Source organism: Bradyrhizobium monzae, from assembly GCF_021458635.1.
Taxonomy (GTDB): Bacteria; Pseudomonadota; Alphaproteobacteria; order Rhizobiales; family Xanthobacteraceae; genus Bradyrhizobium.
Genome location: NZ_JAIRDQ010000009.1, coordinates 55,022 through 110,654, shown reverse-complemented (window position 1 = coordinate 110,654; position 55,633 = coordinate 55,022). Strand labels below are relative to the sequence as shown.

56 protein-coding genes and 1 tRNA gene (2 of these 57 cut by a window edge) are annotated in these 55,633 nt (G+C 63.4%); 33 read left to right on the top strand and 24 right to left on the bottom strand.

The features are described from left to right. Nucleotides 1-301, top strand: the 3' end of a protein-coding gene (gene panE, locus K3F49_RS28400) for a 2-dehydropantoate 2-reductase (protein ID WP_234684201.1). 623 nt of this gene lie to the left of the window's left edge; 301 of the gene's 924 nt are visible here — the last part of the coding sequence; its start codon lies beyond the left edge, outside the window; it ends in the stop codon at nucleotides 299-301. A gap of 69 nt (nucleotides 302-370) precedes the next feature. On the opposite strand, the gene K3F49_RS28395 is transcribed toward panE, so the two are convergent. From K3F49_RS28395 to K3F49_RS28380, 4 genes are all read right to left on the bottom strand, one after another. Beyond that, nucleotides 371-964 (bottom strand): c-type cytochrome, encoded by a 594-nt coding sequence (locus tag K3F49_RS28395; protein WP_234684375.1) that lies wholly within the window; start codon nucleotides 962-964, stop codon nucleotides 371-373. 216 nt (nucleotides 965-1,180) lie between these two features. Beyond that, a complete protein-coding gene (locus K3F49_RS28390) occupies nucleotides 1,181-2,449 on the bottom strand; it encodes a PQQ-dependent sugar dehydrogenase (RefSeq protein WP_234684200.1) in 1,269 nt (422 codons plus the stop codon). A gap of 382 nt (nucleotides 2,450-2,831) precedes the next feature. After that, nucleotides 2,832-3,818 carry an NAD-dependent epimerase/dehydratase family protein gene (locus K3F49_RS28385; RefSeq protein WP_234684199.1) on the bottom strand — a complete coding sequence of 329 codons (987 nt, stop codon included), beginning with the start codon at nucleotides 3,816-3,818 and terminating at the stop codon, nucleotides 2,832-2,834. A 108-nt stretch (nucleotides 3,819-3,926) separates the two neighbouring features. Next, entirely contained in the window at nucleotides 3,927-4,613 is a 687-nt protein-coding gene (locus K3F49_RS28380) for a glutathione S-transferase family protein (protein WP_234684198.1), read from the bottom strand. A 110-nt stretch (nucleotides 4,614-4,723) separates the two neighbouring features. Here K3F49_RS28380 and K3F49_RS28375 point away from each other — a divergent pair, with 110 nt between their 5' ends. The 3 genes from K3F49_RS28375 (at nucleotide 4,724) to K3F49_RS28365 (ending at nucleotide 6,295) form a co-directional block, all read left to right on the top strand. After that, nucleotides 4,724-5,296 carry a TetR/AcrR family transcriptional regulator gene (locus K3F49_RS28375; RefSeq protein WP_234684197.1) on the top strand — a complete coding sequence of 191 codons (573 nt, stop codon included), beginning with the start codon at nucleotides 4,724-4,726 and terminating at the stop codon, nucleotides 5,294-5,296. A 72-nt stretch (nucleotides 5,297-5,368) separates the two neighbouring features. Next, on the top strand, nucleotides 5,369-5,641 hold the full coding sequence (locus tag K3F49_RS28370) for a hypothetical protein (protein ID WP_234684196.1): 273 nt from the start codon (nucleotides 5,369-5,371) through the stop codon (nucleotides 5,639-5,641). 3 nt (nucleotides 5,642-5,644) lie between these two features. Next, on the top strand, nucleotides 5,645-6,295 hold the full coding sequence (locus K3F49_RS28365; protein ID WP_234684195.1) for a nucleotidyl transferase AbiEii/AbiGii toxin family protein: 651 nt from the start codon (nucleotides 5,645-5,647) through the stop codon (nucleotides 6,293-6,295). 138 nt (nucleotides 6,296-6,433) lie between these two features. On the opposite strand, the gene K3F49_RS28360 is transcribed toward K3F49_RS28365, so the two are convergent. Then, a tRNA-Gly gene (locus tag K3F49_RS28360) sits at nucleotides 6,434-6,508 on the bottom strand. A gap of 274 nt (nucleotides 6,509-6,782) precedes the next feature. Here K3F49_RS28360 and trxA point away from each other — a divergent pair. Both trxA and K3F49_RS28350 read left to right on the top strand, forming a co-directional pair. Continuing rightward, nucleotides 6,783-7,703: a thioredoxin gene (trxA, locus tag K3F49_RS28355; protein ID WP_234684194.1), complete on the top strand. Its 921-nt coding sequence runs from the start codon at nucleotides 6,783-6,785 to the stop codon at nucleotides 7,701-7,703. A gap of 108 nt (nucleotides 7,704-7,811) precedes the next feature. Beyond that, nucleotides 7,812-8,489, top strand: a complete 678-nt coding sequence (locus tag K3F49_RS28350; protein WP_234684193.1) for an LON peptidase substrate-binding domain-containing protein — start codon at nucleotides 7,812-7,814, stop codon at nucleotides 8,487-8,489. Nucleotides 8,490-8,501: 12 nt separating this feature from the next. Here the strand turns inward: K3F49_RS28350 and K3F49_RS28345 are convergent, their stop codons facing one another. The 6 genes from K3F49_RS28345 to K3F49_RS28320 form a co-directional block, all read right to left on the bottom strand. Further along, nucleotides 8,502-11,003, bottom strand: a complete 2,502-nt coding sequence (locus K3F49_RS28345; protein WP_234684192.1) for an EAL domain-containing protein — start codon at nucleotides 11,001-11,003, stop codon at nucleotides 8,502-8,504. 216 nt (nucleotides 11,004-11,219) lie between these two features. Then, nucleotides 11,220-11,801: a cytochrome b/b6 domain-containing protein gene (locus tag K3F49_RS28340; RefSeq protein ID WP_234684191.1), complete on the bottom strand. Its 582-nt coding sequence runs from the start codon at nucleotides 11,799-11,801 to the stop codon at nucleotides 11,220-11,222. 33 nt (nucleotides 11,802-11,834) lie between these two features. Then, nucleotides 11,835-12,113 carry a PepSY domain-containing protein gene (locus K3F49_RS28335; RefSeq protein WP_234684190.1) on the bottom strand — a complete coding sequence of 93 codons (279 nt, stop codon included), beginning with the start codon at nucleotides 12,111-12,113 and terminating at the stop codon, nucleotides 11,835-11,837. A gap of 210 nt (nucleotides 12,114-12,323) precedes the next feature. Continuing rightward, the gene (locus K3F49_RS28330; RefSeq protein ID WP_234684189.1) at nucleotides 12,324-13,136 is read right to left on the bottom strand and encodes an SDR family oxidoreductase; all 813 of its coding nucleotides are present in this window, start codon (nucleotides 13,134-13,136) and stop codon (nucleotides 12,324-12,326) included. Between the two features lie 3 nt (nucleotides 13,137-13,139). Next, entirely contained in the window at nucleotides 13,140-13,937 is a 798-nt protein-coding gene (locus K3F49_RS28325; protein ID WP_234684188.1) for a crotonase/enoyl-CoA hydratase family protein, read from the bottom strand. Between the two features lie 41 nt (nucleotides 13,938-13,978). Beyond that, complete coding sequence (locus K3F49_RS28320) at nucleotides 13,979-14,329, bottom strand: hypothetical protein (protein ID WP_234684187.1); 351 nt, start codon at nucleotides 14,327-14,329, stop codon at nucleotides 13,979-13,981. An 89-nt stretch (nucleotides 14,330-14,418) separates the two neighbouring features. On the opposite strand from K3F49_RS28320, the gene K3F49_RS28315 reads away from it, so the two are divergent. Both K3F49_RS28315 and K3F49_RS28310 read left to right on the top strand, forming a co-directional pair. Beyond that, nucleotides 14,419-14,949: a TetR/AcrR family transcriptional regulator gene (locus K3F49_RS28315; RefSeq protein WP_234684186.1), complete on the top strand. Its 531-nt coding sequence runs from the start codon at nucleotides 14,419-14,421 to the stop codon at nucleotides 14,947-14,949. 58 nt (nucleotides 14,950-15,007) lie between these two features. Then, nucleotides 15,008-15,205: a Trm112 family protein gene (locus K3F49_RS28310; RefSeq protein ID WP_200297414.1), complete on the top strand. Its 198-nt coding sequence runs from the start codon at nucleotides 15,008-15,010 to the stop codon at nucleotides 15,203-15,205. A gap of 58 nt (nucleotides 15,206-15,263) precedes the next feature. On the opposite strand, the gene K3F49_RS28305 is transcribed toward K3F49_RS28310, so the two are convergent. Continuing rightward, nucleotides 15,264-16,481, bottom strand: a complete 1,218-nt coding sequence (locus K3F49_RS28305; protein ID WP_234684185.1) for a ubiquinone biosynthesis hydroxylase — start codon at nucleotides 16,479-16,481, stop codon at nucleotides 15,264-15,266. Between the two features lie 137 nt (nucleotides 16,482-16,618). Here K3F49_RS28305 and tesB point away from each other — a divergent pair, with 137 nt between their 5' ends. Further along, complete coding sequence (tesB, locus tag K3F49_RS28300) at nucleotides 16,619-17,482, top strand: acyl-CoA thioesterase II (protein WP_234684184.1); 864 nt, start codon at nucleotides 16,619-16,621, stop codon at nucleotides 17,480-17,482. 46 nt (nucleotides 17,483-17,528) lie between these two features. On the opposite strand, the gene K3F49_RS28295 is transcribed toward tesB, so the two are convergent. After that, nucleotides 17,529-18,419, bottom strand: a complete 891-nt coding sequence (locus tag K3F49_RS28295) for a DUF4339 domain-containing protein (RefSeq protein WP_234684183.1) — start codon at nucleotides 18,417-18,419, stop codon at nucleotides 17,529-17,531. A 245-nt stretch (nucleotides 18,420-18,664) separates the two neighbouring features. On the opposite strand from K3F49_RS28295, the gene K3F49_RS28290 reads away from it, so the two are divergent. From K3F49_RS28290 to K3F49_RS28230, 13 genes are all read left to right on the top strand, one after another. Beyond that, nucleotides 18,665-19,003, top strand: coding sequence for a P-II family nitrogen regulator (locus K3F49_RS28290; protein ID WP_008142802.1), 339 nt, complete (start codon nucleotides 18,665-18,667; stop codon nucleotides 19,001-19,003). Nucleotides 19,004-19,080: 77 nt separating this feature from the next. Next, on the top strand, nucleotides 19,081-20,382 hold the full coding sequence (locus K3F49_RS28285) for an ammonium transporter (protein WP_234684182.1): 1,302 nt from the start codon (nucleotides 19,081-19,083) through the stop codon (nucleotides 20,380-20,382). A gap of 42 nt (nucleotides 20,383-20,424) precedes the next feature. Further along, nucleotides 20,425-20,739 (top strand): ArsR/SmtB family transcription factor, encoded by a 315-nt coding sequence (locus K3F49_RS28280; protein ID WP_234684181.1) that lies wholly within the window; start codon nucleotides 20,425-20,427, stop codon nucleotides 20,737-20,739. After that, entirely contained in the window at nucleotides 20,736-21,104 is a 369-nt protein-coding gene (locus K3F49_RS28275; protein WP_234684180.1) for an SRPBCC family protein, read from the top strand. The genes K3F49_RS28280 and K3F49_RS28275 overlap by 4 nt, the downstream gene beginning before the upstream one ends. Nucleotides 21,105-21,145: 41 nt before the next feature. Further along, nucleotides 21,146-21,748 (top strand): ATP-dependent Clp protease proteolytic subunit, encoded by a 603-nt coding sequence (locus K3F49_RS28270; RefSeq protein ID WP_038932646.1) that lies wholly within the window; start codon nucleotides 21,146-21,148, stop codon nucleotides 21,746-21,748. A 392-nt stretch (nucleotides 21,749-22,140) separates the two neighbouring features. Then, nucleotides 22,141-22,479: a P-II family nitrogen regulator gene (locus K3F49_RS28265; protein ID WP_027535364.1), complete on the top strand. Its 339-nt coding sequence runs from the start codon at nucleotides 22,141-22,143 to the stop codon at nucleotides 22,477-22,479. Between the two features lie 38 nt (nucleotides 22,480-22,517). Then, on the top strand, nucleotides 22,518-23,966 hold the full coding sequence (locus tag K3F49_RS28260; protein ID WP_234684179.1) for an ammonium transporter: 1,449 nt from the start codon (nucleotides 22,518-22,520) through the stop codon (nucleotides 23,964-23,966). 206 nt (nucleotides 23,967-24,172) lie between these two features. Then, nucleotides 24,173-24,577, top strand: a complete 405-nt coding sequence (locus tag K3F49_RS28255; protein ID WP_234684178.1) for a GFA family protein — start codon at nucleotides 24,173-24,175, stop codon at nucleotides 24,575-24,577. Between the two features lie 316 nt (nucleotides 24,578-24,893). After that, nucleotides 24,894-26,108: an aminotransferase class I/II-fold pyridoxal phosphate-dependent enzyme gene (locus K3F49_RS28250; protein WP_234684177.1), complete on the top strand. Its 1,215-nt coding sequence runs from the start codon at nucleotides 24,894-24,896 to the stop codon at nucleotides 26,106-26,108. A 9-nt stretch (nucleotides 26,109-26,117) separates the two neighbouring features. After that, entirely contained in the window at nucleotides 26,118-28,601 is a 2,484-nt protein-coding gene (locus tag K3F49_RS28245) for a DNA translocase FtsK (RefSeq protein ID WP_234684176.1), read from the top strand. Nucleotides 28,602-28,754: 153 nt separating this feature from the next. After that, nucleotides 28,755-29,513, top strand: a complete 759-nt coding sequence (locus K3F49_RS28240) for an outer membrane lipoprotein carrier protein LolA (RefSeq protein ID WP_234684374.1) — start codon at nucleotides 28,755-28,757, stop codon at nucleotides 29,511-29,513. Between the two features lie 163 nt (nucleotides 29,514-29,676). Next, nucleotides 29,677-30,492 carry an exodeoxyribonuclease III gene (gene xth / locus K3F49_RS28235; RefSeq protein ID WP_234684175.1) on the top strand — a complete coding sequence of 272 codons (816 nt, stop codon included), beginning with the start codon at nucleotides 29,677-29,679 and terminating at the stop codon, nucleotides 30,490-30,492. A gap of 15 nt (nucleotides 30,493-30,507) precedes the next feature. Further along, on the top strand, nucleotides 30,508-32,070 hold the full coding sequence (locus K3F49_RS28230; protein WP_234684174.1) for a hypothetical protein: 1,563 nt from the start codon (nucleotides 30,508-30,510) through the stop codon (nucleotides 32,068-32,070). 36 nt (nucleotides 32,071-32,106) lie between these two features. On the opposite strand, the gene K3F49_RS28225 is transcribed toward K3F49_RS28230, so the two are convergent. Together K3F49_RS28225 and K3F49_RS28220 are read right to left on the bottom strand one after the other, a co-directional pair. After that, on the bottom strand, nucleotides 32,107-32,550 hold the full coding sequence (locus K3F49_RS28225) for a cyclic nucleotide-binding domain-containing protein (protein ID WP_200470994.1): 444 nt from the start codon (nucleotides 32,548-32,550) through the stop codon (nucleotides 32,107-32,109). 60 nt (nucleotides 32,551-32,610) lie between these two features. Further along, nucleotides 32,611-33,297: a response regulator transcription factor gene (locus K3F49_RS28220; protein WP_234684173.1), complete on the bottom strand. Its 687-nt coding sequence runs from the start codon at nucleotides 33,295-33,297 to the stop codon at nucleotides 32,611-32,613. A 203-nt stretch (nucleotides 33,298-33,500) separates the two neighbouring features. Here K3F49_RS28220 and K3F49_RS28215 point away from each other — a divergent pair, with 203 nt between their 5' ends. Further along, nucleotides 33,501-34,070, top strand: coding sequence for a L,D-transpeptidase family protein (locus K3F49_RS28215; RefSeq protein WP_234684172.1), 570 nt, complete (start codon nucleotides 33,501-33,503; stop codon nucleotides 34,068-34,070). A 6-nt stretch (nucleotides 34,071-34,076) separates the two neighbouring features. Further along, entirely contained in the window at nucleotides 34,077-34,850 is a 774-nt protein-coding gene (locus K3F49_RS28210; RefSeq protein WP_234684171.1) for a 2-keto-4-pentenoate hydratase, read from the top strand. Between the two features lie 16 nt (nucleotides 34,851-34,866). On the opposite strand, the gene K3F49_RS28205 is transcribed toward K3F49_RS28210, so the two are convergent. Beyond that, complete coding sequence (locus tag K3F49_RS28205; RefSeq protein ID WP_234684170.1) at nucleotides 34,867-35,556, bottom strand: YggS family pyridoxal phosphate-dependent enzyme; 690 nt, start codon at nucleotides 35,554-35,556, stop codon at nucleotides 34,867-34,869. A 108-nt stretch (nucleotides 35,557-35,664) separates the two neighbouring features. Here K3F49_RS28205 and K3F49_RS28200 point away from each other — a divergent pair, with 108 nt between their 5' ends. From K3F49_RS28200 to holA, 4 genes are all read left to right on the top strand, one after another. Next, nucleotides 35,665-37,362, top strand: a complete 1,698-nt coding sequence (locus K3F49_RS28200; protein WP_234684169.1) for a diguanylate cyclase domain-containing protein — start codon at nucleotides 35,665-35,667, stop codon at nucleotides 37,360-37,362. A gap of 481 nt (nucleotides 37,363-37,843) precedes the next feature. Then, nucleotides 37,844-40,483, top strand: coding sequence for a leucine--tRNA ligase (gene leuS / locus K3F49_RS28195; RefSeq protein ID WP_234684168.1), 2,640 nt, complete (start codon nucleotides 37,844-37,846; stop codon nucleotides 40,481-40,483). After that, a complete protein-coding gene (locus tag K3F49_RS28190) occupies nucleotides 40,470-41,021 on the top strand; it encodes an LPS assembly lipoprotein LptE (protein WP_234684167.1) in 552 nt (183 codons plus the stop codon). The genes leuS and K3F49_RS28190 overlap by 14 nt, the downstream gene beginning before the upstream one ends. 58 nt (nucleotides 41,022-41,079) lie before the next feature. Continuing rightward, complete coding sequence (gene holA, locus K3F49_RS28185) at nucleotides 41,080-42,108, top strand: DNA polymerase III subunit delta (protein WP_234684373.1); 1,029 nt, start codon at nucleotides 41,080-41,082, stop codon at nucleotides 42,106-42,108. 169 nt (nucleotides 42,109-42,277) lie between these two features. Here holA and K3F49_RS28180 read toward each other — a convergent pair whose 3' ends face one another. The 7 genes from K3F49_RS28180 to hemJ form a co-directional block, all read right to left on the bottom strand. Continuing rightward, nucleotides 42,278-43,165 carry a ParB/RepB/Spo0J family partition protein gene (locus K3F49_RS28180; RefSeq protein WP_234684166.1) on the bottom strand — a complete coding sequence of 296 codons (888 nt, stop codon included), beginning with the start codon at nucleotides 43,163-43,165 and terminating at the stop codon, nucleotides 42,278-42,280. 67 nt (nucleotides 43,166-43,232) lie between these two features. Then, nucleotides 43,233-44,087, bottom strand: coding sequence for a ParA family protein (locus tag K3F49_RS28175; RefSeq protein ID WP_234684165.1), 855 nt, complete (start codon nucleotides 44,085-44,087; stop codon nucleotides 43,233-43,235). A 30-nt stretch (nucleotides 44,088-44,117) separates the two neighbouring features. Next, entirely contained in the window at nucleotides 44,118-44,798 is a 681-nt protein-coding gene (rsmG, locus tag K3F49_RS28170) for a 16S rRNA (guanine(527)-N(7))-methyltransferase RsmG (protein WP_234684164.1), read from the bottom strand. Nucleotides 44,799-44,900: 102 nt separating this feature from the next. Continuing rightward, nucleotides 44,901-46,796, bottom strand: a complete 1,896-nt coding sequence (gene mnmG, locus K3F49_RS28165) for a tRNA uridine-5-carboxymethylaminomethyl(34) synthesis enzyme MnmG (RefSeq protein WP_234684163.1) — start codon at nucleotides 46,794-46,796, stop codon at nucleotides 44,901-44,903. Nucleotides 46,797-47,219: 423 nt separating this feature from the next. Further along, on the bottom strand, nucleotides 47,220-48,524 hold the full coding sequence (mnmE, locus tag K3F49_RS28160) for a tRNA uridine-5-carboxymethylaminomethyl(34) synthesis GTPase MnmE (RefSeq protein WP_234684162.1): 1,305 nt from the start codon (nucleotides 48,522-48,524) through the stop codon (nucleotides 47,220-47,222). 316 nt (nucleotides 48,525-48,840) lie between these two features. Beyond that, entirely contained in the window at nucleotides 48,841-50,106 is a 1,266-nt protein-coding gene (rho, locus tag K3F49_RS28155) for a transcription termination factor Rho (RefSeq protein WP_166811593.1), read from the bottom strand. Between the two features lie 245 nt (nucleotides 50,107-50,351). Beyond that, on the bottom strand, nucleotides 50,352-50,786 hold the full coding sequence (hemJ, locus tag K3F49_RS28150) for a protoporphyrinogen oxidase HemJ (RefSeq protein WP_234684161.1): 435 nt from the start codon (nucleotides 50,784-50,786) through the stop codon (nucleotides 50,352-50,354). 459 nt (nucleotides 50,787-51,245) lie between these two features. On the opposite strand from hemJ, the gene K3F49_RS28145 reads away from it, so the two are divergent. From K3F49_RS28145 to dnaQ, 4 genes are read left to right on the top strand one after another with little or no spacing between them, the layout of a single operon-like run. After that, a complete protein-coding gene (locus K3F49_RS28145) occupies nucleotides 51,246-52,085 on the top strand; it encodes a pyruvate, water dikinase regulatory protein (protein WP_234684160.1) in 840 nt (279 codons plus the stop codon). A 21-nt stretch (nucleotides 52,086-52,106) separates the two neighbouring features. Further along, nucleotides 52,107-52,715, top strand: coding sequence for a Maf family nucleotide pyrophosphatase (locus tag K3F49_RS28140; protein WP_234684159.1), 609 nt, complete (start codon nucleotides 52,107-52,109; stop codon nucleotides 52,713-52,715). A 14-nt stretch (nucleotides 52,716-52,729) separates the two neighbouring features. Continuing rightward, nucleotides 52,730-53,329, top strand: a complete 600-nt coding sequence (gene coaE / locus K3F49_RS28135; protein ID WP_234684158.1) for a dephospho-CoA kinase — start codon at nucleotides 52,730-52,732, stop codon at nucleotides 53,327-53,329. Nucleotides 53,330-53,370: 41 nt separating this feature from the next. Beyond that, a complete protein-coding gene (dnaQ, locus tag K3F49_RS28130; RefSeq protein ID WP_234684157.1) occupies nucleotides 53,371-54,087 on the top strand; it encodes a DNA polymerase III subunit epsilon in 717 nt (238 codons plus the stop codon). A gap of 22 nt (nucleotides 54,088-54,109) precedes the next feature. On the opposite strand, the gene secB is transcribed toward dnaQ, so the two are convergent. Next, a complete protein-coding gene (gene secB, locus K3F49_RS28125; RefSeq protein ID WP_234684156.1) occupies nucleotides 54,110-54,595 on the bottom strand; it encodes a protein-export chaperone SecB in 486 nt (161 codons plus the stop codon). Nucleotides 54,596-54,998: 403 nt separating this feature from the next. Here secB and K3F49_RS28120 point away from each other — a divergent pair, with 403 nt between their 5' ends. Next, nucleotides 54,999-55,633 carry the 5' portion of a Tim44/TimA family putative adaptor protein gene (locus K3F49_RS28120; protein ID WP_234684155.1) on the top strand. The gene runs 70 nt beyond the window's last position, so the window shows 635 of its 705 coding nt (coding positions 1-635); the start codon lies at nucleotides 54,999-55,001; its stop codon lies off the right edge, out of view.

The window sequence follows — 55,633 nt, the reverse complement described above, 5'->3', positions numbered from 1 at the left end:
CGCCGCGCCCGGCGGTCGCGACTTCTTGCTCGGCATGCTCGATGAAACCAGCTCGATCGCCACCGCGTCGGGCTATACGCCGGGCGGTCCGTTCTTCGAGCGCGTGAAGGGCAACCTCACGACCGAGGGCTCGCCGATGACGGCCTCGATGTTCCGCGACATCAAGGGAGGCTTTCCGGTCGAGGCCGATCACGTGATCGGCGACCTCATCGCGCGCGCCGATGCCGCCAAGGTCCCGGTGCCGAAGCTGCGCATCGCGTATACGCATCTCAAGGCCTATGAGAACCAGCGGGCAGGGTAACTGCTGTCGTCCCGGACAAGCGCAGCGCAGATCCGGGACGACAGACCGTGTTGGCGGCTACACCCAGCGCTATTTGAAATACGCGAGATAGTGCGAGACGGCGGCGATTTCCTCATCGCTCATGTGGTAGGCGACGTCGGCCATCGCGGCGCCGCCGCCGCCGACGCGCTGGCTGGCCTTGTAGTCGTGCAGCGCCTTGACCAGATACTCCTCGCGCTGACCCGCGAGCCGCGCGACGGCCTTGGTGCCGGCAAAGCTATCCGTGTGGCATGAGGCGCAGCGGCGGCCGACGGCGACTTGCGCGCCTTTTTTCGACAGGTCCGGATCCTTGTCTTCGGCTGCCGTCGGCGGCGTCATGGCCGCGAAATAGGCGCCGAGGCTGCGGACGTCCTCGTTGGTGATCTCCGCGGCAATCGGCTGCATCTGCTCGTTCTTGCGCGAGCCGGCGCGGAAGAACACGAGCTGCCATTGCAGGAATTGGTCGGGCTGACCGGCCAGCGAGGGAATGTTCTCGGTCTGCGAGATACCGTTCTCGCCGTGACAGCCGGAGCAAACGGCAGCCTTCTCCTGGACTGCAGTGTTATCTGCGGCGCTTGCGGAAAGGGCGCCAAGCGTGAGGAGCGCGGCCGCGCTGATTGCGTGCGAGATGAACTGCCGGCGCATGATGGAATTCCACTCTGACTGGTTCGTCATTCCGGGGCGCCTGAAGGGCGAGCTACGATGCGCAGTTGCGCATCTGAGAATCCATAACCATCATTCGTGGGTACGGGTTCCAGGCTTAGGCGCGAGCTGCGCACAGTCAGGAATGACAGCATGTGAATTTGAAATGAAAGAGGCTGCGGCCGCCTCATGGCCACCGCAGCCTCGTGTCGTCGTGCGCTACTTCTTGCTGTAGCTGATGCGATAGATCGCGCCGGCCCAGTCGTCGGCGACGAGGATCGAGCCGTCCTTGGCGAGAATGATGTCATCGGGGCGACCGAGATAGCCCTGATCACCCTCGATCCATCCGGAGGCGAACACCTCCTGCTTGGCATTCTTGCCGTCGGGCCCGACGATCACGCGCATGATGCGGCCGCCCTGGTACTTGTGACGATTCCAGGAGCCGTGCTCGGCGATCAGGATGTTGTTCTTGTACTCGGCGGGGAACTGGTCGCCGGTGTAAAACTTCATGCCGAGCGGAGCGACGTGGGCGCCGAGGTTGAGCACGGGCGGTGTGAACTCGGAGCATTTGTGGCCCATGGCGAACTTCGGATCGGGAAGGTCGCCCTGGTGACAGTAGGGATAGCCGAAATGCTCGCCCATCTTCGAGATCATGTTCAGCTTGTCGCTCGGCAGATCGTCGCTGACCCAGTCACGCGCGTTCTCGGTGAACCAGTACTTTCCGGTACGCGGATCGACGTCGCCGCCGACCGAGTTGCGGACGCCAAGCGCCACGGTTTCGGCATTGCCGGTCTTGGGATCGACGCGCCGGATCTGCGCGACGCTGGTCGGGGGGATGCCGATGTTGAAGGGCGGTCCGAACGGAATGTAGAACCAGCCGTCCTTGTCGACGGCGATGTACTTCCAGCCATGCGCCGCGTAGGACGGCATGTCGTCATAGACGACCTTGCCCTCGCCGGGATTGTCGAGCTTGTTTTCGATGTCGTCGTAGCGGATCAGCTTGTCGACCGCGATGACGTAGAGCGCACCGTCCTTGACGGCCAGACCCGTGGGCATGTTCAGGCCCTTGAGGATGGTCTTGACCTCTTTCTTTCCGTTGTTGTCCTTGATGGCATAGACGTTGCCGAGGCCGAACGAGCCGACGAACAGCGTGCCCTTGTCACCCCAGGCCATCTGCCGCGCAGCCAGCACGCCGGAGGCGTAGACCTCCATCTTGAAGCCCGCCGGCAGCTTCACCTTCTTGATGATGTTGGCGAGCTCGGCATCGGAGGCGCCGGTCGGCGGACCCGAGGGCGGCGCGAGGCCCTTCTGCGCCTCGGTCTCGTCGCCGAGGAACCAGTCATCCGGCGGATGGGTCCAGAATTCCTTGGTGCCGGATTCGTATTTCTTCAGCGGTTTGCTTTTGTCCTGGGCGCTGCCAACACTGGTCCCGGCAAGAAGGGCCACGGCTGCAAGCGCCAACACGGATCGATGGATCATCGATTTCATCGCGTCACTCCCCTAAGGCAGCCGTCAGGGCTGCACGTTATTTTATTTTGCTGTTCGAGCGGGTGAAGTTCGGAGTCTGTCGAGGTGGCAGACGCAAAAAGGTTAGCACATCTGCGAGCGGTGAGAAGCGCGTCGCGTGCGGTGCAGTTGCGCTCAAAAAAAATTGAGACGGATTTCTCGCGTCGCGCACGTGGCGACGACAACGATCTCGCTGCAACGCGGAATCGAGATGACGCGCGCCTCATTTGCGGACCGCGAAATGGGTGACCAATCCAAAAACCGCGAAAACAACCCCATGCACAGTAGAACGGTCGAGACCGGATGGTGCGCGGTGACGGCGACCACGCAGCTGAAACATCGTGCGAATTGACAAAAGCGGCGACTATTTGGCGACGGGGTACGGACCGTCGTCAAATTGCGTGTCGTGATAGCCTTTCGCTCCCACCTCACGCGCCAGGTGGCTGCGGAAATCGGAGCCATCGCGCAGGCTGCGCAGCAGATGGGCGAAATCGAATTCCGGGTGCCAACCCAGCTCGCGCCGCGCGCGCTCGTTGACATAGACGCGGTCGATCTCGGGGAAGAGCCGCCAGCCGCGCGCCGCGTAGAGCTTCGCGCAATCCGGGTAGAGCTCGCGCACGACACCGGCAGCATCCCGGGCCAGCGCCGCAAGATGGTGCCGCCCAAACGGGGTTGTAGCCGACACGATATAGCGGGCGAACCCGATCTCCGGCGCTCGCGCTACGGCAAGCAGATGGGCGCTCACCGCGTCCGCTATATCCAGCCGGCGATAGAGCAGTTCGTTGGCCTGTGCGTTCTCCGTCGTGTAAGCCGAACGCATTGCGGGATCGTCGTCGTCCTCCGGAAAGAACCGCGAGGTCCGCAACACGACGACCGGCAGTCCGCGTTCGCGAAAGAACAGCTCGCACAGATTTTCCGCCATCAGCTTTGTGGTGCCGTAGATGTTCTTCGGGCTCGCGGGCAACTCCTCGGTGACCCACACCGCGGCTTGCCCGGCCTCGGGCCGAAGCTGCGAGCCGAACGCGCTGGTGGTGCTGGTGAAAACAAAGCTCTTCACGCCCGCGGCGACCGCCGCCTCGAGCAGGTTGAGCGTGCCGGTGACGTTGGTGTCGACAAAGGCCTGCTTGCCGTGGGTCGCCACATGCGGCTTGTGCAGCGTCGCGGTGTGGATGACGGCGGTGACGCCGTCCATCTGCGCCCGGACGAAGCCGGGATCGACGATCGAGCCTACGGCATCGGTGAAGGGCGATGGCTTCAGGTCGATCCCACGCGCCGGCGACCCGCGATCGCACAACGTCCGCAGGATCGCTTCCCCGAGGTGGCCGGCGCTGCCGGTAACCAGGATTGTCATGACACCTCCGGGATCAAGTCTTCGCGTCGCGCAGACAGGACTGAACGGGTTCAGCCCGCCTGACGCATCGACCGCCAACCGTGTGTGCCCGGAAATGGCTGCCGTCAATCACAGGCCAAGGCGGCGGGCATCGTCGGCGAGAAATGCCTGGCCGCTGCGGTGCTTCACACTCGGCAGATCGGCGACGCGCGTGCGCCACGCAACAAGAGCGGCATAGTCGCCCGGGATCGTGATCCCGGCGGCGCCGGCGAACATCAAGCCGACAAAGACGGTGATATCAGCCATCGAGAACGCATCGCCGGCGACATAAGGCTGCCGTTCCAGCACGCCGTTGAAATAGGTCATCCCGGCGCGGGCACGCTCGCCTTGCCGCCGACCCCATTCGTCGCGGCCGCTCCAGTCGAGGCTCTTGAAGGCCTGGAGCTGCGGACCAAGGCCCGGGGTTGCGTAATGGAAATAGTCTCCGACCGGATCGAGCAGCTCGGCTTCCGCGCGCCGCTGCATCATATGGATCAGCGCCCTCTGCCTTGGAGTCGTGCCGGTCAGCGTCGGGTTGCCGTCGAGATGGTCGAGATATTCGGTGATGGCCGTGGATTCGGAGATGTGCGTGCCGTCGTCGAGCTCAAGCACAGGCAGGACGCCAGACGGGTTCTTTTGCAGGAACGCGGGGCTCTTGTGCTCGGCCCCGATCAGGTCGATCGGGACAAACTCGACCTTCGAATCGATCTGCTTTTCCGCGAGCACGATGCGGATGCGGGCCGGGTTGGGGAAGCCTGGGCGGTCAAAGATCTTCATGCGGCACCTTGTGTCTGTCTATCGATAGATAGGTTATGCGTGTCGCCCCGTTACCCCCTTCCCATAGTTCCGGTCAACAGCTATCTATCGATTGATAGGTAACGATTTCGATGGCGAAGACCAAACCCGACATGCGTGAGGCCGTTCTGGCCGCAGCGCGCGCCGCAGTGCAGGCGCGCGGATACACCGCGCTGAGCTTTCGCGAGCTGGCCAAGGAGGTCGGAATCAAGAGTGCCAGCGTGCACTATCACTTTCCAACCAAAGGCGATCTCGGCGTGGCCTTGGCGCGGCGCTATGCCGAGGAAGGCGCCGCCTATCTGGAGGACATCCTCGCGACAGTGCCCGATCCACATACGTGCTTCGACCGCTACGTCGAGATCTTTCGTGCCGCACTCGCCAACGGCAATCGCATGTGCCTGAGCGGCATCATGAGCGCCGAGCTCGACGACCTTCCCGAAGAGGTGAGACTCGAGATCGATCGCTTTCCCCGCATGAATATCGCCTGGATCGCGCGTGTGCTGGCGATAACGAAGCCCGCTGCCGGCGAAGAGGAAAGAGGCGAACGCGCGATGGCGATCTACGCCGCGATCGCGGGCGCACAACTCATTGCCCGCGGGCGCAATGACATCTCGGTCTACGACCGCGCCATCGAGGCCTATCGTGTCTCGGGATTGATTCCCTGAGCCGCTTGATTGCGAAGTTGGTTGGCCGGGTATAGATATTCTACGTCGATCCCGTATTGACGGGACACCTGGATGGCGACGCAGATGAATATCCCCGTCCTCGTACTTGCGACTGTAAATGCGCCGTATGGCAAAAAGCTAAGCGCGCAGGAGCTCGTCCATTGCCTGCTGGACCCCTCTGCGGCGAAGGCCGCCTGTGGCCCGATGTCGTCATTCTTTGGGGATGTTGAACCCAAGCTACAAATCGCGTTCGCTGAGATGTATGGCATCAGCCGCGATCAACTGGTTGCCGCGGCGAAGGCGTTTGCCGACTTTTCGGGACAATCCAATCCACTGGCGGCGTAACCGGTGAGCGCTCAATCCGATTGGGCGCAGCTGTTTCGCATTGCCTGTGCGATGATCCGGCAAGTGAACGCCGAACAGGAAATCATTGATCATTGGTCGTTCGGCGGCGGCACGGCGATGATGCTGCAAATCGATCATCGGATAAGCCACGATGTCGATATCTTTCTCGCGGACCCTCAAGTCCTTCCCTTTCTAGATCCACAGAAGCATGACTTCCACTTCGAGGTTGGGCCTGCTGATTACAAAGGAGATGGCGCACGTCTCCCGAAGCTCGGTTTTGAATTTGGAGAGATCGATTTCATCGTCGCGCAGTCGCTGACTTCCTCCCCGACCACGCAATCGACAGTTGAGGGCGAAATGGTCCTCCTGGAGACAATCCCGGAAATCATTGCGAAGAAAATCTATCATCGGGGCGATAGCATCGTGCCGCGCGATATATTTGACATCGCGGCGGCCGGCGAAAAGCACGCCGAAGCCATCATCAGGGAGCTGGCCAGCTATCGCAACAGCGTCACAAGCACGCTGGCCGCAATCGACAGACTGAAGCCTGACTTTGTGAGCGCAGTAATCAACCAGCTCTCGATCAAAGACCCATATTTGCCGATCGCGAACATCGCGCTGGAAAGGACCCAAGAGCTTCTTCGCGCTGTATGATCAGGGAAGTGGCCCTGAATAGCGGGTTGGCACCCATTTCGGCGCAGCCCGGGACTTGGAGCAACGACCTACACCAAGATCGGTGCAGCAACTCGCTCTGGGCGGAATAGCTAGCTCATTTGGATGCTGGAAAAAAATTGGAGCGGGCGAAGGGGCTCGAACCCTCGACCCCGACCTTGGCAAGGTCGTGCTCTACCACTGAGCTACACCCGCATCCTGTGTCGGTCGCGTGACGCGCCGGCAACGGCTGTCGTATGCCAAAAGCGGGCGGCGAATGCAACAGCTACCGGCGGCATCAATTCGCTTTCGGAGCCCCCATATGAGCCCGAACCCGGCCGAATCACCCCAAAACGCCCTGGAACTGCCGAATCGGCGCCGGTGGATTGAAATTCGGCCGGCCCGGCCCAATTTTAGGGCCTGAAACGAAGCATATGCGATGGCGACGTGCTAAAGACCCGCCATTCCAGACATCAGACGAGGGGATCCCGTGACGATCATCGACCAGGGTAACGGAGCGAGCCCGGCTGCAGCCGATCTGATCAAGGACACCACCACCCAGACCTTCGTGAAGGACGTCATCGAGGAATCAAAGCGCCAGCCGGTGCTGATCGACTTCTGGGCGGAGTGGTGCGGCCCCTGCAAGCAGCTCACCCCCGTGCTGGAGAAGGCGGTCAAGGCGGCCAAGGGCAAGGTCAAGCTGGTCAAGATGAACATCGACCAGCATCCGGCGATCCCGGGCCAGATGGGCATCCAGTCGATCCCGGCGGTGATCGCCTTCGTCAACGGCCAACCCGCCGACGGCTTCATGGGCGCGGTGCCGGAGAGCCAGATCAATGCCTTCATCGAAAAGGTGACCAAGGGCGTGACCGCGCCCGGCGAGCCCAACATCGCCGAGATTCTGCAGGAGGCCGAGGCCGTTCTCGCCGAGGGCGACGCCGCTGCGGCAGCCCAGATCTACGCCGAAGTGCTACAGTACGATTCGACCAACATCGCGGCACTTGCCGGCCTCGCCAAATGCTACGTCACCTCCGGCGCGATGGAGCAGGCCAAGCAGACACTGGCCATAGTGCCGGAATCCAAGCGCAACGATCCCGCCGTGAAGGCCGTGCAGACCGCGATCGACCTCGCCGAACAGGCTGAAGCGCTCGGCCCCGTCGCTGAACTGGAACAGAAAGTCGCCGCAAACCCGCTCGATCATCAGGCACGCTTCGACCTCGCCACCGCGCTCAACGCGCAAGGCAACCGGGCCGCCGCCACCGAGCAGCTGCTCGCGATCGTCAAGCGCGACCGCAAATGGAACGACGACGGTGCCCGCAAGCAGCTGGTGCAGTTCTTCGAGGCCTGGGGCGGCGCGGACGAAGCGACCGTCGAGGGGCGCAAGCGCTTGTCGACGATCCTGTTTTCGTAGGGAAAACGATGAGTTGGAGCATGACCTTGTCGGAAAGCCGCTTCACACTTTGCGCTGACGCGGTCCTCCGGATCCGGATCATGCTCTAGCGACGTCAGCGGGGACCAGATGCCGATCAACATCGAATATCGCGGCCCCGCCGACCTTCCGGAAATCATCCCGGTGTTTCCGCTGCCGGGCGCGCTGCTATTGCCGCGCGGCCAGATGCCGCTCAACATCTTCGAGCCGCGCTATCTCGCAATGGTCGACGACAGTTTTCGCGACGGCCATCGCCTGATCGGCATGATCCAGCCGGACGCGGCGCATTCGCCCAAAAATTCCGACAAGCCGGCGCTGTTCCGCGTCGGCTGCGTCGGCCGCATCACTCAGCTCGCCGAATCCGGCGACGGCCGCTACATCCTCGAGCTCACCGGCGTCGCGCGCTTCAAGGTGATCGAGGAGCTCGAAGTGCTGACCGCCTACCGGCAGTGCAAGGTGGACTTCTTCACCTTCATCGACGACTTCACCGCGCGCAAGGGCGAGGACGAGGTCGATCGCGAGGCGCTGTTGACGGTGCTGGCGGATTTCCTGAAGGCCAACAATCTCAAGGTCGACTGGGAAGGCGTCGAGAGCGCACCCAACGAGGCGCTGGTCAATGCACTGGCGATGATGTCGCCCTATGGCCCCGCCGAGAAGCAGGCGATGCTGGAAGCGCTGGATTTGAAGACCCGCGCCGAGATCCTGATCGCGGTCACCGAGATGGACCTCGCCAAGAAGCGCACCAGCGGCGATCCGCCGTTGCAGTGAGTGCGCGAGGGTTCACGCCGCGCGAACGGCCGCCCGGGCACCTCGCCTCAGGATTTTCACGACGCCGGATTGAGGCATCGGCCGGCCGAAATAGTAGCCTTGCGTTTCGGCACAGCCCTCTTCACGGAGAAGATCGAGCTGCTCCTTCGTTTCGACGCCTTCGGCGGTCGTCGTCTTGCCGAGGCTGACCGCGAAGCGAACGACCGCTCGCGCGAGATCATGCGCGTCTGCGCTTGCGCTGGACAGTTCGTTGACGAAGCTGCGGTCGACCTTGATCTTGTCGAACGGGAATCTCTGCAGAAAGCTCAGCGATGAATAGCCGGTGCCGAAGTCGTCCAGGGCGATTCGCACGCCGAGCTCGCGCAATTGACCAAGTGCTGCGAAGACGACTTCGCTGTCATGCATGATGACGGTCTCGGTCACCTCGAGCTCGAGCCGGTGTGGCGCAACTCCCGAATTCGCCAGTGCACCGACGATGACCGGGACAAGGTCCTTGCTCCTGAATTGGGCCGGGGACAGGTTGATCGCGATCCTGAGATGGGCGGGCCATTTGGCCGCTTCCGCACAGGCAGTCCTGAGGATCCATTCTCCCAGCGGCACGATCAAGCCGGCCTCCTCCGCGAGCGGAATGAATTCGCCGGGCATGACCAGGCCTCGCCGCGGGTGATGCCAGCGCAGCAGGGCTTCGAAGCCGCGGATCTCGCCGGTCGCAGTATTGACGAACGGCTGGTAGTGCAGCTCGAATTCGTGGCCGGCAAGCGCATCCCGCATGTCGCGCTCCAGGTTGCGCCGCGCATGCATGAGCTCGTCGAGTTCCGGCTCGAAGAAACGGAATGCACCGCGTCCACCGCTCTTGGCAGAGTAGAGTGCCAGATCCGCGCTCTTCATGAGCACGTCGGAATCGTTGCCATCGCGCGGCGCGATCGCAATGCCGATGCTGGTGCCCACCGTGACGCGGTGATCGTCGAGATCGAAGGGTTCGCAAAGCGCCTTTTTGATCCTCTCGGCGAGGGCGGCGGCCTCAACGGCCGGGTTGGTGACGTAGTCGATCACCGCGAACTCGTCGCCGCCCAGCCGGGCGATCAACGCTGTTTCCGTGGTGCAATCGCGCAAACGCGCGGCGACGGCGCGCAACAGGGAATCGCCCGTCGGGTGTCCGAGCGTGTCGTTGACCTCCTTGAAGCGGTCGAGGTCGAGCATGAGCACGGCCAGATCGAGGCCGCCATTGCGGGTCACGGCAAGTGCATGCTCCATCCGCTCTCTGAGCAGCACGCGGTTCGGCAGATCGGTCAGCGCATCGTGTTGTGCCATATGAGCAATCTTGGCCTCCGACCTGCGTTGCTCGGTGACGTCAAGATGCGTGGCCACCCAGCCGCCGCCGGCCATCGGTTGTCGCGTCACGCAGATCAACCGGCCGTCCGCGAACTCGTCGATTCTGCTCGAGACGGCATCGAACGGCAACGCGGCCAATTTCGACAGGAATTGCGCGGCGGCGCCCTCGCTGGTGTCGCTCTTGAGGATGCCGGTCACGACGCGATGCCTGATGATGTCGACGTGCGGGGTCCCCGTTCTCAGCAGCTCCGGCGGCAATTGATAGAGCCGGGCATAACGGTCGTTGCAGACGACAAGTCGCTTCTCCGCATCGAACATGCACAAGGCCTCGACCATGTTGTTGATGGCCGTATCCAGCCTGAGTTTCTGGTCCTGGATTTCCTGCTGCGAATCTTCCACCTGTTGCCTGGCGCGCGAAAGTTCGCTGATGATTTCCTCGAATCTGCTGGTTCGGGTCGCAAGGCGACGATCGGCCAGGACGCCGACGAAGCTCATCCCGAGCACCGACAGGGCCACACCGGCAATTGCAACGGCGAGGAAGGCCGGCGAAAGCGACCATGTATCGTTTTCCAGCGTCGGATCGGGAACGATCTGCACGGCTCCCATGGCCGTGAAATGATGCGACACGATGGCGAGCGTCAGCAGCAAAGCCGAGGCGAAGGTTCCCCGCTTGCCCTTGCTGCCCATGGCCACCGCGAGGGCGGCATAGCCCAGGACCATGCCGAGGCCGATCGAGGCGAGCACCAGCCCCGGCGACCAGGTCACATGACCCGGCACTTCGAGGGCCCACATGCCGATATAGTGCATGCTTGCGATGCCGGCGCCGATGATGCCGCCACCGGCAGCTGCGCGCCAGCGGCCCGAATTGTAGACGGCAACTCCGAATCCGCCCGACGTCAGGATCATCGCCGCGGCGAGTGACAGCGCTGTCAGAACGAGGCCGTAACCGGTCGGGACGCCGGGCTCGTAGGCGAGCATTGCGACAAAATGCGTCGCCCAGATTCCGTAGCCGATGGCGGCACCGGCGATCGCGATCCAGATCAGCCGCGTCCAGGCGCGCGACGCGATCGCGCGATGAAAGATGCTGACGGCGACGATGCTTGCGGCGAAGCAAACCAGGCCAGCGAGCACAACGAGCCGCCAATCGTGCTCGGCCGCCAGGCAGGAAAAAACGCGGAACATGCAATAGCGCTCCCTCGTCAATACTACCGAGAATTGATCCGGTCGGACTTGCTCCGCGTTAATTTTCCGCAATGCCCAGTTGCATACCTATCACGAGGTAAACGTCGCTCGGAAAATGACGCCAATTGGCAGTATTTGTGCGGGGAAGCGACTGCCCTGAAACTACCTGGGTAAGCGGACCCGCGGCTGCATCCGTTCGAACTCTGCCGGTTCCGCCTAGGAACGGTTCCGAATGCGCTTGCGCCCTGTGATCATCGCGCGGATCAGGTTCTCGCGCTGAAGCATGCCCATCAGCACCACGCCGACCACATGCAGCACGACCAGGACGATGACCGCGTCCGACGCGTAAGCGTGGGTGTCCTCGATCCACCAGACGCCGAAGAAGGTGACGGTCACCGACAGTGCGCCCGTGATCGCCGAGACGCTGAGTGACAATAGCAGCGCCACCAGCATCAGGGTGCCGGCCGGGTTGAGCCCGATGTAGCGGCCAGTGATGCCGCGGCGCAGATTCCAGAGATAGTTGGGCACGGCACGAAGTCTGACGCCGACCATGCGAAAGCGCGAATAGCGGCTGCCGCAAAATCCCCAGACCAGGCGGAAGGCCAAGAGCCCGATAATGCTATAGCCGACGATGCGGTGAAGACTGTCGTAGACGGTGGGCGTGAACCACGCGGCCAGGACGCTGGCCGCAAGGGCCCAGTGCCAGAGACGCAGCGGAAGGTCCCAGACCGCGACCGTTCCATCCGCGGGAGTCCGGTCGAACGCCCCGCGCGCTTCTGGCACCGATTTGTCGTTCAAGCCGGGACCACTCTCAAACCTTGGCTGAAGACATTACTTGGCTATCGTGTGCTTCAGGCTGAGATCTTCCGGGCTGTAGAACAGCTCGTAGAGCTTGCCTTCCTTGACGCCGTAGACCTCATAGCACGAGCCTTCGATCTTCGAGCGCCGCACTTCATAGCCCGCCGCCTTGGCCTTGGCTTCGGCATCACCAGCCGGTTTCCACGACGCCTTGTCGAGCGTGGTGCAGTTCTTGAAACCGTCGGCCATCGCCGTCGACCCCATGCCGATCCCGACCGTCAGTGCAATGGCAAGAACACGAATGACTCTCACGAATGTCTCCTCCTCTGTCGTGTGCGCGAAGCGCGCCCGAAGGAAGCAAAGGAGAGGGTGAAGTCAACTCGCTACGGGGATCGAATGGCCTTAGAGATATTCTAACGGGAGCCAAAAGATCAGTGCCCTCCGTGCACCGCGCATATTTGGCAGCTCGCTGCGGCCTTAAGCCTCACGGCTTGGATTCGGCCGAAAACCTCGCGAACCACGTCAGGCCGCGCGGCGTGGGCTGGAATACTGGCGTTGCAGCCAGTCCGCCCAGGCGAGACGCCCGCGCACGCCCTGACTGACGACAAAACCCATGCCGCGGGCTCTTGTCTCGGACATGGATACCGGCAGGATTTTTCGATGCAGCCCTCGCGCATCCCGATACAGGCCGGCCAACGCGGCAACGCTGAGGTCGTCGGGACCGCCAATCTCCGCGCGCTCGCCGCATGTCCCGTCGAAAGCGCAGGCCACGACGTGATCGGCAACATCCGTCGTGTCGACAGGATTGAACACCGTCGTCGGCATCGGCCACACCGGAAGCCAGGCGAGGCCCGCAAGCATCTTGTCGAGCAGATAATAGAATGGCATCGCGCGAACGACGGACCACGACAGCGCGGAGGCGCGAACCAGCCGCTCGCCGGCGAGCTTGACCTGTGCATAGGGCAGCGTGGCCTCGTCGAGCCCGACGATCGACACATGCAGGAAGTGCCGCACGGACTGCCGCTGGCAGAGCGACAGCAATCGCTCCGTTCCCTCGACATCGACGGCGGAAGGCGACGTGAAGAAATCGACGGGCCGAACACCGCCTCGCCGCGCGATCGGCGAATACGTCGCCGCATTGATGACGGTGTCGACGCCCTGCAAGGCCTCTGGCAGGCCAATGCCCGTCGCGAGATCGCCCATGGCCCATTCGACGTCCGATCGGGCGCCTCTCGCGCGCGCAAGCAACCGAACGCTGTGGCCGTCGCGAACCAAGCGATCGACGATATCCCGACCGAGATGACCTGTGCCTCCGGTGACGAGTGTCAGTGCCATGCTTCAGCTCCATCGCGGTGTGCGGTTCTCGATATTGCTCCTGACCGCTTCGATGTGATTGGGGGTGCCGAGCAACGCGGCCTGCTCGGCGGTCTCGGCGGCAAGACCCGTGGCTTCGTCCGAGCGCGCGGCGAGATTGAGGAGCCGCTTGGCGGCACGGACCGCGTCCGGGCTACGGCTTGCGATCTCGTCCGCAACCTTCAATGCGGTAGCCAGCGGATCGTCGGCAAGTCCGGTCGCGAAACCATAGGCCAGCGCTTCGTGGGCCGAAAACACGCGACCGGTATAGGTCAGCTCGCGCACGACATCCTCACGTGCGAGGCGACGCATCAATTGCGTGCCGGCCATGTCGGGTACCAGGCCCCATTTGGCTTCGATGACGCCGAGCTTTGTTTCCGGCGCAAGATAGCGAAGGTCCGCGCCGAGCGCGAGCTGGAAGCCGCCACCGAAGGCGACGCCATGGACCGCGGCAATCACGGGCACGGGCAACTCGCGCCAGAGCCACACCAGGTGCTGTGCGTAGTTCGCCATGCCGTGGCTTCGCTGCGTCAGGTCGATCGACGGGAGCAGCGGATCGCCTCGCGTTGTGGCCAGAATCCGATCCAGGTCGACGCCCGCGCAGAACGCACGGCCTTCGCCGCAGAGAACGACGACACGGACATCATCGCGAGCACCAAGCTGGGTTCCGGCTGCGATGAGCGCCTCGAACATCGCGGGGTCGAGTGCATTCATCTTGTCCGGCCGATTGAGCCGGACATGGCCCACGCCGTTCGCGATAGCAAGACGAACACGATCTTCCATGACACCACTCCGCTTGAATGTGCGGCCTGTCGTTGCGACGGTCAGTAGCCGGCCACCGCCATCGCCACGACCACGCTCAGCGCCATCCAGCCGAAATGCCGGCCACGCGTCGCCCATGCGTTGGCGCAGGCGGAGAAGCCAAAGACGCCGATCATGGTGAGAACGATCCAGCGGCGCGCCAAGCCGGAGTCCATCCAGGGCGTCGCGATCAGGAGCACGCCGCAGCCGATCCAGGCCACGGTCGAGGCCTGCCAGACCAGGCGGATCAGGGTGCGGAGCCGCGGTGGCTCGATCGTAGCGCGGGGAAAGACCTTGGTCTCGCCGAGGATGCCATGGATGAGCGCCACCACGATGGCGAGGATTCCGGCACACTGGAGCATGAGATCACGCATCGAGGTCTCCATACATCTGTGTATGGTGAGATAGACGCTGGCCTGCCGCCTGTCAATACACTAGTGTATGGTCGATTTCGGAACCCGACATGACCGAACAGCTCTCCGCCGACGACTGGATCAGCCAAGGCCTCAAGGCGCTCACCAGGAGCGGCTTCACCGCACTGAAGGCCGATCCATTGGCAAAGGCCATGGGCGTCTCCCGCGGCAGTTTTTACTGGCATTTTGCCGATCTCGGCGCGTTCCACACGGCCGTGCTGAAACGCTGGCGCGAGATCGCAGCCGAGGAGATCATCGCTGGTGTCGAGGCCGACAGCGACGAGCCGCTGACGGCGCTGCTGCGCAGGACCTTCGGCGCCCGGCTCGATCTGGAGCGCGCGGTGCGCAACTGGGCGGCGTTCGATCCGGCGGCGCAAGCGGCTGTCCGCGCCATCGACCGCCGCCGGCTCGACTATATCGAGGCCCTGCTGGCGAAGCGGGGGCTCGCCGCGGCAATGGCGCAGGCGCGCGCGCAGATCCTGTACTGGACTTTTCTGGGCTATGCGCTCTCAAGCCCGCAGCTGCCGGCTGCGCGGCTCCACGGCCTGCTCGACGAGATCCAGCGCATGGTATCAGCGTAACCCGCGATGGGCGGCCGCAATTTTCTATGCTACAGGCAGCCGATCGCCGGAGACCACGATGAACGCGCCCACCGAACGCCCCGAAAACAGCGTCGATCCCAAATTGCTGGAGATCCTGGTCTGCCCACTGACCAAGGGTCCGCTGGAATTCGACGCGGCCAAGCAGGAGCTGATCTCGCGATCCGCAAAACTCGCCTATCCGATCCGCGACGGCATCCCGATCATGCTGCCGGAAGAGGCGCGCAAGATCGATTGAAGAGGGGCGAATAGGAAGTAACGAATAGCGAATGGATCTCTATTCGCCATTCGCGCCCTCACAGCGCCTCGCCCTTCAGCAATTTCGGTATCTCACCCGTCAAACCCGCCGCCTGGCGAATGAAGAGATTCTTCAGCGGCGGGGTGCGGTCGACGATACCGAGGCCGATGTCGCGAAACGTGCGCAGCAAGGTCGACTGGTTCGAGAACAGGAAGTTCAGCGAGTTGGTGGCGACGCCCATCGCCATGGTGTCGAAGCGGCGCCAGCGCTGGTAACGCTCGAGCACGTCGGCGCCGCCGAGATCCATGCCGAGCCGCGCGGCGTCGACCACGACCTCGGCCAATGCAGCAACATCCTTCAGCCCCATGTTGAGGCCCTGTCCGGCGATGGGGTGAATGACGTGGGCGGAATCGCCGACCAGCGCGAGGCGCTCGGCGACGAAGGAGCGGGCCACGAAATAAGACAGCGGGAACGCGCGCGGCTTGTCGAGCGCCTTGACCTCGCCGAGATGCAGGCCGAAGCGCTGCTCGAGCTCGCCGTGAAACTCTTCGTCGCTCAAGCCGACGATGCGCGCGGCCTCGGCGCGGCGCTCGGTCCACACCAGCGAAGAACGTTTTCCGGTCAGCGGCAGGATCGCGAAGGGGCCTGCCGGCAAGAAGTGCTCTTCGGCGCGGCCTTCATGATCGCGCTCGTGACCGACGGTGACGACGATGCCGGATTGATCGTATTCCCAGCCATGGGTGGCGATGCCGGCACGCTCGCGCAGCTTCGACTTCGCACCATCGGCCGCGACCAACAGGCTCGCGGCGATCCTGCTGCCGTCGCCGAGCGTCACATCCACGCCATCGGCACTCGCGTCGTAAGACGCAACGATGGTGGCGCGGAGATCGATGCCAGCGGCTTCGGCGCGGACAACCAGCGCATCGATCAGGCGGCGGTTCTCCACCATATGCGCGAAAGGCTCGCCGGGCGCGACATCGCCGGCGAAATTCAGGAACGCCGGACGCGTCGCGTCCTCCAGCTTGGAATCGGTGACGACCATGTCGAGGATCGGCTGGGCTTCGGCCTTGACATCGTCCCAGGCGCCGAGCGCCTCGAACAGACGGCGGCAGGCCGCGACGATGGCCGTCGCGCGCGGATCGCGGCTCGGCCGAGTGGCGAGCGCAGGATCGGCGACGATGACGGGAATCTCGGGTCCGAGCCCCTGGCGCAGCGCCAGCGCGAGCGCGAGGCCCGCGAACGCGCCACCGCCAATGACTATGCTATTCTGTGACATACCAAATTCCCGGCCAACTCTTGGTCTTGCTAGCAGACTTGAGGTGGGCGAAACAGTGCGGTGAAACAAGGGCGGAACGCCCCATTGTGTCATTCCGGAGCAGCGCCCCCCGAATGACGATGCGAAAGCTGAATTCCATGTCCAAGAGCCTGATCGACCTGATCTCGATCCTCGACCTCGAGCAGCTCGAGGTGAATTTGTTCCGCGGCAACAGCCCGAAGACGAGCTGGCAGCGGGTGTTCGGCGGGCAGGTGATCGGACAGGCGATGGTCGCGGCCTGCCGCACCGTCGAGGGCCGGCTGCCGCATTCGCTGCATTGCTATTTCATCCTGCCGGGCGATCCGCAGATCCCGATCATCTACCAGGTCGAGCGGCTGCGCGACGGCAAGAGCTATTCGACCCGCCGCGTCACCGCGATCCAGCACGGCAATGCGATCTTCTCGATCATGGTGTCGTTCCATGCCGGGGAGGAGAGCGCGTTCGATCACCAGGAGAAAATGCCCGACGTGCCGCCGCCGGAAAAGCTCACGGCCGAGGAGGTGGCGAAGCAGCCGATGTTCCGCGAGATGCCGGACTTCATCCGCCGCTATTACGAGTCCGATCGTCCGATCGAGCTGCGCCCGGTCGAGCTCGGCCGTTACTTCGGCCAGAAGATCGAGGATGGCCGCATCCATGTCTGGATCAAGACGGCGGCTACGCTGCCGGACGATCCGGCGCTGCATATGTGCGCGCTCGCCTATGCCTCGGACTTCTCGCTGCTCGACGCGATCATGGCGCGCTATGGCCGCACGCTGTTCGACAAGCGCATGATGCCGGCGAGCCTCGACCACGCAATGTGGTTTCATCGCCCGTTTCGCGCCGACGAATGGCTGCTCTACGCGCAGGATTCACCGAGCGCGCAAGGCGGCCGCGGCCTGACCCGCGGCTCGATCTTCAAGCCCGACGGCACGCTGGTCGCCTCCGTCGCGCAGGAAGGCTCCGTGCGCGAGCGGAGGAGCTGATCGCCCCAAGCGCGCTAAGCCGCGCTCAGGGCTGTTCGGGTCGTGCTTACATTGCGCCCCGCGGCGCGAGCTCGGTCTGCGATGCGAACCAGTTCATGATCCAGCGATAGACCCACGGGATCGGGATGATGAAGCCGCACAGGATCGCGGCCACGATCCCGCGCCAGAGAATTCCAAGTCCGCTGCCCCTGAAGATGATCTCCCGACGCGTGCCCTGGATATTGCGATACATCCAGCGCAGCTGGGCCGCGGCGACCCAGGCCCATCCGATGATCGTGATGATGGAGATCGCGAACAGCAGGTTCCAGCCGATATAGCCGAGCACCGAGCCGGTGAAGCTGAGGCCGACCGGCTGGCCGTTGGAGGCGATGTTTGCAACCATCCATTTCAGCAGCATCCAGTAGAGAACGATCTGGACGATGTAGAAGGCGGCGCTCAGAATCTGGCTGCCGATGTAGCCGATGACAATCGCCACAACGATGAAGCCGAAGAACCAGGGCACGATCGCCATCGCAGAGCCGGTGAAGGAGAGGTTCGGCCGGCCCGGGACCCTCACGCAGGACACGATCCATTGCGTGTACCAGACGAACAGCCACGGAATCGGGATGATGAAGCACGAGCCGATCAGCATCACCAGCGTGCGCCACGTGAAGTCGAGGATGCCGAAATCGACCGACAGCGATCCGCCGGCAGCGCTGCCGGCGCCGGCATAGCTTCCGCCGCCCATCATCGGCGGGCCTCCAGCCGGCATCATCGGCGGCGCGCCGCCGCCCGACATCAGACCGGGAATTTCGGCGGCCTTCTGCCAGCCGGCCATGCCCTCGGACCACACCAGCGTATCGCCGCGCACGACGCCCTCGCCGATCAGGTCGCGGAATTGCCCCTCCGGGTAGGGCCCTTGCTGCTTGCCCTCGGATGCGTAGAACCAACTCGCCATGAAGCGCCCCCCAAAATACTTATGTCCCGCCCGGCAGGTGCGGGTTCACCGGATCCATGCCAAAAATGCATTGTGACGGATGAACCGTTGCCCTGTACAGAGGCGGCCGTTCACATGGCCTCCCTTGGCCAAACGTTTTTCCGCTTCAATCTGCAAGTTTTTTGTGCCATTTGCCCGGAAAGATGCCAGATTGACGCAGCGCCGGGGACATACGGCGCGGCGCTCCCCGGGAAATAGGCCTGACCATGAAACTCGTCGTCGCGATCATCAAACCTTTCAAGCTCGATGAGGTCCGTCAGGCCCTGACGGCGATCGGCGTCCACGGCATGACCGTGACCGAGGTCAAGGGCTACGGCCGCCAGAAGGGTCACACCGAGATCTATCGCGGTGCAGAATATGTCGTGAACTTCCTGCCGAAGCTGCGGATCGAGATCGCGGTCGCCTCCGACGTCGCCGACAAGGCGGTCGCCGTGATCACCGCGACCGCCCGCACCGGGCAGATCGGTGACGGCAAGATCTTCGTCACGCCGATCGACCATGCGCTGCGCATCCGCACCGGCGAAACCGACAGCGACGCGCTTTAAAGCTCAAACACGTCTTCGATCGCACCGGGCAACGACGCCATGGCGTGCGACGCCAATTGATGCCGGGGGGAAATGACATGGCGGGATTGTTGCGCCGCGTAGCCGCTATGGCTGCGCCGATCGGATTTACTTGGGTCATGGCTTCGCCGGCGCGCGCCGCGACGGGCGAGATCAACACCGCCGACACTGCCTGGATGATCGTGGCCACCGCGCTGGTGCTGATGATGACGATCCCGGGACTTGCGCTGTTCTATTCCGGCATGGTGCGCAAGAAGAACGTGCTCGCGACCATGGCACAGAGCCTTGCCGCGGTGACGATCATCTCCATTCTCTGGGTCGCGTTCGGCTATTCGCTGTGCTTCGTCGGCGACGGCCCCTGGATCGGCTCGCTCGACCGCTGGTTCCTCGCCGGCATGACCATGGACAGCGTGAACCCGGCGGCGAAGACGATCCCCGAAGCGCTGTTCATGCTGTACCAGATGACGTTTGCGATCATCACGGTGGCGCTGGTCGCGGGCTCCGTCGCCGACCGCATGCGGTTCTCCGCCTATCTGCTGTTCTCCGTCGCCTGGTTCATCTTCGTCTACATTCCGCTGGCACATTGGGTGTGGGGCGGCGGCTTCCTCAACAGCATGGGTGTGCTGGATTTCGCCGGCGGCCTCGTCGTGCATCTGTCGGCCGGCACTGGCGGTCTCGTCGCCGCGAAGGTGATGGGACGCCGTCACGGCTACGGCACTGAAAACCTGTCGCCGTTCGATCTGTCGCTCGCGGTGATGGGCACCGGCCTGTTGTGGGTCGGCTGGTTCGGCTTCAACGGCGGCTCGGCCGGTGCTGCCAATTCGCGCGCAGTGATGGCGATCATCGCGACGCATCTGGCGGCCTGCTCCGGCGCGCTGACCTGGGGCGCGATAGAATGGTCGACGCGGCGCAAGCCGTCGGTGCTCGGCATGATTTCGGGCGCAGTGGCCGGCCTCGGCACCATCACGCCGGCTTCCGGCTTCGTCGCGCCGTGGCATGCCATCATCATCGGCATCGCCGCAGGCGGGATTTGCTACTGGGCCTGCACCTGGCTGAAGCACCGCTTCAATTACGACGACTCGCTCGACGTGTTCGGCGTCCACGGCATCGGCGGACTGACCGGTACGCTGCTCGCGGGCGTGTTCGCAACCAGCGCGATCGGCGGCACGGCCGGCCTGCTCGAGGGCCATCCGCAGCAATTGCTGATCCAGCTCTACGGCGTCGCCGTCACCTTCGTCTGGTCGGCGGGCGTGAGCTTTGTCCTGCTCAAGCTGGTCGGCCTGTTCGTGCCCTTGCGGGTTTCGCGCGAGCACGAGCTCGAGGGGCTCGATATCTCGCAGCACGGCGAAGCGCTTCAGTAATCCGGGCTTGCGCAATACATAAGTACGTGCTTATGTGTTGCCATGATCGAAGCCGACATCTTCAAGGCGCTGGCCGACCCGACGCGCCGAAAAGTCTTTGAGAAGCTCGCCGGCGGAAGCCTGAATGCCAGCACCTTGCGCGACGGTCTGGAGATCAGCCAGCCGGCGATGTCGCAGCACCTTTCGGTGCTGCGCGCGGCGGGCCTCGTCCGCGAGCAGCGACAGGGCCGCTTTGTGAATTACGAAATCGACCCGGACGGAATCGTGGCCATCGGCACATGGCTTGCGCGCTATCGCGCCTACTGGCCGAAGCGCATGGACGCACTCGCCGATCTCTTGAAGGAAATGGATCAATGAGCGACGCAGCGAAGCCCGATCCGTCCGACGAAGCCCTGGTGCACGAAGAAGCCTTGGTGCTCGAATATGAATTCGATGCGCCGCCGGCAAAGGTCTGGCGCGCCGTGACCATCCCGGCTTTGCGCGAGCGCTGGCTGCCGGATTGCGATCTTGCGGGCGCCGAGCCGGAATCAACGATCGCAGGCGAAGAGGTGCGCTACCGGCTTCGTGATTCGGAGCCACCGTTTCGCGAGAGCCACGTCATCTTCCGGATCGAGCCGAACGAGGACGGCGGCACGCGTTTTCGCATCATCCAGCAAGTCTGCGACATCACACTTCCGCAGCCGGCTAACAGCAATTGCTGCCTGATGCGCGCGGCCGCCTAACAGCAACAAGATTTCATCACCTGCAGACATGGAGGTCGCCGATGCGCGACATGCTTCAGCTCGTCCCTATGGTCGTCGAACAATCCGCCCGCGGCGAACGATCCTTCGACATCTACTCGCGGCTCCTGCGCGAGCGCATCATCTTCCTCAACGGCGAGGTCAATGATGCGATGTCGGGACTGGTCTGCGCCCAGCTGCTGTTCCTGGAGGCGGAGAATCCGAACAGGCCGATCAATCTCTACATCAATTCCTATGGCGGCGTGGTCACCTCTGGGCTCGCCATGTACGACACCATGCAATTCATCAAGGCGCCGGTTCATACGCTGTGCATGGGCACCGCACGCTCGATGGGCTCGTTCCTGCTGATGGCCGGCGAGCCCGGTCACCGCGCCGCGCTGCCCAATGCCAGCCTTCACGTGCATCAGCCGCTCGGCGGCTTCCAGGGCCAGGCGTCCGACATCCTGATCCATGCCAATGAAATGCAGGAGACCAAGCGGCGTATCACGCGGCTCTATGCCCAGCATTGCGGGCGCACCGAGGCGGAGGTGGAACGGACCCTGGACCGTGACCACTTCATGACGGCGCAGCAAGGGGTCGAATGGGGGTTGATCGACCGGGTCTTTGCGGAGCGCGAGGCCGCCTGAGCGACGGGTCGGTTGCGCGTATCCCGTGGGCACGTCGCGACCCGCCGCGATCTTTCGCGGCACGGGGACGCCCTTGAGGAGCTCCCCCTGTAATTGAATACCTCTTCACTGCTCGACACGTGAGCAACGATTGTGTCGGCAGCCTGTCATGCCTGCTTTTTGATCAAGCCTGACCATGGATTGAGCGCGACGTAATAGCGCACTGCACCGCGATACCCGTCAAACGCGAAAACCCCCGCTTTCATAGTCCGTTAGGCAAGCGGCCCGATCTGGCACGGCATTTGATTCTAAGGGTCCCGGCTGTGCCCGCGTAGTGAACTTTCTCCCTCGTGGCGAACCAGTCGAGAAACGCCCGGCCGCGTCCGGACCGGGCCCAAGCGGGGATAGGACCCATGAAAATTGTTATGGCGATTATCAAGCCATTCAAGCTGGAAGAAGTCCGTGACGCCCTGACCGCCATTGGCGTTCACGGTCTCACGGTGACGGAAGTCAAGGGATATGGCCGTCAGAAAGGCCATACGGAAATCTACCGCGGCGCCGAATATGCCGTGAGCTTCCTGCCCAAGATCAAGATCGAAGTCGCCGTCGCCTCCGAGCAGGTCGACAAGACCATCGACGCCATCACGTCCGCCGCCAAAACCGGACAGATCGGCGACGGCAAGATCTTCGTCATCAACCTCGACCATGCGGTTCGCATCCGCACCGGCGAAGCCGACGCCGCGGCCCTTTGATTTCGCGCTCAACCAGAATCCAATCAGGAGTAAATGAAATGACGTTTAAGCGTCCCTATGGCGCGGGATTGGCGGCTCTCGCAGTCGGCCTGTTCGCTGCGACCGCAGCCTATGCCGAGCCAACGGTCAACAAGGGGGATAACGCCTGGATGCTGACATCGACAGTGCTCGTGCTGTTGATGACGATCCCGGGTCTCGCGCTGTTCTACGGCGGCCTCGTTCGTTCCAAGAACATGCTCTCGGTCCTGATGCAGGTGTTCTACACCGTCTGCGTCGTCACCGTGATCTGGGCCGTGTACGGCTACAGCCTCGCCTTCACCGGCGGCTCCGACTTCATCGGCGGCTTCTCCAAGGCCTTCATGATGGGCGTCACCACCGACTCGAAGGCCGCGACTTTCTCGGTCGACGCCAACATCTCGGAGCTCGTCTATGTCTGCTTCCAGATGACCTTCGCGGCGATCACGCCCGCCCTCATCGTCGGTGCCTTCGCCGAGCGCATGAAGTTCTCGGCGGTCGCCCTGTTCATCCCGCTCTGGGTCACGCTGATCTACTTCCCGATCGCGCACATGGTCTGGTATTGGCCCGGCCCGGACGCGATCCAGGATGCGGCCAAGGCTCTGGCTGCTGCGGCTGATGGTGCAGCGAAGACTGCGGCTCAGGCCAAGCTCGACGAGATCAACGCCGACGCCGGCTGGATCTTCAAGAAGGGCGCGATCGACTTCGCTGGCGGCACCGTGGTGCACATCAACGCCGGCATCGCAGGTCTCGTCGGCGCTCTCCTGATCGGCAAGCGCACCGGCTACGGCAAGGAGCTGATGGCTCCGCACTCGCTGACCATGTCGATGATCGGCGCCTCGCTGCTCTGGGTCGGCTGGTTCGGCTTCAACGCCGGCTCCAACCTCGAAGCCAACGGCGGCGCAGCCCTCGCCATGACCAACTCCTTCGTCGCCACCGCAGCCGCCGCGCTGTCGTGGATGTTCGCGGAGTGGATCGTGAAGGGTCATCCGTCGGTGCTCGGCGTCATCTCCGGCGCCGTCGCGGGCCTCGTGGCCGTCACGCCTGCCGCCGGCTTCTCCGGCGTGATGGGTGCGATCGTCCTCGGCCTCGTGGTCGGCGTGGTCTGCCTGTTCTTCTGCACCGTGGTGAAGAACGCGCTCGGCTACGATGACTCGCTCGACGTGTTCGGCGTGCACTGCATCGGCGGCATCGTCGGCGCCCTCGGCACCGGCATCCTGGTCAATCCGGCTCTCGGTGGTGCGGGCATCATCGACTACACCGCGATCCCGCCCAAGGTTGCCGATTACGACTTCGCGGCGCAGATGCTCTCCCAGATCGAAGCCGTCTGCACCACGCTGGTGTGGTCGGGCGTCGGTTCGGCGATCCTCTACAAGGTCGTCGATGTGATCGTTGGCCTCCGTGCCAATGTCGAGAGCGAGCGTGAAGGTCTCGACATCACCGAGCACACCGAGCGCGCCTACAACATGTAACCACTCCTCCCGGGCGCGATCTCTTCGGGGATCGCGTCCACAACTACGGTTTGGGCACATACCCGGCAATGCCCCGACCGTTGAGGGGCTCCAGCGCAAGTTGGAGCCCCTTTCTTTTTGCTCCACGCCTGGAAGAAAAAGATTGCCATTCCAGATGGCCGGGGCAGAAATAACGACCACAACGAACAACAAAACGGGAGGTCGTCATGCGTTTGGAAGGCGGATGCTATTGCGGCGAAGTGCGCTATGTGGCCGAGGGCGATCCGATGATGCAGGCCCAATGTCACTGCCGCGAGTGCCAGTACATCTCGGGCGGCGCGCCCAACACCTTCATCGCGATGCCGGCGACGGGCTTCAGCTACATCACCGGGCAACCCAAACAGTTCACCCGCAAGGATCTCGAGCGCGCCGTCACCCGTGAATTCTGCGCCGAATGCGGCACCCATCTGGTGACCAAGGTTCCGGGACTGCCGGCGGCAATCCTCAAGGTCGGCACGCTGGACGAACCGAAACAGTTCCATCCGCAGATGGCGATCTACACCTGCGACAAGCAGGAGTTCCACGCAATCCCCGCGGGCATGGCGACGTTCGAGAAACTGCCGGGGCACTGAGGATCGAGCCGAGCCAGGAAATCGGTGCGCTCCCTCTCCCGCTTGCGGGGGAGGGTTGGGGTGGGGGTATCTCCACAGAGGGATCCCCCAAGAGGAGACAGCCCTCACCCGCCACGCTCTTCGAGCGCGTCGACCAGCGGGAGAGGCGAAAACCAACCCTCATCCCGTTGTTATCCGGCCTCATTATTCCCGCTCTGGACGGGTCGGCCGACCGATGGTTAATCGCGTCTTAACCTCGCCCTATCTATGGTGAACTGAACCGCTTTCCCGCTGGCGTATCCATGCGCCGGCCGTTCCAAGAGTGCTGGCGCCCAGAATGGTCATGACCGCTTCATCCCGTGCGCCGCTAGCCGGTGGAAGCTCCGACAACGAACGCTCGCCCTTTGTCCGGCTGAACGAGCTGTTGGCGCCGCATCAGCCCGGCAAGCCCTTGATTTCGCTCGCGGTCGGCGAACCGCAGCATCCGGTGCCCGATTTCGTCGGCCCGGTGCTGGCCAAGCACATCGCCGATTTCGGCCGTTACCCGATGAACCAGGGCACCGAACCGTTCCGTCATGCGGCGAGCACGTGGTTGTCGTCGCGCTTCAGGCTGCCGCGACCGCTCGACCCCAAGAGCGAGATTCTCGTCCTCAATGGCAGCCGCGAGGGGCTGTTCCTCGCCGCGATCGCGGCGACGCGCTATGTCGGCCCGCGTCCCGGCAAGCCCGCCATCCTGATGCCGAACCCGTTCTATCCGGTCTATGGCGCCGGCGCCGGCGCCGCAGCCTGCGAACAGGTCTATCTGCCGACCACCGTCAAAAACGGCTTCCTACCCGATCTCGACGCCATCGATGAAACGACGCTCGCACGCACGGTCGCGTTCTATCTGGCGTCACCCGCCAATCCCCAGGGCTCGGTCGCGTCGCGCGATTATTTCACGCGCCTGAAGAGCCTTGCCGATCGCTACGGCTTCATGATCCTCAGCGACGAGTGCTATTCGGAGATCTACACCCGCGAAGCACCGGGCAGCGCGCTCGAATGCGCCGGCCCCGATTTCACCCGCGTGGCTGCGTTCCAGTCGCTGTCGAAGCGCTCGAACCTGCCGGGCCTGCGGGTCGGCTTCGCCGCCGGCGACAAGAAGTTCATCGGCATGTTCCTGGAGCTGCGCAACATCGCGGCGCCGCAGGTGCCGGTGCCGCTGCAGCATGTCGCGACCGTTGCCTATGGCGACGAGGCGCATGTCGAGGAGAACCGCAGGCTCTACCGGATCAAGTTCGATCTCGCCGACCAGATCATCGGCAATCGTTACGGCTATCGCCGACCGGATGCCGGTTTCTGCGTCTGGCTCAATACGTCGGAGATCGGCGACGACGTCTCCGTGACTCTCAAGCTCTTCAAGGAAGCCGGCGTGCGCGTGGTGCCCGGTTCCTATCTGGCGCGGCGTCAGCCCGACGGCTTCAATCCCGGTGCCGGCTACATTCGCCTGGCGCTGGTGCAGGATAGTGAGACCACGGCGCAGGCGCTGCACCGGCTGGTCGAAACTCTGGGTTAGGCGAGGCCCATGAGCATGTCGGCAATCGAACGTGTGATTCCCCTGGTCGGCCATCTGCCGCCCTCGATCCGCGAGGCGCTGAGCCGGCGCGTGCGCGAGCTCACTGGTCTCGGCCTGATCACGCTCTCAGGCGTCGCGTCCGCCGCGCTGATGACCTGGTCGGTGCAGGACCCGAGCCTCAGCCACGCGACCTCGCGGCCGATCCGCAACATTCTCGGTTATGCCGGCGCCATCGGCGCCGACCTCGCGATGCAGATCCTCGGCCTCGGCGCGATCATGCTGATCCTGACGGTCGCGGTGTGGGGCTGGCGCATGATGACCCATCGCCCGTTCGACCGCGAGGCGCTGCGGCTCGGCTCCTGGATTCTCTGCACCGTGATCGCGGCGGGCTTTGTCAGCTGCTGGCCGCATGGTGGCGCCTGGCCGCTGCCGACCGGGCTTGGCGGCGTCGTCGGCGATGCGCTGGTGCGCGCGCCCGCGGTGATCTTCGGGCCGCCCGGCGCGATCTATCGCATGGTGCTCGGCATCATCCTGTTCGTCGCGCTGGCCGCGACCTTCCTGATCGCCTGCGGGCTCGGCGCACGCGAGCATGACGAAGAGCTCGCGGAGATCGAGGACGACGACAAGCCGCTCGACGAGGACGAGGAGAGCGATCGTGGCTCGGTGTCGCTGGGCTGGCTGTTCCACGCGCTGATGAGCACCAAGGCGAGATTGATCTGGCTGTTTGGAGCTGCCTACCGCTCGCTGGTTTCGAGCGGATCCAAGACCAAGGCAGTTTCGTTCAGCCGGCAGGAGCCCAATCTCGGCGGCCGCGCCGCGCCCTCGATCTCACCGCAGTCCGAGGACGAGGATTCCGAGGACCAACACGACGAAGAAGAGGAAGACGAGGAGGAGGAAGAGGAAGAGGAGGCGCCCGTGCGCGCGTCGCGCAAGAAGGCAGCACCGAAAGCCGCTTCCAAGAAATCCTCCGACAAGTTCGAGCTTCCGTCCGTGTCCGTGCTGGCTGCGCCCAAGGCCGGCGACCGCCAGCCGCTCAGCAAGGCCGAGCTGGAAGCCAATTCGCGCGCGCTCGAAGGCGTGCTGCAGGATTTCGGCGTGCGCGGCGAGATCGTGAAAGCCAATCCGGGTCCGGTCGTCACGCTGTACGAACTCGAACCGGCACCCGGCATCAAGTCGTCGCGCGTGATTGGGCTTGCCGACGACATCGCGCGCTCGATGAGCGCACTCTCGGCGCGCGTCGCCGTGGTTCCCGGCCGTAACGCCATCGGCATCGAGCTGCCGAACGCGCATCGCGAAAAGGTCTATCTGCGCGAGCTGCTGGTCGCGAAGGAGACCATCGACACGGTGGCAAAACTGCCGCTCTGCCTCGGCAAGACCATCGGCGGCGATCCTGTCATCATCGACCTCGCGCGCACGCCGCACATGCTGATCGCCGGTACCACCGGGTCCGGCAAGTCGGTCGCCATCAACACCATGATCCTCAGCCTGGTCTACCGGCTGCGCCCGGACCAGTGCCGGCTGATCATGGTCGATCCGAAGATGCTCGAACTCTCCGTCTACGACGGCATTCCCCATCTGCTCACCCCCGTCGTGACCGATCCGAAGAAGGCGGTGGTCGCGTTGAAATGGGCCGTGCGCGAGATGGAAGAGCGCTACAAGAACATGGCCAAGCTGGGTGTGCGCAACATCGACGGCTACAACACGCGCCTGGGCGAATTGAAAGCCAAGGGCGAAGAGCCGACGCGCACCGTGCATACCGGCTTCGACAAGGAAACCGGCAAGGCGATCTACGAGGAAGAGAAGCTCTCGCTCGACCCGCTGCCCTACATCGTCATCATCGTCGACGAAATGGCCGACCTGATGATGGTCGCCGGCAAGGACATCGAAGGCGCCGTTCAGCGTCTCGCGCAGATGGCGCGCGCCGCCGGCCTGCATGTGATCCTCGCGACGCAGCGCCCGTCGGTCGACGTCATCACCGGCACCATCAAGGCGAACTTCCCGACCCGCATCGCCTTTCAGGTCACCTCGAAGATCGACAGCCGCACGATTCTCGGCGAGATGGGCGCCGAGCAGCTGCTCGGCCAGGGCGACATGCTCTACATGGCCGGCGGCGGTCGCATCAGCCGCGTGCACGGCCCCTTCGCCTCGGACGATGAAGTCGAGAAGGTGGTGCGCCACCTCAAGACCCAGGGCCAGCCCGAATATCTCGAGGCGGTTACGGCCGAGGAGCCGACCGAGGACGAGGACGGCGGCGCCGTGTTCGACGCCAGCGGCATGGGCGCGGATGGCGGCGGCGACCTGTTCCAGCAGGCCGTTGCCATCGTCAAACGTGACCGCAAGGCCTCGACCAGCTACATCCAGCGCCGTCTGCAGATCGGCTATAACCGCGCCGCATCGCTGATGGAGCGCATGGAACTGGAAGGCATCGTCGGGCCCGCCAATCACGCCGGCAAGCGCGAGATTCTGGTCGAAGAAGAAGACAGCCATATGTGAGGCAAGCCGCCTCAAAGTCCCATTTTCACGCAAAAACGTTATCTGCTTTTGCCCGAAATCACGCTAAAACGACGCCCAGCCACACAGGACGACGCGTTGACCCAACATCCGGACATTCGATTCGCGGCCTCTTTCGTGGCGCGTAGCGCGCGCGTGGCGGGCGTGCTGCTCGTCACCGCCGCGATGGTGACCGCGGCGTCGATGGCGCAGACCGTGCCCGTGCCGAAACCTGCGCCGAAGGCCCGCGACGCTGCCCCGCCCTCGGGTGGGCCGTCGATTACCGGCGCAACGCAGGCGCCGCCGAATCCGATTATTCCCGATCCACGCCGCAACGTGCCGAGCAGCATCTTCCAGACTTTCGATGCGAACCAGAAGGCGCAGGCGGCCAAGGTCAGCGCGTATCTGTCCTCGTTGTCGACGCTGGTCGGAAACTTCGTCCAGGTCGGCCCCGACGGCAGCAAGACGCAGGGCGATTTTTACATCCAGAAGCCGGGCAAGCTGCGTTTCGAATATGATCCGCCGAGCCCGATCGACATCGTCGCCGACGGATCGTCGGTGGTGGTGCGCGACCGCAAGCTCGCGACGCAGGACGTCTATCCGCTGTCGCAGACGCCGCTGCGCTTCCTGCTGTCGGATCGCATCGACCTGATGAAGGACACCAACGTCGTCAACGTGACCGCCGACGATCTCTTCATCAGCGTCACTATCGAGGAAAAGCAGGCGCTGGTTGGCACCAGCCGGCTGCTTCTGATGATCGGCGCCAAGGACGGCCAGCTGAAGCAATGGACCGTCACCGATCCGCAGGGCTACGACACCACGGTTGCGGTCTACAATCTCGATGCGAGCAAGAAGCTCGATCCCAACATGTTCAAGATCGACTTCACCAATTACAGCGTGCCGTCACCGGGATAACGGCCCCACTGCCGTAGGGTGGGCAAAGGCGCAACGCGCCGTGCCCACCATCTCGTCTCATTGCAGTCGGCATGGTGGGCACGCTTCGCTTTGCCCACCCTACGAAACCTCACCTGTGGACAAGCATTCCCGCGCGTTCAATCCATGCTAAGACGCAATTCCCATGCGTCTTTCCCTGACAACCTGGAACATCAATTCGGTGCGGCTTCGCATCGATCTGGTCGCGAAGTTTCTCAAGAACGCGCGGCCAGACGTGCTGTGTCTCCAGGAGACCAAGTGCATCGACGACGCCTTTCCGCTGAAGCGCTTCAAGCGGCTCGGCTACGAGCACGTCGCGCTGAACGGGCAGAAGGGCTATCACGGCGTCGCCATCGTCTCGAAGATTCCATTCGAGTCCAGGGACATCCGGACGTTTTGCGACAAGGTGGATTCGCGTCATATCTCGGTGTCGTTCGGCGAGAAGGCCAACATCGCGAAGCCGCTGGTGCTGCATAATTTCTACGTGCCCGCCGGCGGCGATATTCCCGACCCGGCACTGAACGAGAAATTCGACCACAAGCTCCGCTTTCTCGACGAGATGAAGGCGTGCGAGCCGCTGCATCCGCGCGGAGAGGATCGCCACATCCTGGTCGGCGATCTCAACGTGGCGCCGCACGAGAACGACGTGTGGTCGCACAAGCAGCTGCTGAAAGTCGTTTCGCACACGCCGATCGAAACGGAAAAATTGCAGGCCGCACTCAGCGCCGGCGAGTGGGTCGACGTCGCGCGCGACCGCATTCCGATGTCGGAGAAGGTCTATACGTGGTGGAGCTACCGCTCCGCCGACTGGACCGTCGGCGACCGCGGCCGCAGGCTCGACCACATCTGGGTCTCCCGCGCGCTGAAAGATGCGGTCAGCGATTTCAAAATCTTGCGCGATGCGCGAAGCTGGGAACGGCCGTCGGACCACGTGCCGGTGACGGTGACGCTGGACGTTTAGGCTTCGGAGACGACGATGGGCACGCCCGCACCGTCAGAGCACACAGAACCACCGGTTCGTGCGTGGTGGAATTCCCGTTTCGTCGTGCCGGGATTGATGTTGCTGAGCACGATACCGTTCTGGTTCGTGCATACGCCGCCGCTGATCGATTTCCTCGCCCATATCGGCCGCTACCATGTGCAGCTACATCTGGCAGATTCGCCGGCGCTCCGGCAGAACTGGGATTTTCACTGGCAGCTGGTCGGCAATCTCGGCGTTGAATTGCTGATCGCACCGCTGGCAGCGATGCTCGGTCTCGAGCGCGCCGCCTGGCTGATTGCGGTGGCGCTTCCGCTCCTCCTGATCTCGGCGATCGGGCGCATCAGCAGAGCGTTGCATGGGGAGCTCACGCCGTTCGCCATCGCGGCCGCATGGTTCGCGATGGCCTATCCGTTCCAGCTTGGCTTCGTGAATTATTGGCTTGGCTGTGCGCTCGCGCTTCATGTTTTCGCATCCTGGGTCGGGACGACGGGGACGAACGGCTCGGTCATGCGGGCGGCACTGTTCGCGGCGGCCGCCTGCCTGGTCTGGCTCGCTCACGCCTACGGCTGGGTCGTTCTGGTCGTCCTCGTCGGCGCCTTTGAGCTCTGCCGCAGCTGGAATCGTGCACCGGCCGCGTGGCCCTCCATGGTGATCGTCATTCTGCGACGCGCCTGGCCGGTCATGATTCCCGCTTTGCTCATGATTGTCTGGCGGCAAGGCAATGGCGCTGCCGCCACAGGTCATTTCTTCGACATCGGTACAAAGGTTCTTGGACTGGTATGGACGCTGCGCGACCAGAATATCTGGCTGGACACGCTGAGCCTGCTGCTGGCGATTGGCCTGCTGTACTTCGGGATCCGCAGCCGCGACGTCAGGCGCAATCCAGCACTTCTGATCGGAGCAGCAAGCATCCTCTTCCTGATCCTGCTGATGCCAGGAGAGATGTTTGGCGCGGTCTATGCCGATGTCCGGCTATGGCCGGTCTTCTTCATCGTCGGCCTCACCGCCATCGCGCCCACCGACCGCATGCAGCGCGGCGCCGCATTCATTGCCGGCCTGGCGCTGGCTGTTTTTGTGATTCGGATCGGCGCCACGGCGGTCGGGTTTGCGGCCTATGATTCCGCTTACGCGCGACATTTGCAGGCCCTGAAGGACGTCCCGCCTGGCGCAAGCATCGCGGTCCTGACACGGCCGCCAACCTGCGAGCAATGGCGTGCGCCGCGTGTCGCGCATCTGGGGTCGCTCGCCATCGTCCGGCGGGACGCCTTCGTCAATTCGCAATGGGATGCATCGGGCGGTCAACAGCTGCTGACACCACTCCGTGCGCGTGGCACCGCGTTCAACGCAGATCCGTCTCAGTACATCGAGGTCGCCCTGGGCGACTGCGACGGCGATCTGAGCGCGACGCTCGCGCAAAGGATCGCGCAAATTCCGCGCGATCGCTTCGACTATGTCTGGTTGCTCGACGTCGATGCGTCGCACCTGGCGGCCATGCCGGGACTGCGGCGGCTTTACCAGGACGACCGCAGCGTGCTGTATGAATTCAACAAGGAATGAATTCTGCGGGGCAGGGCCCGGCTCGATCCGCCGCGCTCAGGTGCTCAGCTTCGCACCGGCCATCAGGATGTCGCTCGCGATCTGGCTGGAGCGAACCGCGAATTCGTCGCGGAGGCGGACAGCGGCGGCAGGGTCGCTTTCGAGCACGCGCTGAAACAGGCTGCGCGCAACGCGGATGACGGAGGAATGCTCCAGCGCAACGGCGCCCGAGGGACGCTTCATCGGCACGACCAGCGCGAGCTCGCCGATCAGCGTGCCGGGGCCTGCAATCATCTCGGCGCCGGCGCCGTCATCGACGCGAAAGGCACCGCGCTGGACCACGAAGCCGGCGTCGGCATCGTCGCCGAGATTGAACAGGATGTCGCCGCGGACGAAGTCACGCTGCTCGGAGCCGATCGCCAGCATGCGCAACGAGGCGTCTCCCAACAAGCGCAGTGTCGGGACACGCTCGAGCAGCGCTACGTCGTCGTCGATTGACATTCCGGTCCGGGGCTCGTGAAACGCGCTAATTTACGACGAATCGCGCGCTTCTGGAACGTATCACGGCACCAGCTTGTAGCCACCGGCTTCCGTTACCAGGATTTCCGGGTTGGCGGCGTCCTTCTCGATCTTCTGGCGAAGACGGTAGATGTGGGTTTCCAGCGTGTGGGTGGTGACGCCGGAATTGTAGCCCCAGACCTCCTGGAGCAGGGTCTCGCGCGACACCGGCATCTGGCCGGCCCGGTAGAGGAAGCGCAGGATCGCCGTTTCCTTCTCAGTGAGGCGGACCTTGCGCGCATTGGCGGCGGTCAGCATCTTCGAGCCCGGGCGGAAGGAGTAGGGGCCGACCGAGAACACCGCGTCCTCGCTGGCCTCGTGCTGGCGCAGTTGGGCGCGGATGCGGGCCAGCAACACGGCGAAACGGAAGGGCTTTGCCACATAATCGTTGGCGCCGGATTCCAGGCCCAAAATCGTGTCGGAATCGGTGTCATGTCCCGTCAGCATGATGATCGGCGCCTTGAAGCCGCCCTTGCGCAAGGAGCGAACCACTTCGCGACCATCGGTGTCGGGAAGGCCGACATCCATCAGCACGAGATCGGGGGCGTTGGCCTTTGCGGCGCTGGCGCCTTTGGCGCCAGTATCGACGGCGGAGGCCTCAAATTCTTCGTGTAGCGATAATTGCTCCACCAACGTGTCGCGCAGATCGGTATCGTCATCCACGATCAGGATCTTGCGGGCATTGGGCATAGTGGATCATCCTTTTGGGGTCGACGGGGCGCGCATGCATGCCGCACCCAGCCGTGATGGGAAGTTTAAAGGGTCGCTGTTCTTATTGTTGTTCGTGTTGAAGTAGTGGGCTGTTACCGATTCACAAGCCGGAATTACTCTAACCCAGAATAGCAGGGCGGTTTGATGAATGTCCTGTAATGAATTCGACACCACGCGCTCACATGAAAAATAGCACAGATTCAACTGCTTATACCAGAAATCGAGGCTCGGGTCAGCTCTCGATGATCCGCGTAAGGCCTGCCGCCGGCAATCCGCGCCGGGGCTGGCTGACGGCCGGACAGCTGACGATTCCGGTGGCGCTGGGGCGCGGCGGTATTCTGGCCAACAAGCGCGAGGGCGACGGCGGCACCCCCAGGGGCCATTTTCGGCCCCGGCGATTGTGGTGGCGGGGCGACCGGCACAGCCGCCCCCAGACGTTTCTGCCGGCCCGGATCATCACCGGCGCTGACGCCTGGTGCGAGGATCCCGGCGATCGCCACTACAACCAGTGGATCCGGCGCGCGGAGGGCGAGGGCGGCGACCGGCTCAAGCGCACCGATCAGCTCTATGACTTCATCATCGAAATCGACCACAACACCAGGCCGCGCATCGCCGGCCGGGGCAGCGCGGTGTTTTTGCATCTGGCGCGCGACAATTTCGGCCCGACCGCGGGCTGCGTCTCCATGACCAAGGCGGCGATGCTACGATTGCTGCGGCGGCTGGGACCAAGAACAAAAATCATCATCGGGTGAGGATACATGCTCGACAAGGATCAGATCGCCGCAGCCTCGCAGGTCCTCGTTCAACATTGGCGTGACGGCAGCAAGCTTGACGCGCTCGAGACGCGGCTTCGGCCACAGAGCCGCGACGAGGGTTATGCGGTGCAGGCCGCACTTGGCGGTCGGCTGTTCGGCTGGAAGATCGCCGCGACGAGCGAGGCCGGACAGAAGCATATCAATGTCGCAGGCCCGCTGGCTGGTCGCATCATGCGCGACATGGTGATCGCCGACGGCGGCACCGCATCGATGAACGGCAACGCGATGCGCGTCGGCGAGCCGGAATTCTGCTTCCGCATGGGACGCGATCTCGCGCCGCGGTCCTCGCCGTACAGTGTCGACGAGGTGCTTGCCGCCGTCGAAACCCTGCATCCCGCGATCGAAATTCCGGATTCACGTTTCACCGATTTTGCAAGCGCCGGCGAGGCGCAGCTCATCGTCGACAATGCCTGCGCACATTTGTTCGTGCTGGGTGCCGCGACATCGGCCAATTGGCGCGCGATGGATCTCGTCGAGGAGCGGCCGCAGATCACGCTGCGCGGCGAGCGCTATGTCGGTCACGGCAAGAACGTGCTCGGCGATCCCCGCGTAGCGCTGGCCTGGCTCGCCAACGAACTGCGCGGACTCGGCATCACCTTGCGGGCAGGGGAAGTGGTGACGACAGGCACCTGCCATCCGCCACTGCCGATCCAGGCCGGCGATCAGTTTGCGATGGATTTTGGCGTGTTGGGGAAGGTGTCGGTGAGGTTTGAATAGGCCTCGCTAACGACGCCTACCGATGCCCGAAGATCGCGCTTCCCACGCGCACGTGGGTGGCGCCGAGCATGATGGCGGTCGCATAATCCGCGCTCATGCCCATCGACAGATTCTGCAATCCGTTGCGCGCGGCGATCTTGGCGGTCAGCGCGAAATGCGCCGCCGGCGGCTCGTCCACCGGCGGAATGCACATCAGGCCGGAGATGGTCAGCCCGTAGGTGTCGCGGCAGCTCGCGAGAAAGGCGTCGGCCTCGCCGGGCGCGACGCCGGCCTTCTGCGGCTCCTCGCCGATGTTAATCTGGACGAAGAGTTGCGGGTGCTTGTTCTGGGATTCGATTTCTTTGGCTAACGCCTGGCAAATGCTCGGACGGTCGACCGAATGGATGGCATCGAACAGCGCCACCGCCTCCTTCGCCTTGTTGGATTGCAGCGGCCCGATCAGATGCAGCGCGATGTCCGAGTAAACAGACGTTAACGCTGGCCACTTGCCTTTGGCCTCCTGCACGCGATTCTCGCCGAACACGCGCTGTCCGGCGCCGATAACCGGGATAATTGCATCCGCCGCAAAAGTCTTCGACACCGCAATCAGCGTCACGGAGGCGCGCTCGCGCCGCGCATCCTTGCAGGCGCGTGCAATCTCCGCTTCGACCGCGGCGAGCGCGTTTGGTGAATGGCCGGTTACCGGCGCGTCGTTGGCTTCTGTCATGACGTCGATCGATTTGCAGGAGTAACGGAGGTAGTTCCAATTTTACCCAGTTCAAGAAAGAGTTTTTGAACCCTTCGCTTTACCTTGCCCGCGGGGTGGGTAGCGAAGATGGCAAACGTTAGTTTCAACCGCAAACGAGCAAAACTCAAGCAGGTCCTCGGCATCAGGGCCCGGCTTGCGTTGCTTGCGGTGATTCTGGTCGCGCCCTTGATGCTCGATCGCATTCGCTCGCTCGAGGACACCCGCACCAAGCAGATCGCGCAGGCCACGGCCGAATTCACCACGGTGGCAAGGCACAGCGCCGACGCGCAGCGCGAAGTGATCTCGTCAGTCGAGACCATCCTGAAATCGGAAGCCTTCATCCGCGCCTCCGCTGGTGGCGTCAGCAAGAGCTGCGACGTGCTGCGCGCGAGCCTGCCGACGAGCCTTCCCTGGATCCGTACGCTTCTGATCGCCGGCCAGGACGGCCGCATTCAGTGCGCGACCAACAACATGTATGTCGGCCTCGATCTTTCCGACCGACCCTATTTTCAGCAGGCGCAGGAGACCGGCCGCTTCGTGCTGTCCGACTTCATCCTGTCGCGGCCGGTGCAGTCGCCGACCGTCATGGCGGTCTACCCGGTCTCCGCGTTCAGCGGCGTCGCCGACGCCGTCGTGCTCGCAACCGTCAACCTCGACTGGATGTCGAAGGTCATGAACAATCTGGGCGGCCGCGCCGGCATCACCGCGGTGCTGGTCGACAGCGCCGGCACCGTGCTGGCTGCGCCCGCCGACCAGCACAGCGCGGTCGGTCGTCCGCTCGACAACATGCCGCTGATGTCCGCAATCGCCGACAAGGCGTTGCGCTCCGACCAGGACGAGGGCTCGCTGTCGTTTCTCGCCGCCGACGGATCGCGACGCGCGGTCAGCTTCAGCCGCATCGCCGGCACCAATTCCCGCCTGATCGCCAGCATCGACGAGGACAAGGTGTCCGCCGCGGTGAGCCGCGACATCCGCACCGCCTATCTCCAGCTGGCCTTCGTCGTCGTGTTCGTGCTGCTCGGCGCGCTGATCGCCGCCGAGAAGCTCGTGATCAAGCCGATCGAAATGCTCGCGGACATGGCCAAGCGTCTCGGCGAGGGCGACCTGTCGGCCCGCGCGGCGCGCAACCGGCTTCCGTCCGAATTCGTGCCGCTGGCGCGCGCCTTCAACGCCATGGCGGCGCAGCTCAGCCAGCGCGAGCGCGAGCTGATCGCGTCCAATGACCGGCTGACGGTGATGGCATCGATCGACATGCTGTCGGGACTTGCCAACCGCCGCGGCTTCCAGAGCCGTCTCGACTTCGAATGGATGCGCGCGCAGCAATACGGCAGCGAGCTCGCGCTTCTGATGATCGACGTCGACCACTTTAAGCTGTTCAACGACACCTACGGCCATCTCGAAGGCGATTCCTGTCTGACCCGGCTCGGCGAGTCGCTGTCCGGCATCGCCGCCGACACGATGGGCTTTGCCGCCCGCTACGGCGGCGAAGAATTCTGCCTGCTGCTACCGAACACCGACGTACATCGCGCCGTCGAGATCGGCGAGTTGGTCCGCGCCGCGGTGCTGAAGCTTTGCCTGCCGCACATCACCTCCGCCCACATGGTGGTCACGGTGTCGATCGGCGTTGCAGCGACACGGCCGAACGAGGCCTTGCGTCCGGGCGATCTGATCGAAGCCGCTGACGCTGCGCTCTATGCCGCCAAACATCGCGGCCGCAACAAAGTCGTCGAGCACGGCATTTTGCGCATCGAGGGCACCACGGCCGAGATCGCAATGGCGGGCTAAAGCGCGCCGGTTTGTGCTGAACTCGTCATGCCCTGGGACCACGACCCTGTGGCGCGATATAGGTCTCGAACAGATCCTGATTGGTCCGGCTGTCGAACGGACGGTTGTGGTCGATCAGGAGGTCGATGGCGTTGCGCAGATCGTCATGACTGCCAGGCTTAGTACTGGAACCAGATGGCAAAATTGGTCGGCGTCGGCGGAATCCGCTATTCGGCCATGCTCCGCACCGCCCGTCCGGCGATGGAGGCGGCATAGTCGTAGTCGGGATCGTCGAAATCTGAGGCCATTGCCTGACGTCGGGTGCTGTTGGCGGCCAACCTCGCACCGACCCCTTAATCCTATCCCAATACCCTTGTCCGCACTTATGCGGAGCAGTATTGCAAGGTGCCGCCGGCAGCGGCAACCCATTGACCCCCCGACGACTTCTATGGCCTAGTCCGGCCTCTTCAGGCGGCCGAAACCACGAAAACGCAACGATTCCATGACCTCCGAACGCTATAACGCCCGCGATGCCGAACCGCGCTGGCAACGCCAGTGGGACGAACAGGCGATCTTCGTCTCGAAGAACGACGATTCCCGGCCGAAATACTATGTGCTGGAGATGTTCCCCTACCCGTCCGGGCGCATCCATATCGGCCATGTCCGCAATTACACGCTCGGCGACGTGCTGGCCCGCTTCATGCGCGCCAAAGGCTTCAACGTGCTGCACCCGATGGGCTGGGACGCCTTCGGCCTGCCGGCCGAGAACGCCGCCATCGAGCGCAAGGTCGCGCCAAAAGCCTGGACCTACGACAACATCGCCGCGATGAAGAAGCAGCTCCGCTCGATCGGGCTGTCGCTGGACTGGTCGCGCGAGATCGCGACTTGCGACCCCAGCTACTACAAGCATCAGCAGAAGATGTTTCTGGACATGCTCGCCGCAGGTCTCGCCGAACGCGAGAAGCGCAAGCTGAACTGGGACCCGATCGACATGACCGTGCTCGCCAACGAGCAGGTGATCGACGGCCGCGGCTGGCGTTCGGGTGCGATCGTCGAACAGCGCGAGATGAGCCAGTGGGTCTTCAAGATCACGAAGTACGCGCAGGAATTGCTGTCCGCGCTGGATGGGCTCGACCGCTGGCCCGACAAGGTGCGGTTGATGCAACGCAACTGGATCGGCCGCTCCGAAGGCCTGCTGGTCCGCTTCGCGCTGGATCAGGCGACCACGCCTGCCGGCGAGAGCGAGCTGAAGATATTCACGACGCGCCCGGACACGCTGTTCGGCGCGAAGTTCATGGCGATCTCGTCGGATCATCCGCTCGCGCAAGCAGCCGCTGCGAAGAACCCGAAGCTTGCGCAGTTCATTGCCGACATCAAGAAGATCGGCACCGCGCAAGAGATCATCGACACCGCGGAGAAGCAGGGTTTTGACACCGGCATCCGCGCGGTCCATCCGTTCGACCCGAGCTGGAAACTACCGGTCTATGTCGCCAACTTCGTGCTGATGGAATACGGCACCGGCGCGATCTTCGGCTGCCCCGCGCATGACCAGCGCGACCTCGACTTCGTCAACAAGTACAATCTCGGCAACATTCCGGTCGTGTGCCCCGAGGGCCAGGATCCCAAGACGTTCGTCATATCAGACACCGCCTATGACGGTGACGGCCGCATGATCAACTCGCGCTTCCTCGACGGCATGACCATCGATCAGGCCAAGGACGAAGTCGCAAAACGCCTGGAAAACGAGCTGCGCGGCAACGCGCCGATCGGCGAGCGGCAGGTGAACTTCCGCCTGCGAGACTGGGGCATTTCGCGCCAGCGCTATTGGGGCTGCCCGATTCCCGTCATCCACTGTCCGAAATGCGACGTCGTGCCGGTGCCGGATGCCGACCTGCCGGTGGTGCTGCCGGAGGATGTGAGCTTCGACAAGCCGGGCAACGCGCTCGACCATCACCCGACCTGGAAGCACGTCAACTGCCCGAAATGCGGCGGCAAGGCTCAGCGCGAAACCGACACCATGGACACCTTCGTGGACTCGTCCTGGTATTTTGCGCGCTTCACCGATCCCTGGAACGAGAACGCGCCGACGACGCCGGCGGTCGCCAACCGGATGCTGCCGGTCGACCAGTATATCGGCGGCGTCGAGCACGCGATCCTGCATCTGCTCTACAGCCGCTTCTTCACCCGCGCCATGAAGGCGACCGGGCACATCGCGCTGGACGAGCCGTTCGCCGGCATGTTCACGCAGGGCATGGTGGTCCACGAGACCTACCAGAAAGCTGACGGCAGCTGGGTGCAGCCGGCCGAGGTGAAGGTCGAAGGGACTGGAACTGACCGCCGCGCCACGCTGCTCAGCACAGGCGAGGACATCCAGATCGGCGCGATCGAGAAGATGTCGAAGTCGAAGAAGAATACGGTCGACCCCGACGACATCATCGCGACCTACGGCGCCGACGTCGCCCGCTGGTTCATGCTGTCGGACTCCCCGCCCGACCGCGACGTGATCTGGAGCGACGAGCGCGTCCAGGGCGCCTCGCGTTTTGTGCAGCGGCTGTGGCGGCTGGTGAACGATGCGGTGGAGCCCGGCAAGGGTGCGCCGGCGGCTCGGCCGACCTCGTTCGGTCCGGATGCGACGGCCTTGCGCAAGGCGGCTCACGGGGCACTCGACAAGGTCACGATCGGCGTCGAGCGGCTGCACTTCAACGTCTGCCTCGCCCATATCCGTGAATTCACGAACGCGTTTTCGGAGGTGCTGCAGCGTCCCGGTAAGCCCGCCCCCGATTTGGCTTGGGCGATCCGGGAGGCCAGCCAGATCCTGGTCCAGCTGTTCTCCCCGATGATGCCGCACCTGGCCGAGGAGTGCTGGCAGGTCTTGTTTGAAAACGGTCTGGGCCAGCCCGGGCTGGTTTCCGAGGCCAATTGGCCGCAAATCGAACGCGATTTGCTGGTTGAAGACAGCGTGACCTTGGTGGTTCAGGTCAACGGCAAGAAGCGAGGGGATGTCACAGTTGCAACAGCGGCCCAGAATCCGGAAATCGAGGCTGCCGTTTTGGCCCTCGATGCGGTAAAACTGGCGCTGGACGGCAAGCCCGTCCGCAAGGTGATCATCGTTCCCAAGAGGATCGTGAATGTTGTCGGCTAGGATCCGTATCGCAGCCCGCTTGCTGGCGGTCGCCGCATTGGCGGCGCTGACGGCCGGTTGCTTCCAGCCGATGTATGCCGAGCATACCGACGGCACCCCCGGCTTGCGTGAGAAGCTGATGGGGGTCGATCTTCCGCCGATCGACAAGGCGAACGCCTCCCGCGAGGCCCGCGTCGGCGTTGAGGTTCGCAACGCGTTGGCGTTCAAGCTCTACGGCTCCGCCACAGGCATGCCGCCGACCCACCGTTTGGTGATCCGTTTCAACTCCAGCAAGACGTCCCTGATCGTCGATCCCAACACCGGCCTGCCGAACAGCGAGAACTACGGCATCGACTGCCAGTACAATCTGATTGAGGTCGTGACCGGCAAATCGGTGATGACCGGCACGACGTTCTCGCGCGTGTCCTACGACATGCCCGGCTCCTACCAGCGTTTCTCCCGCAACCGCGCTGTGCGCGATGCCGAGGATCGTGCCGCCAACGAGATCGCCGAGAACATCAACACCCGGCTCGCCGCGTTCTTCACCGCAGGCACCTAGTCTGTCATTCCGGGGCGCCTGACAAGCGAGCCAGGAATCTCGATCCATATTGGGCCCGATGGTCGCGCTGCGCGGAAAAGAGATCGATGCCTTCCTCGCCCGTCCCGACGCGGGCCGTCCGATCATCCTGCTCTACGGTCCCGATGCCGGCCTCGTCCGCGAGCGCGCCGACGCGCTGATTGCGTCCGCCGTCGATGATCCCAACGATCCCTTCTCGCTGGTGAAACTCGACGGCGACGAGCTCTCCGCCGAGCCGTCGCGCCTGGTCGACGAGGCCATGACCGTGCCGCTGTTCGGCGGTCGCCGCGCCATTCGCATCCGCGCCGGCTCGCGCAGCTTTGCCAGCGGCGTCGACACGCTGGCCGAGATGGGCGTGAAGGATTGCCGCGTCGTCATCGAGGCCGGCGAGCTGCGCCCGGAGTCGCCGCTGCGCAAGGCCTGCGAGAAGGCGAAGACGGCCGTGGCGATCGGCTGCTATCCCGACACCGAGCGCGACCTCGCAAAGCTGATGGAGGATGAGCTCCGCATCGCCAATTTGCGCATCGCCCAGGATGCCCGCGCCGCGCTGATGTCGTTCCTCGGCGGCGACCGCCAGGCCTCGCGCAACGAGCTGCGCAAGCTTACGCTCTACGCCCACGGCAAAGGTGAGATCACGCTGGATGACGTGATGTCCGTCGTCGCCGACGCGTCCGAGCTGAAGCTCGATCCGATCGTCGACGGCGCCTTCGCCGGCCGCCCCGATATCGTCGAGACCGAATTCGCAAAGGCCATGATCGCCGGCACCTATCCCGGTGTGATCATCTCGGCGGCACAGCGCCAGGCCGCGTGGCTGCACAAATCCGCGCTCGCGATCGCCGACGGCCAGCCTGCTTCCGCCGTGCTCGACGGCGGATATCCGCGGCTGCATTTTTCACGAAAGCCTGCGGTCGAAACCGCACTGCGCAATTTCAGCGTGGCAAAACTCGCCGGCATCATCGAGCAGCTTGCGACCGCCGCACTCGACACCCGCAAGCAATCGACCCTGGCCGCCGCCATCGCCCAACGCACGCTGATGGCGATCGCGGCAAATGCGAAGCGGCGGGGCTAGGGCCGCCGCTCCATCCCCCTCATTTGCGAGCCTGACTCTCTCGTCATTGCGAGGAGCGAAAGCGACGAAGCAATCCAGAGTCTCTCCGTTGAAAAATTCTGGATTGCTTCGCTTCGCTCGCAATGACGAGGCGGATAGAGCCCGCCCGCCTGCCAACACCGAAGGCGCGCTATAGCGCGCCCTTCGCGAGCCGCTTCATCACCTCGTCGAGCTGGTCGAGGTTGCGGTAGTTGATCTGGACCGAGCCGCCGGGATCGCGGTGATTGACGGTGACCTTGAGACCAAGCGCGTCGCTGACGCGCTTCTCCAGATCGATCGTATCGGGATCCTTTTCCTTGCCCCCGGTGGCGCGCGCCTTTTGCGGCTTGCGCTCCGGCACGCCCTCTTCATGCGCGAGCGCCTCGGCCTGGCGAACGTTGAGGCCCTCCGCGACGATGCGCTTGGCGGCCGCGAGCGGATCGGGCACGCCGATCAGCGCACGGGCGTGACCGGCGGTCAGCGCGCCGCTCGCGATGAAGGCCTGCACCTCGGCCGGCAATTTTGTCAGTCGCATCATGTTGGCGACATGGCTGCGGCTCTTGCCGACGACTTTTGCGATGTCGTCCTGGCTGCGTTTGAACTCGTTGGCGAGCGCATGGTAGCCCTGCGCCTCTTCCATCGGATTGAGGTCTTCGCGCTGCACGTTCTCGACGATCGCGAATTCCAGCGCATCGCTGTCGCTGATGTCGACCGGCACGATCGGCACTTCATGCAGGCCGGCCATTTGCGAGGCGCGCCAGCGTCGCTCGCCGGCGATGATCTCGAAGCGATCCTGGGCGCCCTTCACGGGGCGCACAACGATCGGCTGGATCACGCCGTGCTGCCTGATGGACTCGGAGAGCTCCTTGAGCTCGGTGTCCGAAAAGGTGCGGCGCGGGTTGCGCGGATTGGCCTTGATGAATTCGATCGGCACCTTGCGCTGCGCGCGCGGGCGATCGACGTGCTGAGCCTCGCCGCCGACGTCACCGATCAGACTCGCAAGACCCCGGCCCAGTCGCGAACGCGCTTCATCGGCCATCGCCAGCTCCCTTGGATTCACGGTGCAGCACTCCAGAACTGAATTATCGTAACTTGTGGGATGGGCGCTAATGCGCCACGCGCAACTCGCGCTCGCGCTGGATCACTTCGGTGGCGAGCCGCAAGTACGCTTCGCTGCCGACGCATTTGAGATCATAGACCAGCACCGGCTTGCCGTAGGACGGCGCTTCCGAGATGCGCACGTTGCGCGGGATCATGGTCTTGTAGACCTTCTCGCCCATGAACTGGCGAACGTCGGCGACGACCTGGTTCGAGAGGTTGTTGCGCGAGTCGAACATGGTCAGCACGATGCCGTGGATCGACAGATTCGGATTGAGCGTCGAGCGCACCTGCTCCACCGTCTGCAGCAATTGCGACAGACCTTCGAGCGCGAAGAACTCGCACTGCAGCGGCACCAGGATCGCATCCGACGCGGCCATCGCGTTGACCGTGAGCAGGTTGAGCGAGGGCGGGCAATCGATCAGCACATAGGTGTAGTCGGCGTCCGGCGAGACGTTGTTGTTGAGCGCACCGATCGCATCGCGCAGCTTGAAAGCGCGGCCGGGCGTGGTGCCGAGCTCAAGCTCGAGCCCGGAGAGATCCATGGTCGAGGGCGCGATGTGCAGCCGCGGCACTGCGGTCGAGACCACCGCTTCGCGCAAGCTCGATTCGCCGATCAGCACGTCATAGGTCGAGCAGGAGCGGTTGCGGCGATCGATGCCGAGGCCGGTCGAGGCGTTGCCCTGCGGATCGAGGTCGACGATCAGGACGCGCTCGCCAATCGCTGCGAGTGCCGTTCCAAGATTAATCGCCGTGGTTGTTTTTCCCACGCCGCCCTTCTGATTCGCCAGCGCCAGGATGCGCGGGTGACCGTGCGGGACTTGATCAGTCTGTTCTTGCTGCGGCTCGTCAATCACGGTCATCGAAATTCCCCCAACTCAACCCCTGAACGATCACCCGCGCCGTTCAACTGAAGTCAGCTCGACGATCCAACCATCGCCCGTCCGGCTTTGGTGGAGCTGCGGCTGAATGTTCCAATATTTAGCGGCTTCGGTCAATTCAGCCTCTACATCTTGACCCTTGAGAAATAGCGCCTTTGCGCCTTGGCGCATCAGCGGCTCCGCAAAGCCGATAAGTTGATGTAGCGGAGCCAGCGCGCGGGCGGTGACGCAATCAACGGGGCCGGTGATTCTATCCACATTATCCCCGATCTCAGCGAGATGTACGACTCCCGGAGATGTGGTGACCCGGATGGCTTCGCGCAAAAAGGCGGCCTTCTTGGCGATTCGCTCGACGAGATGGACGCTGGCAGCCGGCGACCCGGCCATGGCGCAAGCCAGCACGACGCCGGGAAAGCCGCCACCGCTGCCGAGGTCGGCCCAGCGCTTTGCGCCCGGTGCGAGATCGACCAGCTGAAGCGAGTCGGCGATGTGCCGGGTCCAGAGGTTTGGCAAGGTCGAGGGCGCGACCAGATTGGTCTTGGCCTGCCACTCCCGCAGCAGCGCGATGTAGCGATCGAGCCGCGCCTCCGTTTCGTGTGAAACGGGAGCAAGCTTTAGTGCCTCCCGCTTGTCGGCGGCGACGATGGAGTCGAGCGCCCGATCGTTGGCGCTGGCCTTGTCGATCTTCGGCATGGTCGGCGCCGGTTCGGATCGGCGATCGGCGCCCTCACCTGCTCCGGATCGTCGGGATAGCGGTTTGTCCCCGCCCGGTCCGCGCTGTTTCACGTGAAACGCCTATGCGATTGCCTTGGAAGCGATTGCCTTGGAAGTTTTTCGCGCCTCGCGACGGAGATAGGCCGCGAGGATGCCGAGCGCCGCTGGCGTCATGCCGTCGATCCGGCCGGCCTGGCCGACCGTGAACGGCCGCGCCTTCTCCAGCTTGGCCCGGACCTCGTTGGAGAGACCGGGGACCTGCTGGTAATCGACCTCCGACAGCACCATCCCCTCGTCGCGCCGGAAGGCTTCGACGTCGGCGCTCTGGCGCTCCAAATAGACATCGTACTTGGCGTCGATCTCAAGGTGGGTGGCGATGACGGGATCGATGCTGGACAGCTCCGGCCAGATTGCGCGGACCTGGCTCCAGCCGATGTCCGGATAGGCCATCAACTCGAACGCCGAGCGGCGCTGACCATCCCGGTTCAGGGACAGCCCGTGCTTGATCGCCTCGTTCGGGGTGATGCTCAGCGACTTCGAGAGTGTTCGAGCCGCATTCAGGGCGTCCATCTTGGCCCGGTGAAACTGGGTCCGCGCACTGCCGACGCACCCCAGCGCGATCCCCTTCTCGGTCAGGCGCTGATCAGCATTGTCCGCCCGCAAGGTCAGCCGGTATTCGGCCCGCGAGGTGAACATCCGATAGGGCTCGCGGATCCCACGGGTGACGAGGTCGTCGATCATGACCCCGAGATAGCCGTCTGCACGGTCGAACACCGTCGGCGCGGTCCCGCTGGCGGAGAGTGCCGCGTTCAGGCCGGCCACGATGCCTTGTCCGGCCGCCTCTTCGTATCCTGTCGTGCCGTTGATCTGCCCGGCCAGGAAGAGACCACGCAGACGCTTGGTCTGGAGGGTCGGATCAAGCTCCCGTGGATCGATGTGGTCGTATTCGATGGCATAGCCCGGTCGGACCATCTTCACCCGCTCGAGACCAGGAATGCTGGCGAGAATCGTGAGCTGGACCTCTTCCGGGAGCGAGGTCGAGATGCCGTTGGGATAGACCGTGGTGTCGTCGAGCCCTTCCGGCTCCAGGAAGATCTGATGGCCGTCACGATCACCAAAGCGGACAATCTTGTCCTCGATCGACGGGCAATAGCGCGGTCCGGAGCTCTTGATCTGGCCGGAGTACATCGGGGAACGGTGGACATTGGCCCGGATCACCTCGTGGGTGGCGGCCGTGGTCCGGGTGATCCCGCACTGGATCTGCGGGGTCGTGATCTCTTTGGTCATGACCGAGAACGGCTCCGGCGGCTCGTCTCCGGGCTGCATTTCGACGGCGGACCAGTCGATTGTCGAACCGTCCAGACGTGGTGGAGTCCCGGTCTTCAACCGACCAAGGGTGAAGCCGGCGCGCTCAAAGGAGGCTGAGAGACCCATCGCCGGGGCCTCGCCGACGCGGCCGGCAGGCCAGTTCTTCTCGCCGAGATGGATCAGACCGCGAAGAAAAGTGCCGGTGGTGACGACGACAGCCCCTGCCCGGAGCGCCCGACCGTCCGCCAAGCGTAGCCCGGTGACCCGACCGTCGACCACGATCAGCTCGTCGGCCTCACCTTCGATGACGGAAAGACCTTTGGTCTCCCGGATCGCGGCTTGCATCGCGGCCGCGTAGAGCTTGCGGTCGGCCTGGGCCCGCGGACCGCGGACCGCCGGGCCCTTCCGACGATTGAGAACGCGAAACTGGATGCCGCCGGCGTCACCGACACGGCCCATCAGACCATCGAGAGCATCGACCTCACGGACCAAATGCCCCTTGCCGAGACCACCGATGGCGGGGTTGCAGGACATCGCGCCGACGGTCGAGAAACCGTGTGTCACCAGAGCAGTCGCGGCGCCCATCCGAGCAGAAGCAGCCGCGGCTTCACAGCCGGCGTGGCCGCCGCCGATCACGATGACGTCGAAACTCTCTTGCTCTGTTCGCATGAGCCGACTTTTAGCTCAGCGGCAGGAAAGCCGGAAGTGGAAACTCGGTGAGGTCGCTGTTTCACGTGAAACAGAGGTGGTAACGGCCGGGTACGGTTCCTCCAAAACAACCCCATGCACAGTAGAAAGTGGGTTGGACCGGTCGCTGTTTCACGTGAAACAAGACAGACATTGCGGCGAGGGAAAGATGTCGGGCGAGGGCCAAAGAATCCGACCACACACTCCGTCATTGCGAGCGGAGCAAAGCAATCCAGAATCCCTCCTCGGAGGCAGTCTGGATTGCTTCGTCGCAAGGGCTCCTCGCAATGACGGGGTTGGGCTCAGGGACCCTGCTCATGTGAAACGGAACGGAACTCTCCCGCGTCGTTTCACGTGAAACACAAGCTATGGAACAAGTACTAGTTCTACATTGAAGAACTAGCGCTACTTTCCGATACAGAATTTCTGGAAGATGGCCCCAAGGACGTCCTCGACGTCCACCCGACCGAGCAGCCGGCCCAGAGCATAAGCGGCGGCGCGTAGCTCCTCGGCGGCGAGTTCCTCGCCCTCTTCTACAAGGTCGAGACTCCGGCGCAAGCTGTCTGACGCGCGACCCAACAGTTCTCGCTGACGGGCCCGGGTCACCAGGGCGCCCTCGGTGGCTCCGAAAAAGTTGGCCGCGAATCTGACAAGGGCCTCGACCAGTTCGGGAATGCCATCACCGCGGCTCGCGGAGATGCCGAACTCCCCGGATGACCCTGCTCCCCCGAGATCGATCTTGTTCCGCACGATCCAGACCTGTCCGCCGGACGGATCGACGGCGCGCTCGCCCTCCACCAGCCACAGCACGAGGTCGGCGTCATCGGCCCGTGCCCTCGCCCGGCGCACGCCTTCCTGCTCCACGGGGTCATCGGTCTCGCGGATGCCGGCGGTGTCGATCACGGTGACGGGATAGCCATCGAGATCGAGCTGCACCTCGATCACGTCACGCGTAGTGCCGGCGTGCGGCGAGACGATCGCGACCTCGCGGCGCGCGAGCTGATTCATCAGCGTCGACTTGCCGACATTCGGCTCGCCCGCGATCGCAACCACCAGGCCATCACGCAGACGTTCAGAATGTCCCTGTGCCGCAAGGACTTTTGCGATTTCGTCGTGCAGCGCTTTGATCGCCTTCACGGCCGGCGCCATCAATTCCGCGGGCACGTCACCCTCGTCGGAAAAATCGATGCCCGCCTCGATCAGCGCCGACGCTTCGATGATGCGCTCGCGCCAGTCGCGCGCACGATTGCCGAGCAGGCCTTGCAACTGGCGCAGTGCCTGGCGGTGCTGGCGATCGGTGTCGGCGTGGATGAGATCGTCGAGGCCCTCCGCCTCGGTGAGGTCGAGCTTGCCGTTCTCGAATGCGCGCCGCGTGAACTCTCCGGGATCGGCGGCGCGCGTATTCGGAATTACAGAAATTGCGGCGAGGAGCGCGGCGAGCACGGCGCGGCCGCCATGGACATGGAATTCGGCGACGTCCTCGCCGGTCGCAGTCCCCGGCCCGGGAAACCAGAGCACGACCGCATCGTCGATCGGCTGGCCCGCGCCATCCCGAAGTAGCCGGCGACCGGCCTGCCGCGGCGCCGGCAGCTTGCCCGCGAGTGTCCTCAGCACCAGGCCGGCTTGCGGGCCCGAGACGCGCACCAATGCGATCGCGCTCGGCGGACGGCCGGACGACAACGCAAAGATGGTCTGGTCTCGCGGATGCATGGCCTATTTGTCCGGCTGGCGGGGAAAAGGCAAACGGCCTCTCGGAGGCGGTTGTAACCTGGCATTGCTGCGTTCCAATCCGCAGTAATAGTTATATTGCACTGCAATATAACTCGGCAGCCTTTTGCTGCAGAAATCGTTCCCATCGGCCTGAACCGGCTCGGCCTATGTCAAGTATCAGATAGATATACCAACGAGTTACCGGAAATCCGGCTCCGACGCGAGGCCATCTCCATGCTGCGCTTTCCCCGCAGCAAAGCCGCACAAATAAAAAGGGCGCCCGAAGGCGCCCTCAAAAGTCTTGCTGCACCCTGGCTCAGGTGTTCATGGAGTCGAAGAACTCCGAATTGCTCTTGGTCGAGCGCAGCTTGTCGAGGAGGAAGTCGATCGCGTCCATGGTCCCCATCGGGTTCAGGATGCGGCGGAGCACGTACATCTTCTTCAGCACCTGCGGATCGGTGATGAGCTCCTCCTTGCGGGTGCCGGAGCGCGAGATGTCGATGGCCGGGAACGTCCGCTTGTCCGAGACCTTGCGGTCGAGGATCAGTTCCGAGTTACCGGTGCCCTTGAACTCTTCGAAGATGACTTCGTCCATGCGGCTGCCGGTATCGACCAGCGCAGTCGCGATGATGGTCAGCGAGCCGCCCTCCTCGATGTTGCGGGCGGCACCGAAGAAGCGTTTCGGGCGCTGCAGCGCGTTGGCGTCGACACCGCCGGTCAGCACCTTTCCGGATGACGGCACCACGGTGTTGTAGGCGCGGCCCAGACGCGTGATCGAATCGAGCAGAATGACGACGTCGCGGCCGTGCTCGACGAGCCGTTTGGCTTTCTCGATCACCATCTCGGCGACCTGGACGTGACGCACCGCCGGTTCGTCGAAGGTCGACGACACAACCTCGCCCTTCACCGAGCGCTGCATGTCCGTGACTTCTTCCGGACGTTCGTCGATCAGGAGCACAATCAGATAGCATTCCGGATGATTATGCGTGATCGAATGCGCGATGTTCTGCATCAGCACGGTTTTACCCGTGCGTGGTGGCGCGACGATCAGCGCGCGCTGGCCCTTGCCGATCGGTGCGACGATGTCGATCACCCGTGCTGACAGGTCTTTTCGCGTCGGATCGTCGATTTCCATGCGGAAACGCTGATTCGGAAACAGCGGCGTGAGGTTGTCGAAATTGACCTTGTGCTTGGCCTTTTCCGGGTCCTCGAAATTGAGCGTGTTGACCTTCAGCAGCGCAAAATAGCGCTCGCCCTCTTTCGGGCTGCGAATGTGGCCTTCGATGGTGTCGCCGGTGCGCAGGCCGAAACGGCGAATCTGCGAGGGCGAAACGTAGATGTCGTCCGGGCCCGGCAGATAATTCGCGTCGGGCGAGCGGAGGAAGCCGAAGCCGTCGGACAGCACCTCGACGACGCCCTCGCCGACGATGTCGGTTTCGGCGAGTGCAAGCTGCTTGAGGATGGCAAACAGCAGCTCCTGCTTGCGCATGGTGCTGGCATTCTCGACCCCGTTTTCTTCCGCGAACGAGACAAGCTCGGCCGGCGTCTTCGACTTGAGGTCCTGGAGTTTAATTTCCCGCATTGGGGTGGTCCTGTGGGTAACCTTGGGAGGGGTGCGAGGAGGCTCTGAAATGCGGACGCGAGAAGGTAAGGTCCGCAGGTCTGGCAAGGAGAGCGCCGGTGGGGGCTTCAAACCTGATGCGGTGTCCGGCCTTCAAAAAGCTCGGACACAACCACATCCGCCTGCGTTGGGTGGGATATCGCTAATATAGAAAATCGCTTTCCACTCCGCAAGCCGAAGCGCTGAGCGATCGTTCACGTTCCTGCCTAGAACGGCTTCACGATCACCATGATGACAATGATGATCATCAGGACGGTCGGCACCTCATTGATAATCCGGAAGAATTTCTGGCTGTGCGGGCGCCGGTCGGCGGCGAAGTCCTTGAGCCAGCGGGAAAAAAAGCCGTGGACCGCAGACATCGCCAGCACCAGTGCCAGTTTTACGTGCAGCCAGCCGAAGCTGAACCAGTGGCCGGCCCAGGCGAGGTAGAGCCCGGCAAGCCAGGTGACGATCATGGCGGGGTTGATGATCGCCTTGAGCAGGCGACGTTCCATCACCTTGAAGGTTTCGGACTGTTTCGAGCCGACCTCGGCCTCGCAATGATAGACGAACAGCCGCGGCAGATAGAGCATGCCGGCCATCCAGGAGATGACCGCGATCACGTGCAGCGCCTTGATCCAGAGGTAGACGTCTTCAAACATGTCCGGCGTCCACCTTTGCGTCCAGCCTTCCGGCTGTCTGGGGATAGTAAGAACTCGTTAAGGTCTCACCTGCACACATATCTCTCTGGAGCGTCCTTCTCCAATAAAGAATCTTAGATTCTTAAGGTTTGAGTCTGAGTGACCGTGGATTGGACTCACACAATGCCGTCCGCCGCTTCGCAGACGCTTGTTCACATCCATCAACATGTCCCCGACGGTTCCCGTCCGACCAGATAAATGGTCCGGGCTCAAAGGCTTGCGCATTTCTATCCGCAGCCTATCAAGAGGCTTGTCGGCGCAATCCCGTTTCTCTTTCGACAGGCCACCGGACTTGTTCTGACGGGCAGTGCTGTGAAGAAAATTGGCACTTGTCCCGCCCCTGGTGTCGCGCAACCCTTTCCGAGGGGTTAAGGTCCACAGAAATCCACAAACCACACCGCCGCCATACAAAGAGTTTTTGTGCCGACCTCGAACAATTATTTCCATCTGCACCTCGTCTCCGATTCCACCGGCGAGACCCTGATCACGGTCGCGCGCGCCGTTGCCGCGCAATACGCGAACGTCACGCCGGTCGAGCATGTCTATCCGCTGGTGCGCAGCCAGAAGCAGCTCGACCGCGTGCTCGACGAGATCGAGGAAGCGCCGGGCATCGTGCTGTTCACGCTGCTGGAGAAGGATCTGGTCTCCCGGCTCGAGGACAAGTGCAAGAACATCAACGTGCCGAGCCTCTCGATCATCGGCCCGGTGATGCAGTTGTTCGAAGCCTACCTCGGTGCTGCGACGACCGGTCGTGTCGGCGCACAGCACGTCCTCAATGCCGAATATTTCAAGCGCATCGACGCCTTGAACTACACGATGATCCATGACGACGGTCAGCACGTCGACGGGCTCGAGGACGCCGACGTCGTCCTGGTCGGCGTGTCCCGCACCTCGAAGACGCCGACGTCGATCTATCTCGCCAATCGCGGCATCCGCACTGCCAACGTGCCGCTGGTGCCGGGCATTCCTGTGCCGTCGCAATTGGAGACGCTAACGCGGCCGCTGGTGGTGAGCCTGCACGCAACCCCGGAACGCCTGATCCAGATCCGTCAGAATCGTCTGCTCTCGATGGGCGCCGAATCCGGCAGCGACACTTATACCGACAGGCAGTCGGTGACCGAGGAAGTCGCGTTTGCGCGCAAGCTGAGCGCCAAGCACGATTGGCCGCTGCTGGACGTCACGCGGCGCTCGATCGAGGAAACCGCGGCCGCGATCATGAAGCTCTATAGCGATCGCCAGCGCAACCGGCCTTCTGAATAGTCTTGGGCATAGTTTTCGAAAATGGGTCTTTGGCGCGGCACATCTCCCCTGATCCTGGCCTCGCAGAGCAGCGCACGCAAAATGCTGCTGGGAAATGCCGGGCTCGAATTCGAGACCATTACTGCTGACATCGACGAGCGCGGCATTCAGGCCGCATCAAAACTTTCAAACCCGCGCGAAATCGGCCTGCTGCTGGCGCGCGAGAAAGCCAGGGCCGTCTCGGCCAATCGTCCCGGAAGCCATGTGATTGGCGCGGACCAGACGCTGGCCCTCGGCGATCGCCTCTTCAACAAGCCCACGGGTCGTACACAGGCGCTGGCGCAGTTGCGCGATCTTGCGGGCCGCACGCACGAGCTGAATTCCGCCGTCGCGGTGGCCCATGACGGTAAGATTGTCTTCGAGGACGTCTCGGTCGCCCGCATGACCATGCTGCAGATGAGCGAAGCCGAGCTTTCAGCCTATCTCGACGCCGCCGGCGACGCCGTCACCACCAGCGTCGGCGCCTATCAGCTTGAAGGCCTCGGTATCCATCTGTTCGAGCGCATCGAGGGTGACCATTTCACCATTCTCGGCCTGCCGCTGCTGCCGCTGCTTGCGTTCCTGCGGCGCGAACAGCTAATTGCCGTGTAATTGATAGGGCGCTGATGCGAATTCTCGGACTGACCGGCTCGATCGGAATGGGCAAATCCACCACCGCGAAATTGTTCGCGGAGGCCGGCGTTCCCGTCTACGACGCCGATGCTGCCGTCCATCAGCTCTATGAAGGCGAGGCCGCGCCCGCGATCGAAGCCGCCTTCCCCGGCACCACCGCGAACGGCAAGGTCGATCGTCCGAAACTGTCCGCGCGCGTGGTGCACGATCCCGCCGCGATCAAGCAGCTCGAGCAGATCGTCCACCCCATGCTCGGGGCCTCACGGCAAAAATTCTTTGCCGATGCGGAGGCCGCCAAGGCGCCGGTCGTGGTCCTCGATATTCCCCTGTTGTTTGAAACCGGCGGTGAGAAACGGGTCGATGCCGTGGTCGTGGTCTCGACCTCGCCGGAAGTCCAGCGCGAACGTGTGCTGGCGCGGGGAACAATGGACGAAGACAAACTCGACGCCATCATCGCCAAGCAGACGCCTGATGCCGAAAAGCGCAAGCGGGCCGATTTCGTCGTGGATACCTCGCACGGACTCGAGCCGGTGCGCGCGCAAATCACGCACATCCTGGCCGAGGTCGTTAAGATGCCGCAGCGGCGAGCCTGATTCGCCGACTTACAAGGCTTCTTGCACGGCGCCTCAAAATCATGCGTGAAATCGTTCTCGATACCGAAACCACCGGCCTCGATCCGCTCCGCGGCGATCGCCTGGTCGAAATCGGCTGCGTCGAGATCCTCAACCGCATGCCGACGGGACAGACGTATCACGTCTATATCAATCCTGAGAGGGACATGCCGGCGGAAGCGTTCGCCGTGCACGGGCTGTCGGCCGAATTCCTGTCGACCAAGCCGCTATTCCACGAGGTCGTCGACGCGTTTCTGGAATTCATCGGCGATGCGCCGCTGGTGATCCACAACGCCTCGTTCGACATCAGCTTCATCAATGCCGAGCTCGACCGGATCAAGCGTCCCGCGATCCCGCGCGAGCGGCTGGTCGATACGTTGCTTTTGGCGCGGCGCAAGCATCCGGGTGTGTCGAACCGGCTCGACGATCTCTGCTCGCGCTATTCGATCGACAATTCACACCGTACCAAGCACGGCGCGCTGCTCGATTCCGAACTGCTTGCCGAAGTCTATGTCGATCTGGTCGGGGCGCGGCAGTCGCAGTTGCTGCTGGCGTCGGACGCCCAGGACATTCGCGTCAACGCCGCTGGCGACGCGCCGCGGCGGCAACGGTCGGTGCCGCTCGCGCCGCGCGTGTCAGACGCCGAGCGCGAAGCCCATCGGGCTTTCATCGCGACGCTCGGCGACAAGGCGATCTGGAACGAGTTTTTGCCCGTTCCAGCCGTGCCTCCTGCCGGTTAGGCCCGTTCGTTAGACCCGTTCGTTAGGCTTGGCCTGCCTGACCACCGGCGGCCATTTGCCGCTCCATGTTCTGGCGATAGAGACCGACGAAATCGACCGGGTCCAGCATCAGCGGCGGGAACCCGCCGTCGCGCACGGCGGTTGCGATGATCTCGCGGGCGAACGGGAACAGCAGGCGCGGGCACTCGATCATGACCAGCGGATGCAGGTTCTCCTTCGGCACGTTGACGATCCGGAACACGCCGGCATAGGCGAGCTCGAACGAGAACATCACTTTTCCCGCGTTCTCGGCCTTGCCCTCGACGGACAACGTCACCTCGAACTCGGATTCGCTGAGGTTGTTGGCGCCGACATTGATCTGGATGTTGATCTGGGGCGCCTGGTTCTGCGGCTGGAGCGAGGTCGGCGCGTTCGGATTTTCGAACGAGAGGTCCTTGGTATACTGTGCCAGCACGTTGAGCTGGGGAGCCTGGGCCGCCTCGGGAGGGGTGCCGTTACCGTTGGTCATCGAAGTGTCTCCTTACCCGATTTGGGCTGAAATTCGCGGCGGTTGGCTAACATAGGGCTGCCTCATTCCACAAGGACGAACGGCTCCGGAGGGTCGATCCGGGCCGCGCCCGCAACTATGACGTTTGACCCGCTCCGAACCCGAAATCGCACGTTAAACGCTTGAAGATGCGCGATTTCCGGGCAGGATCGGGTTTCCCCTTAAGCATAAAACGCGCTACACTCCGTGCTGTGCCAAATGGCGCCATTGGCCGGGCCAAATTTCGTGCCTACATCCGCTGGACGTAACGCGCGGACCCAAAATGGTGAAGTAGACTTGCCGTTCCCGTGTGGAACGGTCTACTGGCCGGATCGATTTTCCCGGCGACGGCCCCTTCTCGAGAAGACCAGAAAGCGAATACCACGTGGACATCTACACCATCATTTTCCTGGCGCTGGCGGTCTTTATTTTCCTGCGGCTGCGCAGCGTGCTGGGGCAGCGAACCGGCAACGAGCGGCCGCCGTTCGACCGCACGGCTCGCAATGCGCTGGGTGGTGCCCCCGACAAGAACGTCGTGACCATGCCGGGCAAGGTGATCGATCAGGCGCCGGTGGCGCCGACGGTCGAGCCGACCCCGCCCTCCGACCGCTGGAAGGGCCTGACCGAGCCGGGCACTGCGCTCGCCCAGGGCCTCGATGCCATCGTCGACAAGGATTCCACCTTCGATCCGCGCCACTTCATCTCGGGCGCCCGCGGCGCCTATGAGATGATCGTGCTGGCCTTCGCCAACGGCGATCGCCGCGCGCTGCGCGACCTCCTGTCGTCCGAGGTCTATGAGAGCTTCGATGCCGCGATCAAGGACCGCGAGAAGAACGAGCAGAAGACCGAGACCCGCTTCGTCTCGATCGACAAGGCCGAGCTGGTCGGCGCCGAACTTCGCGATCGCGTGGCCCAGCTCACGATCCGCTTCGTCTCCCAGATGATCTCGGCCACCCGTGACAAGGCCGGCAACATCGTCGACGGCAGCGCCGACACGGTCGCCGACATTACCGACATCTG

Excerpts from the sequence above, each read along its gene's own strand:
- K3F49_RS28395 (WP_234684375.1), bottom strand. The coding sequence starts at position 964 with ATGCGCCGGCAGTTCATCTCGCACGCAATCAGCGCGGCCGCGCTCCTC.
- K3F49_RS28390 (WP_234684200.1), bottom strand. The coding sequence starts at position 2,449 with ATGAAATCGATGATCCATCGATCCGTGTTGGCGCTTGCAGCCGTGGCC.
- K3F49_RS28385 (WP_234684199.1), bottom strand. The coding sequence starts at position 3,818 with ATGACAATCCTGGTTACCGGCAGCGCCGGCCACCTCGGGGAAGCGATC.
- K3F49_RS28380 (WP_234684198.1), bottom strand. The coding sequence starts at position 4,613 with ATGAAGATCTTTGACCGCCCAGGCTTCCCCAACCCGGCCCGCATCCGC.
- K3F49_RS28375 (WP_234684197.1), top strand. The coding sequence starts at position 4,724 with ATGGCGAAGACCAAACCCGACATGCGTGAGGCCGTTCTGGCCGCAGCG.
- K3F49_RS28370 (WP_234684196.1), top strand. The coding sequence starts at position 5,369 with ATGGCGACGCAGATGAATATCCCCGTCCTCGTACTTGCGACTGTAAAT.
- K3F49_RS28350 (WP_234684193.1), top strand. The coding sequence starts at position 7,812 with ATGCCGATCAACATCGAATATCGCGGCCCCGCCGACCTTCCGGAAATC.
- K3F49_RS28345 (WP_234684192.1), bottom strand. The coding sequence starts at position 11,003 with ATGTTCCGCGTTTTTTCCTGCCTGGCGGCCGAGCACGATTGGCGGCTC.
- K3F49_RS28330 (WP_234684189.1), bottom strand. The coding sequence starts at position 13,136 with ATGGCACTGACACTCGTCACCGGAGGCACAGGTCATCTCGGTCGGGAT.
- K3F49_RS28325 (WP_234684188.1), bottom strand. The coding sequence starts at position 13,937 with ATGGAAGATCGTGTTCGTCTTGCTATCGCGAACGGCGTGGGCCATGTC.
- K3F49_RS28320 (WP_234684187.1), bottom strand. The coding sequence starts at position 14,329 with ATGCGTGATCTCATGCTCCAGTGTGCCGGAATCCTCGCCATCGTGGTG.
- K3F49_RS28315 (WP_234684186.1), top strand. The coding sequence starts at position 14,419 with ATGACCGAACAGCTCTCCGCCGACGACTGGATCAGCCAAGGCCTCAAG.
- K3F49_RS28310 (WP_200297414.1), top strand. The coding sequence starts at position 15,008 with ATGAACGCGCCCACCGAACGCCCCGAAAACAGCGTCGATCCCAAATTG.
- K3F49_RS28305 (WP_234684185.1), bottom strand. The coding sequence starts at position 16,481 with ATGTCACAGAATAGCATAGTCATTGGCGGTGGCGCGTTCGCGGGCCTC.
- tesB (WP_234684184.1), top strand. The coding sequence starts at position 16,619 with ATGTCCAAGAGCCTGATCGACCTGATCTCGATCCTCGACCTCGAGCAG.
- K3F49_RS28295 (WP_234684183.1), bottom strand. The coding sequence starts at position 18,419 with ATGGCGAGTTGGTTCTACGCATCCGAGGGCAAGCAGCAAGGGCCCTAC.
- K3F49_RS28290 (WP_008142802.1), top strand. The coding sequence starts at position 18,665 with ATGAAACTCGTCGTCGCGATCATCAAACCTTTCAAGCTCGATGAGGTC.
- K3F49_RS28285 (WP_234684182.1), top strand. The coding sequence starts at position 19,081 with ATGGCGGGATTGTTGCGCCGCGTAGCCGCTATGGCTGCGCCGATCGGA.
- K3F49_RS28280 (WP_234684181.1), top strand. The coding sequence starts at position 20,425 with ATGATCGAAGCCGACATCTTCAAGGCGCTGGCCGACCCGACGCGCCGA.
- K3F49_RS28275 (WP_234684180.1), top strand. The coding sequence starts at position 20,736 with ATGAGCGACGCAGCGAAGCCCGATCCGTCCGACGAAGCCCTGGTGCAC.
- K3F49_RS28270 (WP_038932646.1), top strand. The coding sequence starts at position 21,146 with ATGCGCGACATGCTTCAGCTCGTCCCTATGGTCGTCGAACAATCCGCC.
- K3F49_RS28265 (WP_027535364.1), top strand. The coding sequence starts at position 22,141 with ATGAAAATTGTTATGGCGATTATCAAGCCATTCAAGCTGGAAGAAGTC.
- K3F49_RS28260 (WP_234684179.1), top strand. The coding sequence starts at position 22,518 with ATGACGTTTAAGCGTCCCTATGGCGCGGGATTGGCGGCTCTCGCAGTC.
- K3F49_RS28255 (WP_234684178.1), top strand. The coding sequence starts at position 24,173 with ATGCGTTTGGAAGGCGGATGCTATTGCGGCGAAGTGCGCTATGTGGCC.
- K3F49_RS28250 (WP_234684177.1), top strand. The coding sequence starts at position 24,894 with ATGGTCATGACCGCTTCATCCCGTGCGCCGCTAGCCGGTGGAAGCTCC.
- K3F49_RS28245 (WP_234684176.1), top strand. The coding sequence starts at position 26,118 with ATGAGCATGTCGGCAATCGAACGTGTGATTCCCCTGGTCGGCCATCTG.
- xth (WP_234684175.1), top strand. The coding sequence starts at position 29,677 with ATGCGTCTTTCCCTGACAACCTGGAACATCAATTCGGTGCGGCTTCGC.
- K3F49_RS28230 (WP_234684174.1), top strand. The coding sequence starts at position 30,508 with ATGGGCACGCCCGCACCGTCAGAGCACACAGAACCACCGGTTCGTGCG.
- K3F49_RS28225 (WP_200470994.1), bottom strand. The coding sequence starts at position 32,550 with ATGTCAATCGACGACGACGTAGCGCTGCTCGAGCGTGTCCCGACACTG.
- K3F49_RS28220 (WP_234684173.1), bottom strand. The coding sequence starts at position 33,297 with ATGCCCAATGCCCGCAAGATCCTGATCGTGGATGACGATACCGATCTG.
- K3F49_RS28215 (WP_234684172.1), top strand. The coding sequence starts at position 33,501 with ATGAAAAATAGCACAGATTCAACTGCTTATACCAGAAATCGAGGCTCG.
- K3F49_RS28210 (WP_234684171.1), top strand. The coding sequence starts at position 34,077 with ATGCTCGACAAGGATCAGATCGCCGCAGCCTCGCAGGTCCTCGTTCAA.
- K3F49_RS28205 (WP_234684170.1), bottom strand. The coding sequence starts at position 35,556 with ATGACAGAAGCCAACGACGCGCCGGTAACCGGCCATTCACCAAACGCG.
- K3F49_RS28200 (WP_234684169.1), top strand. The coding sequence starts at position 35,665 with ATGGCAAACGTTAGTTTCAACCGCAAACGAGCAAAACTCAAGCAGGTC.
- leuS (WP_234684168.1), top strand. The coding sequence starts at position 37,844 with ATGACCTCCGAACGCTATAACGCCCGCGATGCCGAACCGCGCTGGCAA.
- K3F49_RS28190 (WP_234684167.1), top strand. The coding sequence starts at position 40,470 with ATGTTGTCGGCTAGGATCCGTATCGCAGCCCGCTTGCTGGCGGTCGCC.
- holA (WP_234684373.1), top strand. The coding sequence starts at position 41,080 with ATGGTCGCGCTGCGCGGAAAAGAGATCGATGCCTTCCTCGCCCGTCCC.
- K3F49_RS28180 (WP_234684166.1), bottom strand. The coding sequence starts at position 43,165 with ATGGCCGATGAAGCGCGTTCGCGACTGGGCCGGGGTCTTGCGAGTCTG.
- K3F49_RS28175 (WP_234684165.1), bottom strand. The coding sequence starts at position 44,087 with ATGACCGTGATTGACGAGCCGCAGCAAGAACAGACTGATCAAGTCCCG.
- rsmG (WP_234684164.1), bottom strand. The coding sequence starts at position 44,798 with ATGCCGAAGATCGACAAGGCCAGCGCCAACGATCGGGCGCTCGACTCC.
- mnmG (WP_234684163.1), bottom strand. The coding sequence starts at position 46,796 with ATGCGAACAGAGCAAGAGAGTTTCGACGTCATCGTGATCGGCGGCGGC.
- mnmE (WP_234684162.1), bottom strand. The coding sequence starts at position 48,524 with ATGCATCCGCGAGACCAGACCATCTTTGCGTTGTCGTCCGGCCGTCCG.
- rho (WP_166811593.1), bottom strand. The coding sequence starts at position 50,106 with ATGCGGGAAATTAAACTCCAGGACCTCAAGTCGAAGACGCCGGCCGAG.
- hemJ (WP_234684161.1), bottom strand. The coding sequence starts at position 50,786 with ATGTTTGAAGACGTCTACCTCTGGATCAAGGCGCTGCACGTGATCGCG.
- K3F49_RS28140 (WP_234684159.1), top strand. The coding sequence starts at position 52,107 with ATGGGTCTTTGGCGCGGCACATCTCCCCTGATCCTGGCCTCGCAGAGC.
- coaE (WP_234684158.1), top strand. The coding sequence starts at position 52,730 with ATGCGAATTCTCGGACTGACCGGCTCGATCGGAATGGGCAAATCCACC.
- dnaQ (WP_234684157.1), top strand. The coding sequence starts at position 53,371 with ATGCGTGAAATCGTTCTCGATACCGAAACCACCGGCCTCGATCCGCTC.
- secB (WP_234684156.1), bottom strand. The coding sequence starts at position 54,595 with ATGACCAACGGTAACGGCACCCCTCCCGAGGCGGCCCAGGCTCCCCAG.